A 55,019-nucleotide genomic window follows, 5' to 3' on the forward strand; every position below is an offset into this window, starting at 1 on the left:
CCATCCATCAATAGGGTTGGCGCATCGCCAATCTCGCGAATTGCGGCGCGGATAATTGCAGGGTTGACTGCATCGGCGGCATTTATGCGTGCATGTAACGGATCAGCTGGGCGCGCAATCGGCATTGCGCCACCGCGCACGCGCTGGGCCAAACCGTTTGCTTCAAGCGCAAGTATATCCCGCCGGATCGTATCCAGCGACACATCGAATTCTTTCGCGACATCGGTCGCGACAATCTGACACCCTGCATCCAATCGCTGCGCGAGGAGACGTTGTCGGGTATCGGGGATATTCAGGTCCATGCAAATTCCTGCATAATGTTGCAGAATCATGCATAGTGCGATTTTAGGGCCCGGTCAATGTCGGGGTTAGTCGCCAATCCCCAGCCGCTTCATCCGGCGGTACAATGTTGCACGCCCCACACCCAGCGCGCGCGCGGCTTGCGACACATTTCCATCTGCGCGGGCAAGTGCCCGCACGACGGCGGCGCGTTCGGCCTTTATGAAACCCGTCGGTCCCTCATCCCGGCCAAAAATATCGGACGCCGGGCGCGGGCGCAGCGCGCCGATCAGTTCAAACCCAAAGACTTTGCGCGCATTGCGCGTCGCCCCGACAACGATATCATCTGCATCCACAGCCAGAAGCGTCGCAATATCGGCATCACCGCCGTCAGCCACGATGATTCGGGCCTTTGGGAATGACGCGCGAAAGAAGTCAGATTCGATGGATTTTGCCGTTTGTCCGACCATCGCGCCAATCAATTGATTATAGCTTTCGGTCTGATCAGCCCGCGCGGAAGACACATCTAACGCGGCTAACAACCGCCCATCTGTACCAAAAATCGGCGCGTCCATGCAGCTCATCCCTATGTTGCGAGCAAAGAAATGCTCGTTGCGGTGAATCGTGATTTGCCGTTGCTCTGTCAGGCATGTGCCGATGCCATTGGTACCCTCGGCGGCCTCGCTCCAATCGGCGCCGACACATAGCCCCCAATCGGAAAACGTGTCGCCGTCTGCATCTGTACAGCGTTGATCTAAAACAATTCCGGTTTCGTCTGTCAGCAAAACGCCGCAGCCCGAATTGCCCACCAACCCATACAAATGGTCCAGCTTCGGGGCGGCCACCATCATAAACCGATCGTGCTTGCCGCGCCGGTCGTGCAGGTCTGTTGTATCGATACGGGTCACGCTGACATCATCTGCCGGATCAAGCCCATGGTGTTCCACCGACCGCCGCCAAGATGCCGCCAAAGCAGATCGCGCCGCTGCAGATCCTGAGTGCACCGCACCCATAATCCTATCGATGTGTAACTTTTTCTCTGAAATGACCATTCCCCCCTCCCGTGGCTAGTGGCCGTCCTCCGCCCAAACAATAGCGCGCATGTACGCAGATGTCTCGGTTTGTGTTTAGCGGGCTCACTATACAGTTTCTCTGTTCGGAACTAATACTAGGCCCAGAGGTTGCGATCAGGGTGGGACAGACAAGCAATGACGAACGAGAATTGGACGGCGCGATTTCCCGGCCTTGCACGGCTTTCCCCTGAAACCCAACAGATGTTGCAGGAAAAAAGCGTCGTTATCGATGTGCCCGCAAACACAACCATCTTTGGGCCCGGCAATTCGCCTGAAAACATGTTATTCTTGCTTGATGGCAGCGTGCGAGTACAACAAGTATCTGAAACCGGTCATGAAATTGTGCTTTACCGCATTCATGCGGGTCAAAGCTGTGTGCTGACCACAGCTTGTCTTTTGGCGTTTGAAGACTATTCCGCCGAAGGCATTTGCGAGACGGATATTTCTGCAGCTGCCGTGCCACGTGCGGTGTTTGACGATCTTGTTGCGCAGTCAAAAGAATTCCGCAATTTTGTCTTTGCTGCCTTTTCAAAACGGATCACTGATCTGTTCTTGATGATCGACGAGGTTGCATTCCAAAAGATGGATGTGCGGCTTGCCGATAAGCTGATCGCCCTTTCTGACGGCCAAGACACAATCGCGACGACGCACCAAAAACTATCAGTTGAACTGGGCACCGCCCGGGAAGTTATCTCGCGTCAACTGCAAGAATTTCAACGCCGGGGCTGGGTCGCGCAAAGCCGCGGCTGCATCCACTTGATCCAGCGCAATGCATTAGAAAACTTGGCGGGTTACAGTCGGTGACATAGATTTCGTTCACATGGTGACATTGTCACCGTCATCGCACAGGCATCCCCTGTAGGTGATCCGTGAACAAAACACGGAGCCAAGAAAATGACTGCAAACGTTGGAACAATCGACCGCCTATTGCGCATCATCATTGGTGCGATTCTGCTTGGACTGCCATTCATGAGCGGTCTCGCTATTTTTGAAAGCACAACAGTGACCGCAATCGCTGTGATCGCGGGCATAGTTATGTTGGCAACATCCGCGATGCGTTTTTGCCCACTTTACCGCATTTTCGGCTTACGCACCTGCCGGACCTAACACACGATTTTGGAGGAACCCAAATGACCTATCCTGTTGATATGAACGTCATCCCTGATGTGTCTGCGCATTTTGATGAAGCGACAAACACGATCAGCTATATCGTCAAAGACCCATCCAGCGACCACTGCGCTATCGTCGATAGCGTCATGGACATCGACTATGCTGCCGGTCGGATCACCTATGATCACGCGGATGCGCTGATCAAAGAAGTCCAAGACCGCGGCTTGACCCTTGATTGGATTATCGAGACTCACGTCCACGCGGACCACCTGTCGGCGGCCCCTTACATTCAGGAAAAACTGGGTGGTAAGATCGGCGTCGGCGACAAGATTTTGGTCGTGCAGGACACATTCGGGAAGGTCTTTAACGAAGGCACCGAATTCCAACGCGACGGATCGCAATTTGATGCGCTGTTTAAAGATGGCGACACCTATATGATTGGGAACATGCAAGTCGTTGCAATTTATACCCCCGGTCACACGCCTGCCTGTATGGTGCACGTTGCGGGGAACGCCACATTTACGGGTGATACATTGTTTATGCCGGACGGTGGGTCCGCCCGCGCAGATTTCCCAGGTGGGGATGCGGGTACGCTTTACGACAGCATTCAAAAAGTGCTCGCGCTGCCAGACGATATGCGTTTGTTCATGTGCCACGACTATGGCCCCAACGGGCGCGATATCGCGTGGGAAACTACGGTTGGCGAAGAAAAGGCCCACAACATCCATGTTGGTGCAGGCAAGTCACGCGAAGACTTCATCAAGTTCCGCACAGAACGCGATGCCGTGCTTGATATGCCCAAGCTGATTATCCCGTCTTTGCAGGTCAACATGCGCGCTGGCGACGTTCCGACCGACTCGGATGGAAACCCAATGCTTAAAGTCCCTGTAAACAAACTTTAATCGAGGAGCGCGACAATGGAATTAAACACCCTTACCGCTGGCGTTTCGGCCAGCCCACAAATCATGCCCGCTGATCTGCAAGTGATCAAAGATGCCGGTTTCCGGTCGGTCATTTGCAATAGACCAGACGGTGAGGGCAGCGATCAGCCCACTTTCCAAGAAATTGCGAAGGCGGCCGAAGCTCTTGGGATAGAGGCGGTTTATCAACCCATTGTCGCAGGCAAAGTCAGCGACGAAGACGCTGAATCATTCGGCAAATCTCTGAACGACCTGCCAGGTCCTGTGCTGGCCTATTGCCGCACGGGAACACGCTCCGCTACGCTTTGGTCATTGTCGCAAGCCAACAAACGCAGCGTCGCCGATATTCTCGCCGCGACCAAGACCGCAGGCTACGACATGGGCGGCGTTGTGCGCCGGATCGCCAATGGTGGCAAAACGCCAACTGACACGGGCGATGCCAGCTATGAGGTTGTGATCATCGGTGCAGGCGCGGGCGGCATTGCCGTTGCGGCCAGCCTCAAGGCGCGCAAACCTGATCTGGAAATCGCGATCATCGATCCTGCTGACGTCCATTATTACCAGCCCGGCTGGACCATGGTCGGCGGCGGCATCTTTGAACCACAAGAAACAGCCCGCACCATGGGGTCGCTGATCCCGCGTGGCGTGCATTGGATCCAAGCCGCAGTCGCCGCATTTGAGCCTGACAATAACGCGATCATCCTTGATGGGTGCCGTGTGGTGAAATATGGCCGCTTGGTCGTCACACCGGGGATTAAGCTTGATTGGAACAAGATCGACGGCTTGGTCGACACATTGGGCCAAAACGGTGTTACCTCAAACTATCGGTATGACCTTGCCCCTTACACTTGGAAACTTGTGTCCGGGATGATGTCTGGGCGCGCCATCTTTACGCAGCCCCCAATGCCGATCAAATGTGCAGGCGCGCCGCAAAAGGCGATGTATCTGTCGGGCGACGCATGGTTCCGGCGCGGCGTTCTCAAAGACGTCGATATCCAGTTCAATAATGCAGGCGGTGTGCTGTTTGGTGTCAAAGACTACGTACCTGCGCTGATGGACTATGTCGAAAAATACGATGCCAGCCTGAACTTTTTCCATAACCTTGTCGCGGTTGATGGCCCCGCCAAGAAAGCATGGTTTGATGTGGCCAAACCGGACACGCCCGTTGAACAGGTTGAGATGGAATTTGACATGATGCACGTTTGCCCACCACAAACGGCGCCTGACTTTGTGCGGGTATCCCCGCTCGCAGACGCCGCGGGTTGGGTCGATGTCGATCAGTTCTCATTGCGCCACAAAACCTATGACAACATCTGGTCGCTTGGCGATGTGATGAACGCGCCAAATGCGAAAACGGCGGCGGCGGCGCGGATGCAAGCCCCAGTGGTTGCGGATAATATGGTTGCGGATATGCGTGGCGGCGCCCCTGTTGCGCAATATAACGGCTATGGATCATGCCCGTTGACGGTTGAACGCGGTAAAATTGTGCTGGCAGAATTTGGATATGGCGGCGCGCTTCTGCCGAGCTTTCCTAAGTTCCTTGTGGATGGCACAAAAGCCACGCGCGCGGCGTGGTTCCTGAAAGAAAAGATGCTTCCCCCGATCTACTGGAAAGGGATGCTCAAAGGCCGCGAATGGCTTGCCAAACCTGAAAAAATTACTGCCAAATAAAACATCTGATCAAACCGAGTCATATCATGTCCCTTGCCCGTTACCTGCCCATACTTACGTGGGGCAAAGACTATACCCGCGAAACGCTATCTAACGATCTGATCGCGGCAGTGATTGTGACGATCATGTTGATCCCGCAATCGCTCGCTTATGCGTTGCTTGCGGGATTACCCCCTGAGGCCGGGCTTTACGCGTCTATCGCGCCAATTATCCTGTATACGGTATTTGGCACAAGCCGCGTTTTAGCCGTGGGTCCAGTGGCCGTCGTATCGTTGATGACGGCAGCCGCCCTTAGCAACATCGTAGAACAAGGCACGATGGGCTACGCGGTCGCAGCCCTTTCGTTGGCCGCGCTGTCTGGGGTCATGCTATTGGCGATGGGGCTGTTTCGGATGGGATTTGTCGCCAACTTCCTGTCACACCCGGTTATTTCCGGTTTCATTACTGCGTCAGGTATCATTATTGCGGCAAGTCAGCTTAAGCATATTCTTGGCATTGAAGCGCATGGTCATAACCTTTTGGACCTCTCGCTATCACTTTTCGAACATTTACCTGAAACCAATTGGATCACGGCTGTCATTGGGGGTTTCGCGACCGCGTTTTTATTTTGGGTCCGCAAAGGGTTAAAGCCGTTGCTTGAAAAGCTCGGCGTTGGCCCCGCAATGACAAGCGTCGCAGTAAAAGCTGGCCCTGTAGCCGTCGTCGTGGCCACAACGCTTGCCGTTTGGATGTTCGCGCTTGGCGACCAAGGCGTCAAAATCGTTGGTGATGTCCCGCAAAGCCTGCCACCGCTGACATTGCCCTCTTTCTCGCCCTCGCTCTTGGGGCAACTGCTGTTGCCTGCTTTCTTGATCTCACTAATCGGATTTGTGGAATCGATTTCAGTTGCGCAAACTTTGGCGGCCAAGAAACGGCAACGGATTGACCCCGACCAAGAATTGATCGGTCTGGGCGCGGCCAACGTCGGCGCGGCGTTCACAGGTGGTTTCCCGGTTACGGGCGGGTTTTCGCGGTCGGTCGTCAATTTTGATGCAGGTGCAGAAACCCCTGCCGCCGGAGCATTTACAGCTATCGGGCTTGCTATCGCAGCATTGGCATTGACCCCGTTGATCTTCTTTTTGCCAAAGGCGACGCTCGCTGCGACCATCATTGTCGCCGTGCTTAGCCTTGTTGACTTCAGCATTCTAAAGCGGGCGTGGGAATATTCTCTTGCTGATTTTTCAGCCGTACTCGCAACCATCGCGCTCACGCTTGCAATGGGTGTCGAAGTCGGCGTTTCTGCCGGGGTTGTCCTGTCGGTCTTGTTGCACCTTTACAAAACATCGCGCCCCCATATCGCCGAGGTTGGGCTGATCGAGGGTACAGAGCATTTTCGCAACATCAACCGCCACGAGGTGCAAACCGATCCACGCGTTGTATCGCTGCGCGTCGATGAAAGCCTCTACTTTGCGAATGCGCGTTTCCTTGAAGACTTCATCCAAAACCGCGTCGCGGGCGACAAGAACGTGCGCCACGTGATTTTGCAATGTTCCGCAATAAACGACATCGATCTCAGCGCGCTCGAATCGCTTGAAATGATCAATACGCGACTCGAAGAAATGGACGTTCGCTTGCATTTGTCAGAGGTCAAAGGCCCTGTCATGGACAGATTGCGCGACCAACACTTCCTAAAAACGCTGACCGGCAACGTTTACTTGTCGCAATTTGACGCACTTAACTGCATCAATTGATTGTGCGCTGCGCAAGTTTCCGCGCGCCCTAGTTGCCTCACACGCACTCGCAGTTGCATTCCCATGCAATGCTGCGACATAACGCTTGCCAAGAGCGACTGGATGCCTACAATCTCCTAAGTTTTGTCATTAAAATTGAACCCATACTCCTTATTGCCGCCTCATTTTCACCGCGTTAAATCGTTAAAGATAAGGCGTCGTTAGTCAGAAAGTATGTCGTTATGAACCAATCAACCCAACGTGTCGCCCCCCATGAAGCTGCAGCAAAGTCGTTTTATGGCCAAAGCGAAGAAGCCTTTAATAAGCAAGTTGAACAGCTTGCCATCAATGATCCGCGCTTGATCGCAGTATTCCAAAACACACGCGCACATTACCAAAACCTCACTCAAAACTAGAAACGCTTGCGTTTCCCCGATCTATATTGATCACAAGTGTCGCAATCGCCCCATATTTCTTGAAAACCTCTTGACCTTTGCGACCCTGACGGGTTGAACGGCCTTCAGATTTCATGGGAAAATGGGCGGTTTCGAATGAACGACCAGAACAAAAACCTCATCTTGGCGACGGTGCTTAGCTTTTTGGTGATCATGGCGTGGACCGTTTTGTTCCCGCCAGAAGAGCCGCCAATTGACCTGACCAACGAGGTCGCAGTTGGCATAAGCGATCCAACCGTTCCCGGCACCCAAGATGCGGCTGTCGCCCCGACCGCACCCGTCGACGCAGAACTTGACGCACCAGCGCCCCGCGTTGCGATCAAGACCGATGATCTTGAAGGCTCCTTTTCGTTGCGTGGTGCCCGGATTGATACGCTGTCATTGACCCAATATCGCGAAGAAAACATCGAAGATTCTCCAATCGTCCAACTGCTGCGTCCAGAAGGCGAAGCGGGAGCCTATTACGCCGCATTCGGCTGGGCTGCATCGGATGGGGTCTCAGCGGAAAACGTACCGACCCCTGACACCGTCTGGACGCTCGAAAGCGGGGACACGCTGACGACCGACACACCTGTGACCCTGATGTGGAACAATGGCGTTGGTCAAATCTTCCGCACCGAAATTTCGGTCGACGACGAATTTATGTTTTCGTTCAATCAAAGCGTGACAAACAATGGCGACAGCGCAATTTCGACGCGCCCCTATGGGATCATTCGTCGTCATGGCATTCCTGAAGATATGAAAAATTTCTTCATCCTGCACGAAGGCCTGATCAGCATGACTGACGGCGAGCTTGCAGAAACAGATTATGATGACATTCAAGAATATGATATCCACCCAAGCGAACGTGTGCCTGCACAACGGTTAGAGGCTGAAGAATCTGGCTGGATTGGCTTTACCGACCACTATTGGATGACAACGCTGATCCCGGAACAGGCAGCGCCATTTCGGTCAACGTCAAAATATTTCGAAAGCCGTGATCTATTCCAAGCAGAGGCTGTGATGCCCGTTGCGACCATCGCAGCCGGTGAAACCTTTGCAAACACCACCCGGTTCTTTGCCGGCGCAAAGGAATGGGAAACCATCAAGCACTATGAAGAGGAAGAAGGTGTTGGTGGCTTCTTGGATAGTATCGACTGGGGCATGTTCTTTTTTCTGACCAAGCCGATTTTTTGGTTACTGCACCTGCTCCATGGGCTGATTGGCAACATGGGCTGGGCGATTATCGCGCTGACCATCACGCTTAAGGCGCTGGTCCTACCGCTTGCCTATAAATCCTATGTCTCAATGGCGCGGATGAAAGAGCTTCAGCCAGAAATGGAAAAGCTCAAAGAGCAAACTGGCGATGACAAGCAAGCCATGCAGCAAGGCATGATGAAGCTGTACAAAGACAACAAAGTCAGCCCGGCATCCGGTTGCTTGCCGATGATCTTGCAGATCCCGATCTTCTTCTCGCTCTACAAGGTGATTTTTGTCACAATCGAATTGCGCCATGCCCCTTGGGTCGGCTGGATCACCGACCTGAGTTCGCCAGACCCATCGTCGATCTTTAACCTATTCGGTTTGCTGCCATTCGCAGCCCCTGACTTGGGCCCACTGCAGTTGTTGTCGCTTGGTATCTTGCCGATCTTCCTTGGTGTGTCCATGTGGCTGCAACAGAAACTGAACCCGGCCCCGGCAGATCCTACGCAACAGATGATCTTTGCTTGGATGCCTTGGGTCTTTATGTTCATGCTCGGTAACTTCGCCAGTGGTCTGGTCTTATACTGGATCGCAAACAACATGATTACCTTTACGCAGCAATATTTGATTATGCGCAGCCACGGCGCCAAGCCGGATGTGTTTGGAAACATCAAGGCCAGCCTTATACGCAAAAAGAAGGCCGACGCAGACACGTCCGAGGGCGAGTAAATGATCAATGTCGCCGCGTTGTGGCGGCACCCGATCAAAAGCCATGGGCGCGAAGCCTTAACCGACGTCATGCTTGAAACAGACGGCACGATGCCTTGGGATCGGCATTGGGCGGTCACCCACGCGCAAAGCAAATTCGCACATGATAATCCTGCGTGGGTAATGTGCCGCAATTTCATGACAGCCACGCGCACCCCCAGCCTTGCCGGCATATCGGCCACGTTGGACGTCGGTCAGGCGCGGCTACGGCTGCAGCACGCTGATCTGGACGATTTCGATTTTTGTCCTGACGACGCAGATGATGTGGCCCGCTTTTTGGCATGGGTTTCACCCTTATGCCCTGCCGACAAACCACAACCAACTGGGGTGGTCGCAGCGCCCAATCGCGGCATGACGGATACGGATTATCCGTCCGTTTCCATTATGTCGCTGGCCAGTCATGCCGCTGTTGCCGCACAGCTTGGGCATCCGCTCGGGGTGGAACGCTGGCGCGGGAATATTTGGATTGATGGCGCGGACGCTTGGGACGAACTGAATTGGATCGGGAAAACCATCCAGATTGGCGACGCAACCCTGCAAGTCAAAGAACCGATTGTACGTTGCATGTTGCCTGCTGCAAACCCAACAACAGGCGCCCGTGACGTAGACATATTAGGTGCGTTACGTAACGGCTGGGAACACCAGAATTTTGGCATCTATGCCACCGTCACCAACGGCGGTAAGGTGCAAGTCAACGATAAGGTCGAGGTAGTCTAAGATGGAAATGCGCTTTCCCGAGGTTGAAGCCCCGGAGCCCGATGAACTGGAAGCCGGGCGGTTGCTTTTTGCGGGCGAAACCGACTTTGTCAAAGGTGTGGTTGCGATGGACGGGCTGCCACCAGCAGATCGAGTTGAAATCTGCTTTGCAGGCCGGTCAAATGTCGGAAAATCATCCCTGATCAATGCGCTCACCGGGCGTAAAGGGTTGGCACGCGCCTCCAACACACCTGGCCGCACACAAGAAATCAACTATTTCACCGCAGGCGATATCTATGTGGTCGATTTGCCCGGCTACGGATTTGCCAATGCCCCTGTTGCCGTTGTTGAAAAATGGCAGCGCCTTTTGAAAAACTACCTGTCGGGACGCCAAACCCTGCGCCGCGTGTTTGTGCTAATTGATGCCCGCCACGGGGCCAAGGCTGTGGACGAAGAAATCATGTCGCTACTCGACCGCTCAGCGGTGACATTTCAAGTGGTCATGACCAAGGTCGACAAATTGCGCGGCGATGCGCTCGAGGCATCATTGGATAAAACGCGCGCGGCAATGGCCAAACACCCTGCCGCCTTCCCCGAGCTGATCCTGACCTCGTCTGAAAAGGGTGAAGGCATCCCAACGTTACGCGCCATCATCGCTGGCATATCATGAAATCAAGGACCCAAGACATGAACCGTGATTGGATCGCTACCGCCCGTACCTTGTCCGAAGCCCTTCCCTATTTGCAGCGCTATTCTGGTGCGATCGTTGTGGTCAAATTTGGTGGCAACGCGATGGGTGATGCCGAAGCAATGGCACAATTCGCGCGCGACATCGTGCTGATGAAACAGGTCGGCATGAACCCTGTCGTTGTGCATGGCGGAGGCCCGATGATCAACGAAATGCTCGACAAGCTCGGCATTCAATCCGAATTTATTCGCGGCAAGCGCGTCACTGACCAAGCCACTGTCGAAGTGGTCGAAATGGTCCTGACCGGGCTGGTAAACAAACGTATTGTACAAGCTATTATGGATGAAGGCGGGCGGGCGGTTGGCCTTTCGGGCAAAGACGACGACTTGATGGTCGCCGAAGCCGATGATCCAGAATTGGGCTTTGTCGGACGTCCAGTTGAGATGAACACGCAGGTTTTACGCGACCTGTTTGATGCAGGCATTATTCCGGTCGTCGCCCCCGTGGCCACAGGCCGGGGGGAAAACAAGACCTTTAACGTGAACGGTGACACGGCAGCAGGCGCGATTGCTGGCGCGCTTGAGGCAGATCGTCTGCTTCTTCTTACTGATGTCCCCGGCGTAAAAGACGCAAGCGGCGAAGTTGTCACACAACTTTCACCCGACCAAACCCGCGCAATGATTGCCGACGGCACTATTGCTGGCGGGATGATCCCCAAAGTCGAAACCGCGCTGGTTGCGCTTGAAAAAGGCGTACGTGCGGTCGTGATCCTTGACGGGCGCTTGCCTAATGCGAGCTTACTAGAGCTATTCACCGAACATGGCGCCGGATCGATCATTCGTGAGCCAAGGTCATGTTAACATGACCTGACAGCTGATCATTCTTCTGCTATGCTTTCGGTATATTTAAAGGAGAATTTCTATGAAGCTTATCACTGCACTTATTTTCGCAGCATCTACATCGCCTGCATTTGCGATTGACCCCTGCCTTGTCGGCGTCTGGCAAGCGGACAATGATGATTTGGCCCATGTAATGGGGTCGCAAATGCCTGCGGGCGGGTCTATCGGATATGTAAGCGGCACCGTGACGCTTGAAATTACCGGGGACGGCACCATGACGCTGCTCTCCAACAATTTCAGGGTCAACAGCATGATGCCAGATATCCCGCCAACCACCGTCACAATCAACGGCTGGAGCGAAGGCGCAATGAACGCCGACGACGGGAGCACCTATGTCGCGAATGCGCCCGACTATGATCTGATAGGCACTGCCGATGTGATGGGGGCAATCATTGAGATTTCAGCGGCAGAGCTGTCAGGCGGTGTCTGGGGGCAATCCACCGGCACCTACGGCTGTACCGGCGATTCTGTGTCTTTTGAAGCGGAACGGCTTGGGTCGATCCCACGCCTTTGGAGACGCGCCGGATAATCCGTCTGGTGCGTCGGGGATACGCGATCTAGGCTGCTATGATGATGGACATGCTCACTGCAACTTTGGCCCCCTATGCGCTGGCCCCATTGGGAACACTGACCGACGACGGACAATCAATTGTCCTTGTCGGACCGGATGAGCCCGCATTCTGGCCAGTGTTCACGCAAAGCCCTGAATACAAAGACGGCGCGCCCGACCCGATGGACCGTTGGTCGCGCCGGGTGTTCACCCATATCGCCGCCACTTTAGATGCCGAACCATTGTTCCCGTTTGGCGGACCACCCTATGCGCCCTTCTATAGTTGGGCGATCAACACCGGGCGTTTCTGGACCTCACCCATCAGTTTTTTGGTCCACGACAAAGCCGGGCTTTTCGCCAGCTTTCGCGGTGCGTTACGTGTCCCCGGCGCGTTTCCGCAAGCGAAATCTACCAAGCCCTGCGATACCTGCGCACAGCCCTGCGTCACCGCCTGCCCTGTTGATGCCTTCGCAAGTGGCTACGACGTCACCGCTTGCAAGACGCACGTATCATCCGACAAAGGGCGCGATTGCCGCACAGGCGGTTGCCTTGCGCGACGCGCCTGCCCTATTGGGCAAGCGAACCGCCTGCCCGCACAATCCGCATTCCATATGGAGTCGTTTCTTTGACCTTACGCCTGATCCTGATCCGCCATGCGAAATCTAACTGGGATGATCCGTTTTCAGATGATCATGCCCGGGTCCTGAACCCGCGCGGACGCGCGTCGGCCACTTCGATCGGCGACTGGATGGCCGACAACGGGTATCAACCCGATGAAATCCTCTGCTCCGACGCCAGTCGGACCCAAGAAACGGCCGAGCTGATTGTCGCCGCCCTACCGACACCCCCTAAGCTACGGCTGATGCATGCGCTCTACCACGCGGCCCCTGACACGCTGTTGGACACGATCCACCGTGAGACCGTCAACACAGTCGCGCTGATCGGACATAATCCAGGGATCGGCATGTTGGCGAATATGTTGGTGGCCCATGCGCCGGACCACGCGCGGTTCATAGGCTACCCGACCTGCGCCACCACAGTGATCGACTTTGACGTGCCCAACTGGACCGCAATACAGCGCCACAGCGGCACCTGCACCGACTTCATCGTGCCACGCGATCTGATTGGGACGACGGGTGGTGGAGAATAACCCCAAGGCAATCCGACATGCAACTTAGCTCTCAAATTACCGTCCAATTTGCGTTAGAATCAGAATCTGCGCGAAAACTGTTTCTCGAAACCGATAACTTCCATGATTCAGATTTGAACTATGTGCGATCTACAGCCAGCAGTGACCTGAGCATCGGAATTAGAATATTACGCTGGTCATTCTTGCATAACAGTCACGAAGCCGGTCAGCTATCGACACTTCATTTCAAGCTATCAAATCCAGTATACCATCAACGATGGGGCAACGATGAACATATCTGCAAGTGCATCATCTATGACTTCTTGATGCAGGGAGATTCATTCAATCTCTTAACTGGTGATGGTGGCATGGCCGGGACATTTTCATCCGCCGAATCATATCTCAGGTTCGTTACGACGCCGGAAGTATTAGAGCACTTAAGGTTGGTCTAATACAATTAGAATGCGGTGACCTCGAGGCTTGTTAAGCCCACATAAAAAGCCCCGAGGTTTCCCTCGGGGCCTTGCTTTTAGTGGCCGATGATCTGGCTGAGGAACAGTTGCGTCCGCTCCGATTGCGGGTTGTTAAAGAACTCGGTCGGCTCGTTTTGTTCAACGATCTGACCTTGGTCCATAAAGATAACCCGGTTCGCGACCGCTTGGGCAAAGCCCATTTCGTGGGTCACGCAAAGCATGGTCATGCCTTCTTCGGCAAGTTCGATCATGGTGTCCAACACCTCTTTGATCATTTCGGGATCAAGCGCAGAGGTCGGTTCATCGAACAGCATGATGCGTGGCTTCATGCACAGCGAGCGGGCAATCGCGACGCGCTGCTGCTGACCACCCGACAACATGCCGGGGTATTTATGTGCCTGATCAGGGATCTTCACCTTTTCAAGAAAATGCATCGCAATTTCTTCGGCTTCTTTCTTGGGCGTGTTACGGACCCAAATCGGCGCCAGCGTGCAGTTTTCCAAAATCGTCAGATGCGGGAACAGGTTGAAGTGCTGAAAGCACATGCCAACCTCTGACCGGATCTTGTCGATGTTTTTCAGGTCAGATGACAGTTCTGTCCCATCCACGATGATGTCGCCAGCTTGGTGTTCTTCAAGCCGGTTGATGCAGCGGATCAGGGTCGATTTTCCGGACCCTGACGGGCCACAGATGACAATCCGTTCACCGCGTTGCACGGTCAGATCAATATCGCGCAGCACATGGAATGTGCCATACCATTTGTTCATGTTACGGATTTCAATCGCGACCTCATCCGAGACCTGCATGTGGCTACGATCAACGGTGCGTTCTTGTGTGAGTTCAACCATTGTCAGGTCTCCTTAGCGGTGTTCACGCTGGAGCTTTTTCTCCAGGTAAAGTGAGTAACGGCCCATGCTGAAGCAAGAGATGAAGAACATGATGCCAATAAAGAGGAAGAGTTCCCAGTAGATGCCGTTCCATTCGGTGGTCGCGCGGATCGCGCTGGCAATGCCAAGCGGATCGAACAAGCCAATGAAAACAACCAGCGTGGTATCTTTGAACAGCCCGATAAAGGTGTTCACGATACCCGGGATCGAGATTTTGAGCGCCTGCGGCAAGACGATCAGCTGCATGGACTGCCAATAGTTCAAACCAAGGCTATCTGCGCCCTCATATTGTCCCTTTGGCAAGGCGGCTAAGCCACCCCGGATCACTTCGGCGATATAGGCCGCAGCGAACAGGGTCACCATGATGATCACGCGCAGCGTCAAGTCAAAGCTGCTGCCCGGTGGCAAGAAGTAGTTCAGCAGCAATTGGGCTGTGAACAGCCACACGATCAATGGGATGCCACGAATGACTTCGATAAAGACAACCGCGCAGGTCTTGATGATGAACAGGTCAGACCGTCGCGCGAGCGCCAGCAAAATTCCCAATGGCAATGAGATCACGATCGCCGACAACCCAATCACGATGGACAGCATGAAGCCACCAAAGGATCGCGATGGAACAAATTCGATACCCAATGGGATGATGCTCGCCAGTCCCCCTGCAAGCGGTCCGCAGATATATAGCCAATAGATCAGCGGCAACAAAATCGCCCCAATCATTCCGGCAAGCGAACTGACATTTGCGTCGAGGAGCTTATGCGCAACGACACCCACGCCAAAACCAAGCGCAATGGCAATTGGGAACCAAATGGATCCACCCCAAAGCAACCAAAAGCAAAGGAAGGGCGCGGCCATTGTCACAATATACAGCTTTCGCGGCAGCGAGGGGAACATTACCGGCGCAATCCCCACCAAGAACACAACTAACGCCAAGACGGGCCGCCAGTATAGTTCGGACGGGTAGTACCCAAACACCAACTGGTGCCAACGCGCAGTAATCACACCGAAACACGCGGCCGAATGATGACCATCGCCAGTCGCGGCTATGATTTCGCGACATTCGCTCAGCGAATCTGCGTCCCAAATACCGTTCACCAACCACGGCCCAACGTGGCTGATGACCACATAAACCACATAGAGCGACAGGATGGTCAGGATTGCGTTCATCGGGGATGAGAACAGGTTCTCACGCATCCAGCGCACAGGCCCCACTTCGGATGTGGGCGGGGCTTGTTGGTCCAACATTTGCGTGCGGACGTAAGTAACAGGAGTATCTGACATCTTAGCGCTCCGCGAGTTGAGTTGAACGGTTGTAATAGTTCATGCCGCCCGAAATCAGCAACGATAGGGCAAGGTAGAAGGCGCCCATCAAAAGCATCCCTTCAAGCTCGCGGCCCGTTTGGTTGATGGTAATGCCGCCAAGCGTGGCACGCACATCCATGTAACCCACAGCTATCGCGAGAGAAGAGTTTTTGGTCAGGTTCAAGAACTGCGAAATCAGCGGCGGGATGATAACCCGCATGGCTTGCGGCAAGATCACCAGCTTCATCGTGCGGCTTGGCTGGATACCAAGGGCTGCCGCAGCTTCGGATTGCCCTTTGGACACAGCCAAAATACCAGCCCGAACGATTTCCGCGATAAACGCACCGGTATAAAGCGACAAAGCCACCCAAAGCGCGATCAAGGAATTGCGCAGATGCGTGCCTTCGGTGAAGTTAAACCCCTTCAGGTAGGGTGACACAATCGTTGCGCCCAGCGCGATTAAAACGACCCCAACTGGGATCACCAAAATTGCCAGTTGTTGATACCAAATCGTCGGCCGGTCGCCGGTCGATTGCTGAACTTTGTCAGCGCGATTGCGAACATAGCGCATAGCAATCAGGCTTAGTGCCAGCGTACCTAATATCAGCAACCAATCTGCACCACCTGCTGCGACAGGTGTCGCGCCGTCGATTGGGGCAACCGCGTCTTCACCGCTGATGGAATTTGCAAACCCAAGACGCGGAATCCAAATGCCGCGGTTTGTAACTGCGACGTTATCGCTAAAATACATGCTTTGCGTCGCATCTTCACCGCGAAATTCGCGGGGTTGCGGCATGCTTTCAGACATCACCGCACCAATCAACAAAATCCAGATCAGCAGCGGTACGTTACGGAACCCTTCGACGTAGACCGCCATAAGCTTGCTCACGACCCAGTTTTTAGACAGGCGTAGCACGCCCACAAAAACACCAATGATCAACGCGGATACACAGCCCATAAAGGCAACCAGAAGCGTATTCAAAATCCCAACCAACGCGGCACGACCGTGCGACATCTGGTTGTCATATTCAATGAGCCGTTGGTTAATGTCATATCCAGCGGCACTATTCAGGAACCCGAAATCGAAATCCTTACCCAATGCGTTGAGATTATTGACGGTGTTATTACCCAGCCACCAAAATGCGCCGACAATGAGCACAAGGGCGATGACTTGGATGGTGATAGATCGATACCGAGTATCGTAAATAAGCTGGCTTAGCCGAAACCCCGGCTTAGGCGGGTCGGTCAACGTCGACATGAATGTATCTCCCGGTGCGGCCTGGTGTAGGTCACGTGCGCGTCGGTTAATCCAACTGTCATCACGTGCAGGGTACGCATTTTTTATTTATCGTGGTCGCCATTGGGAAAAGGGCCCGGGAGTAAACCCGAGCCCTTCGCCGTTTTCAGATCCTAGCGGAACGGTGGAGAGTAGATCAGACCATTGTCTGTCCACTGCGCATTCAGGCCACGGGCCAGCGCGATTGCAGTGTTCTCACCAATGTTGTCTTCGAACAGCTCACCGTAGTTGCCGCCCGCCATGATGGCATTCTTCGCCCAGTCTGCTTCCAGACCCAGCATCGCGCCCAGTTCACCTTCGGTGCCCAGCAGACGGTTAACTTCTGGGTTGTTACCCGGAGTCGCAGCCAGTTCTTCGATGTTTTCAGATGTCACGCCCAGCTCTTCAGCTGTGATCAGTGCGTTCAACGTCCAACGTGCGATATCAGCCCATTCGTTGTCGCCGTGGCGAACAAGCGGGCCAAGAGGCTCTTTGGAGATGATCTCTGGCAGCAGCACGTGATCGTTTGGATTTTCAAACGTTGCACGTGTCGCAGCAAGACCAGATGCGTCAGTTGTGTAAACATCACAAGCACCGGCAAGGTACTGCTGTTGGCCTTCAGCGTTTGTTTCAATCGGCACTGGTTCGTATGTGATGCCGTTGACGCGGAAGTAGTCAGCAAGGTTCAGCTCTGTTGTTGTACCAGTTTGGATACAAACAGTCGCGCCGTCCAGCTCTGTCGCAGAAGTTACGCCCAGTGCTTTTGGCACGAGGAAACCTTGGCCGTCATAGTAGTTCACGCCAACAAATTCGAACTTCAGGTCGACGTCACGGCTCATGGTCCATGTTGTGTTACGTGCGAGAAGATCGATTTCGCCAGACGCAAGCGCTGTGAAGCGTGTTTGGCCAGTTGTTGGGACGAACTCAACGGCTGTTGGGTCGCCAAAGATCGCAGCTGCAACGGCACGGCATACGCCAACGTCAAAGCCTTCCCATTCGCCTTCGGCGTTTGGTGCGGCAAAGCCGACAAGACCAGTTGTAACGCCGCAGTTCAGCGAGCCACGTGCCTTGACGTCGTCAAGTGTCGCCGCAGAAGCCATACCAGCAGCCAAGCCGGCGGCAGTCAGCGCGCCAAAAAATACGGTTTTTTTCATTTTTACCTCTTCCTGAGTTTCTGCCCCAACATTGGGGGCAGTCTTTTATCCCGTCCCGATGGACAGTGTATGATGAATAAGCAAGCTCGCGCCCGCTCAATCCGGCTAGACTGTGCGGAATCAGCCTATGAGGTCAAGAGGACCAAATGGAAAACTCTGTGCATTTGCTGCGAAAACAGGCAGTTTTCTTAAAAATCGGAAATTCACAGGACGATTCCCTATGCTTGTGAAAGCCGATAAAAACGTACAGCGTCCAAAAATGCGGCACGTTTGGTCACTTCAAGGGCAGCGGCTTCGTCGTCCTCTCCCCATTGTTCAATTTGCCAGTGCTCATCTACACGCGAAACGGTCCATGCGTGGTCCGGATCAACCGCGTCACGCGTTACAGCCAACCCAAGAATCAGTGACCCTGAAATGCTAATCAGGTCATGGGCTGCAGCCAGAGCGAATGCATCAAAGGCAAAAACCTCAGCGCGCAACCGTGCGAGCGCGTCTGGGTGTTGATCAACATGCATCACACCTTCACCCACGGTCAGCCGCGCATCCAATGTCTTTGCCGCCCAATCTAATAGTGGATCCCAAGCTGCGGCTTGGCGCGCGATTAGTGTATCTGGTCCCGCCGCCCGGTAGCATAGCAAATCACTATCTCCATATTCTGCAAGCATCGCAGCCACTTCGGCGTGTTGCGTCCGCACCTTATCAATGGCCGCATTTGCGCCACGGGTGATCGGCATCGTCATCGGGTCCAGATGGTCACCCTGAGCGTCCCATTCCGCCGCGATTGCTGCGGCCATGGGCAATGTGGGTACGACTAATGTCGCCTTCGCGGGCGTCTTTACACTGCGCCTGTCAAGTTCCACCGTGAACCCTCCATCGCAAGCCGTTGCTACCGCCGTTTTCCAAAACCGCTTCGGTTTCCAATCGCTCATTTTATCGTCCTACAAGTGTATCCACGGCAGCCGGCAAGGCCCCAAAATCTGTGATTAGCATGTCTGGTCTCAAAGCGTCTGCCGCATGATAGCCCCAAGGCACCCCAATCTTTGCAACCCCAGCCGCGCGCGCCATATCCATGTCATATGTGGTATCGCCGACCATAACCGCACGATTCTGCGCGACGCCCAATTCATTCAACGCAGTCAAGATCATCGACGGGTTTGGTTTGGACGGATGGTGGTCCGCGACCTGTTCACTATGAAAGAAACCTTCGAGCGCATGGCGTTCCAGCAACTTGTCCAAACCCCGCCGAGATTTTCCGGTCGCGACCGCCAGCAAGGTATTTGCCTGCGCGGCCAGCGCATCCAGAACATCCCGCGCGCCGGGGTATAGCGGCCCGTGATTGGCATTTTGTGCGCGCTGGGTACTGAATGCGTCCTTATAGCCTGCGACCAGCCGATCCTGCGTAGCGCCGTCCGTGTCTGGACATAGCTTGGCAAAAGCTACGTCCAAGGACAGCCCCACAATCGACAGTACATCTGCGCGCGCGGGCATTGTACGGCCTTCGGCGTCAAACGCATGTGTCATCGCGGTCAGAATTTCGTCCTGACTATCGACCAGCGTGCCGTCGACGTCAAAAATGACAAGCCGCAGATCAGGCATCAGGCATATTAAACGGATCAACCGGGGCGTGGCCCACAACCCAACCGACGTAATCCCAAGTGTTCTGCATATGCTCTGGCAAAGGCGCGGTAATGTGTAGCTGCGCGCCCGTTGCCGGATGCTCAATCGTCAGGGACCGCGCATGCAGGTGCATCTTACGGCCAATTTCAGACCCCATGCCAGCGCCCCAGCCATCGCCAAGGTTTTCTTGGCTGGAACCGCCATATTTCCCGTCACCAATAATCGGGTGTCCGATTTCAGCCATATGCGCGCGCAACTGGTGTGTGCGGCCTGTAATGGGCACAAGCGCGCACCAAGAGGCGCGCGACGCGAGCGTATCCATCACAGCATAGTCGGATGTGGCGCGTTTGGCTCCTTCGGTGCTGTCGACATCTTTTGGATGCACGCAGCGCATTTTTTCATTGTCGCCACCACGGCCACCACCGGATTTCACCAACCCGTATTTGATTGTCCCGGCGCGCGGATGCGGCACGCCAGCAACCGCAGCCCAGTAAATCTTGCGGGTCTCGCGATGCTTAAGATTCTCGGTCAATTGCTTGGCCATCATGCGGGTGCGGGCAAGCAGCAAAACGCCAGATGTGTCCTTGTCCAACCGGTGCACAAGGCGCGGTTTTTCATCGTAGCCAAATGCCAGCGCCTCGGCCATGCCATCGACGTGACGGTTGGTGTTTGTGCCGCCCTGCGTGGCCAACCCGTGCGGTTTATTGATCGCAATGATGTGGTCATCTTTGTAGATCACACAAGACTGGATCAGCTTTGCTTCGGCCTTAGTCACACCAGATCGCGCGAGCGATGCCGCTGCAGCGGCTTCAACTTCACTTGGAAGCGGTGGGATGCGCACCTTTTGCCCGACTTCAAGCCGTGCGTTCGATTTCACACGCCCACCATCGACGCGCAACTCGCCTTTACGGCACATCTTTTCGATGCGCCCTTGGGTAACGTGCGGAAATAGACGGCGCAGATAGCGATCAAGCCGCTGGTCGCCATCATCAGGGCCGATTGTCCGTGTTTGTACGCCGCTCATAGGGCACCTTTCGCAATCCAAAGGCCAACAGCGCAGGCCGCCAGCGATAATAGAACCGTGCCCATAACATATCCACCAGCCGCCGCCAGCCTTCCGGCCTCAAGCAAACGCATGGTATCAAGGGAAAACGCAGAAAATGTAGTGAAACCGCCCAAAACGCCGATAATCAGGAACGGCTGCCATGCATGGAACCCCTTATGTTGGATCGCCGCATAGATGGCACCAATGAGCAGCGACCCCAGAGCGTTTACCAGCATCGTTCCAAACGGAAAGGCCATGCTGACCACAATCAAATAGCGCAGTACAGCGCCAATCGCGCCGCCACAAGCAACCATCCATAACGTCATGACCTATTCCTTTTCGCGCGCAGCCCGGCAAAGTAGTCGACCCGCTTTTTCAACTCACGTTCAAACCCGCGATCGACGGGCAGGTAGTAGACACCGCGCTTCATCCCATCAGGGAAATAGTTTTGGCCTGAAAATGCATCTTCGGCATCATGGTCATAGGCATAGCCCGCGCCAAAGCCTTGCTCTTTCATCATCTGCGTTGGGGCATTGATGATATGGCTTGGCGGCGGGGTCGAACCTGTGCTTTTCGCCGCAACCACCGCTGCCTTGTAACCGACATAAGCCGCGTTAGACTTTGGGGCCAAGGCGACGTAAACCAAGGCCTGCGCCAATGCCAATTCACCCTCGGGGCTACCGATCCGCTCGTAAGCGTCCCAAGACTGCAAGCACACGGCCTGCGCTTGCGGGTCGGCAAGCCCGACCTCTTCGACAGCCATGCGGGTAATGCGGCGCGCCAAATATCGCGGGTCTTCACCCCCTGCCAACATGCGCGCAAACCAATAAAGCGCCGCATCCGGGTCCGATCCGCGTACCGATTTATGCAGGGCACTGATCAGGTTGTAATGTTCTTCACCTGACTTGTCGTATTTCGCCGCGCGCTTCATCAGGCGTTTGGTCAGGTCTTCAGTGGACAGTTTCCCATCTACCTTCCACGCAGCAACCTGTTCGATGAGGTTCAAAAGCGCGCGCCCGTCACCATCAGCCATTTCAAGCAAAGCCTCGCGGGCATAGCCATCCAGCGGTAGAGGGCGATCAAGGTCCTGTTCGGCACGCTGCGCTAGCCGTTCTAGGTCAGCCAGATCAAGCCGGGTCAGGATCAACACCTGCGACCGGCTGAGCACCGCTGCATTCAATTCAAAGCTGGGGTTTTCGGTCGTTGCCCCCACCAACAGGATGGTGCCATCTTCCATATAGGGCAAAAACCCATCTTGCTGGGCTTTGTTGAAACGGTGAATCTCGTCCACGAATAACAAGGTTCCCTTGCCATTTTGGCGGCGCATTTTGGCGGCTTCGAAGACTTTGCGTAGGTCCGGCACACCCGTAAAAATCGCGCTGATCTGTACAAAATGCAGGTCCGTTTCATCGGCCAACAGGCGGGCAATCGTCGTTTTGCCGACGCCGGGAGGCCCCCAAAAAATCAAAGACGACAGGGACCCCGACGAAAGCATTGTCCCCAAAGGTGCATCCGGCCCAAGCACCTGTTGTTGGCCGATAACATCGCCCAAGCGCTGCGGCCGCAAACGATCCGCCAGCGGATGCGGGGCAACGGGGGTATCAGATTGCGGTGTTGCGAATAGATCAGCCATGCAGCGAACATATGCCTTATGCAAAAAAGCGAAAGCCCCGCGTGACCGCGAGGCTTTGCAAAATTTGACAAAACGCGGGGAACTTAATCCTCTGCGTTCTCGTATTCAGCCAAACGTGCTTTGTCAGCAGAGCCTTTGGCGTCGACGTCGCGGTCGACGAATTCGATGATCGCCATTGGCGCCATGTCGCCGTAGCGGAAGCCGGCTTTCATGATGCGGATGTAGCCACCCTGACGGTCCTTGTAGCGTGGCCCAAGGATTTCGAACAGTTTCGCTGTGTGCATTTCTTGCTTCAGACGTGCGTTTGCCTGACGACGGGCGTGCAGGTCGCCGCGTTTTGCAAGCGTGATCAGCTTTTCAGTGATCCGGCGCAATTCTTTTGCTTTTGGCAATGTTGTTTTGATTTGCTCATGTTCGATGAGCGAGCCAGCCATGTTCGCGAACAGCGCTTTACGGTGTTCATGTGTACGGTTCAGGCGGCGGTAACCACGTGCGTGACGCATTTGATAGTCTCCTAAGTGCTTTATACTTTGTGCAGCGGTCTGATGCGTGCCAGCCGCGTTATTGGGGCAGAATTACCCAGTTATTCCCCACCAGCGTGGGCATTTGCGGATGGGCCCGAAGGCCCACCCAAATTCTTAGAACTGATCTTCGAACTTTTTCGCCAGATCTTCGATGTTATCCGGCGGCCAGTCCTCAACGTCCATGCCGAGGTGCAGACCCATGCCTGACAGCACTTCTTTGATCTCGTTCAAAGACTTCCGGCCAAAGTTTGGAGTGCGGAGCATTTCTGCTTCGGTTTTTTGGATCAGATCGCCAATGTAAACGATGTTGTCGTTCTTGAGGCAATTTGCAGAACGGACAGACAGTTCCAGCTCGTCCACTTTCTTAAGAAGAAGTGGGTTGAACTCAAGACCATCATCGTCTTGGCCAGCGGTTGCTGATTCAGGCTCGTCGAAGTTGACGAAGATCGACAGCTGGTCTTGCAAGATGCGTGCTGCATAAGCAACCGCGTCATCTGGCGTGATAGACCCGTCTGTTTCGACTTTCATCGTCAGCTTATCATAATCCAAAACCTGACCTTCACGGGTCGGCTGAACGTCATAGCTGACTTTTTTCACGGGGCTATAGATCGCGTCGATGGCAATCATGCCGATCGGTGCGTCTTCCGGTTTGTTCTTATCCGCAGCGACATAGCCCTTACCGGTATTCACGGTCAGTTCCATGTAAAGATCAGCGCCATCGTCAAGGTGACAGATCACGTGGTCTTTGTTCAGCACTTCGATCCCAGCAGTCTCGCTGATGTCAGCAGCAGTCACAACGCCAGGGCCTTTGGCCTGAACGGACAAACGCTTAGGGCCTTCGACTTCCATACGGATGGCGACGCCTTTGAGATTCAAAACGATGTCAGTCACGTCTTCACGTACACCTGACACGGATGAAAACTCGTGCAGAACGTTGTCAATCTGAACGGCAGTGATCGCAGCACCTTGCAGCGATGACATCAGGATACGGCGCAATGCGTTGCCCAAAGTCAGACCAAAGCCACGCTCAAGCGGTTCAGCAATCACAGTTGCCTGACGCATTGGGTCGTTGCCCGGCTTCACTTCCAATTGTGTCGGCTTGATCAACTCAGCCCAGTTCTTGTGGATCATGTGTCCCTCCATTCCTGTTTGCCTTCATGTCCGAAAGGCAAACGCCCGAGGTTTCAAAATGACGGATTGGGGCCGTGCAAAAATATGCACGACCCCAAAGCGTTTGGGTGAAATTAAACGCGGCGGCGCTTTGGTGGGCGGCAGCCGTTGTGCGCCATTGGTGTCACGTCACGGATAGATGTGATGTTGAAACCAGCAGCAGCCAAAGCGCGCAATGCGCTTTCGCGGCCAGAACCGGGACCCTGCACTTCGACTTCAAGCGTTTTCACGCCGTGATCTTGTGCTTTCTTGCCCGCATCCTCAGCAGCCATCTGAGCAGCATAAGGTGTCGACTTACGAGACCCTTTAAAGCCCATTGTGCCCGCAGACGACCAAGAGATCGCGTTGCCCTGCACATCGGAGATGAGGATTTTTGTATTGTTGAAAGAAGAGTTTACGTGAGCAACGCCAGCGGCGATGTTCTTGGAAACCTTCTTTTTGGTGCGTTTGGTATCGCGTGCCATCTGTCAGATCTCCCTTATTTCTTCTTACCAGCAATGGCCTTTGCAGGGCCCTTGCGTGTACGTGCGTTGGTTGATGTCCGCTGCCCACGAACAGGCAGGTTACGACGGTGACGCAGGCCACGGTAGCAACCAAGGTCCATCAAGCGTTTGATGTTCATCTGTGTCTCGCGACGCAGGTCACCTTCGACCATCAGGTTCGCATCGATGTATTCGCGGATCGCGAGCACTTCGGCATCTGACAATTCGTTAACGCGACGTGCGCGATCAATTTTGACCGCTTCACAGATTTCTTCAGATTTGGCAGGGCCAATTCCGGTGATGTAGGTAAGGGCGATTGGAACCCGCTTTGCAGTCGGGATGTTTACGCCGGCAATACGTGCCACGTGTGCAATTCCTTTTGGTTGCGGGTCCGTCATTCCAGACCCTTTTTTCACAACGCAAGCCCGCAGCGATTGCCCGGGCTTAAGTCATATCGAGGTGGTTGATGGCGTTCCGGGGGCGACCCGTTAACCGATCATTGATTCCCTTGCGGGATGGCGCTGTTTAGGAGGGTTCCCACAAAGGGTCAAGCCCTTGAACGCCACTAGGGGACCCAAGATGCCGGGTAAACGTCTACCGTTCCGTCAGCGACACCTACGATTTCCAACTCGGTCCTACGGAACACAGCCTTTATTCCATCAAGCTGTCCTTCTAGGCGTTCAATTTTCACATCTGTGTCCCAGCCGTACATGAATGGCAGCAGTCCAACAAAGACGCATCCAACCGCTAGAAGCATTTCGTCCAGGCCGCGTGCAAACAAGAGGAGTGCAAGAAACCACAAACTCCCAACGTACTTGATAGGTACGTAGCGTTTTTTCAGTGGACGGACCTCTCCAAGAAGTTCTGAAAACCGGTCGTATTCATCGACCAATTCTTCAGGAACAGCTGCGGTTGTATGAGGTAATTTAGCCAAGAGCCTTACTAATGCTCGCCGCAACATCATCCATGCTGGCGAGGCCATCCACAGATTGCAGATCACCCTTGGCATAGTAATAGCCGATCAGCGGGCTGGTTTGCTTGTAGTAGGCCAGCAGACGGACTTTCAGGCTTTCTGCGTTGTCGTCAGCGCGGGCGGCACCTCCGGCAGCGACAGTATCGGCCGCACGGCCAAGGATGCGTTCAACCAGAACCTCATCATTCACCTGCAGCTCGATCACGTGGTCCAAGCCCTGCCCCATCTCGGACAAAAGCGCATCCAATGCATCGGCCTGTGCAAGCGTCCGCGGGAAGCCGTCAAAGATGAACCCGCCTTCGGCGCCATTTTCCAATTGTTCGCGGATCAGGCCAATGACGATTTCATCGGTGACAAGATTGCCCGCATCCATCACGGCTGCGACTTTCTTGCCCATTTCAGTTCCACTGGTCCGCGCGGCACGCAGCATGTCACCGGTGCTCAGTTGCACCATGTTACGTTCTGCCACAAGTTTCTGTGCTTGTGTGCCTTTGCCCGCTCCGGGCGGTCCCAGTAGAATGATATTCATTTGCGCGATGGTCCCTTACGTTTGTTTGAACTGCGCTTACCGCGCAACTGTGACTTCTCGATCAGCCCTTCATATTGATGGGCGACGAGATGCGACTGGATTTGCTGGATCGTATCCATACCGACCGAAACGATGATCAATACCGATGTTCCACCAAAGTAGAATGGCACCGAAAGTTGCGCTCGGATGATTTCGGGCAGCAGTGCAACGAGCGCCAGGTAGCCGGATCCGAGCACAAGAATACGGGTGACGACATAATCCAGGTATTCAGCGGTCTTTTTACCGGGGCGAATGCCGGGAACAAAGCCGTTTTGGTTTTTCAGGTTGTCCGCGACTTCATCCGTCTTGAACGCAACTTCACGTGTGTAAAAGTAGGTAAAAAATACAATCATGCCGCCAAAGAAGATCAGATAGAGCGGCTGACCGGGGCCAAATAGTGCCAAGATCGTGGACATAACCGGCCCAGATGTGCCGCCGCTAAATGTGCTGATCGTGGTCGGCAGCAGCAACAAAGCAGATGCAAAGATCGCAGGGATCACACCGGCCGGGTTGACCTTAATCGGCAGGTGGCTGGATGATCCGTCAAAGACTTTCATGCCACGTTGTTGGCGCGGGTACTGAATGTGGATCTTGCGGAGCGAACGTTCCATGAACACCACGAACAGCAGCACGATACCGACCATGACCAAAATACCAATGATAGTCAGCGGACTAATGGTGCCAGACCGGCCTTGTGCAAGAAATTGTGCCAATGCGGCTGGGATTTCGGCAATAATCCCAACAAAGATAATCAGTGAGATACCGTTGCCGATGCCACGTGCCGTTATCTGCTCGCCGATCCACATCAACAGCATTGTTCCACCAACGATGGTAATCATACACGCAGCACGGAAAAATAGGCCTGGATCATGCGCAAAGCCACCGGCTTCAAGCCCAACAGACATCCCGTAAGCCTGCGCAGTCGCCAAGAATACCGTCCCATATCGGGTGTACTGGGTTAGTTTGCGACGGCCCTGCTCACCCTCTTTCTTGAGGTTCTTGAGCGGCTCCCACATGGACCCAAGCAGCTGCATCACGATGGATGCAGAAATGTAGGGCATAATTCCAAGGGTAAAGATCGCCATGCGCGACAGCGCACCACCGGTAAACATCGACAGGATGCCGCCAATACCTGTGGCCGCTTGATCCATAAATTCGCGCAATGCGTTCGAATCGATGCCGGGAACCGGAATATAGGTGCCAAGACGGTAAACCATCAGCATCCCGATGGTGAATAGAATGCGCTGGCGCAATTCCGTTGCCTTACCGAACGCGCTCCAACTTATGTTGGATGCCATTTGCTCTGCTGCAGAAGCCATTTCGTGTCTCTTTTCATGCTAAACGCCGCCAAACGGGTTCCCGTTGGCGGCGTTTGGGAAAACTTGAATGGATATGTAAGCAACGTTTCCGCTGCTCACAAGTCTTACTCAGCCGCAGCCGCTGTTGCGACGGTCAGTGAACCGCCTGCTTTTGCGACAGCTTCAACGGCACCAGCTGAGGCACCGGTGACAATGATCGTTGCTTTTGCGGTGAAATCACCTTTTGCAAGAACGCGGATACCGTCTTTTTTGCGACGCACCAGACCGGACGCGATCAGCGCATCTTCGGTGATGTCTGCTTTGATGTCGATCTTGCCTTCGTCGATGAATTTCTGGATCAGGCCAAGGTTTACAACAGCGAATGCCTTGCGGTTCGGCTTGTTAAAGCCGCGCTTTGGCAGACGTTGGTAAATCGGCATTTGGCCGCCTTCGAAGCCTTTGATCGCCACACCAGAGCGTGATTTTTGACCTTTGATACCACGGCCACCGGTCTTACCCATGCCGGAACCCGGACCACGGCCAATGCGTTTCTTGCGCTGTGTTGCGCCTTCGTTGTCGTGAAGTTCGTTCAGTTTCATGTCGCTTCTCCTCTTGCCGGAACTGACCCCCAGCGACGGGAGCGGTCAAACACGGCGTTTCAATTGAGTCGGCCCCACAAAGGCAGACCAGCGGCGTATAGACGGATGCAGTGGTTGGTTCAAGTAGGGATCGCGCAAGCCGAGGCACAGCGTGCGCATTTGACGCGGAAACGCAAAAAGGCGCCGGGTGATTTCTCACCGGCGCCCCGTGGGTAGATTTGGTTAGTTCAGGTGTTGCCGTATGCAGCCTTGGTCGCGACAGCGCTGATTGTCTTGCGTGGAATGCCGATGTCAGCCAAGTCACGATCCGTCATGCCTTCGAGCTGCACGACAACATCACGGTAAACGGCACGGCGTGCAGAAGCTGCTTTGAAATCGGCGATCGCGCCAGAGATAAAGCGCGTGACTGGATTGCCAGCAACTGTTTGTGGATTTGCGTTCATATAGGCCATGTGTCTTTTCCTTCTCGAGCGAAGCCCCATTTTGCGCTGCGGTCAGTCGCGGGGCGGTGAATTTCATACCTCATAAATAAGCGGTGGTACGGGGTAGGACAAACGCCAGTTTGGAATTGCTGCTATGCAGCATTGGAATGCCGCGCACGCAACACGCCTAAAAGTTGCAATTGACACATTTGGGCGTTTTCAACGCAAAACGCCCTCGGTTTCCCGAGGGCGTTCTTTAAAACCATATCGAAATCCGGCGAACCGGAAAAGGCCTTAGCCTTTTTCTTCGATGATTTCGACCATGTGGCTGATCGAGTTGACCATGCCGCGAACTGAAGGTGTATCTTCAAGCTCTTTGGTGCGATTCATTTTGTTTAGACCCAGACCGATCAGCGTAGCACGCTGTTTGGCGGGGCGACGGATGGGCGAGCCCACCTGTTTTACAACAATCGTTTTTGCCATTGTTCAGGTTCCTTACGCGTCTGCGGCTTCAGCAGTGGCTTCGGCAGCGGGTGCCTCATCACGCTTGGGCAGGATGTCAGCAACCTTTTTGCCACGACGCTGTGCGACGTTGCGTGGTGATTGCTCTTTAGAAAGGCCATTCATGGTGGCGCGGATCATGTTGTAAGGGTTCTGTGAACCGATGGACTTAGACACAACGTCTTGTACACCCAACATTTCAAACACAGCACGCATCGGACCACCGGCGATGATCCCGGTACCAACTGGTGCTGTCCGCATGACCACTTTACCAGCGCCGTGACGGCCTTCCATGTCGTGGTGCAATGTCCGACCGTCGCGCAGGGCAACACGGATCATCTGGCGTTTGGCTTGCTCAGTTGCTTTGCGGATCGCTTCGGGGACTTCTTTTGCTTTCCCTTTACCGAAACCAACGCGGCCTTTTTGGTCGCCAACAACGACGAGGGCTGCGAAACCAAAGCGCTTACCACCCTTTACGGTTTTTGATACGCGGTTGATTGCGACCAGACGGTCTGCAAACTCAGGAGTTTGCTCTTCACGGTTACGACGATTGCCGCCCCGATTGTTATCACGTTCTGCCATATGTGGCGTCCTTTATATATCGTAGGGCTTGCGCCCAATTATCCAATCACGGTCGCAAAAACGCCGGATCATCGAGCTGGCCCGCGCAGGCGGATCAGCTGCAAAGTCGTAAGGTGGATCTCGATCCACCCTACCCTTTAAACTTTCAAACCACCTTCACGCGCAGCTTCGGCCAAGGCCTTCACTTTGCCGTGAAACAGGAAACCACCTCGGTCGAAATACGCAACTTCGATGCCAGCTTTCTTGGCGCGTTCTGCGATTGCAGCACCCACTTTTGTCGCGGCTTCGATGTTGTTCTTGCCAACCACGCCCAGTGCTTTTTCGAGCGAAGAAGCAGAAGCGATTGTCACGCCCTGTACGTCGTCGATCAGCTGGACGCTGATGTTTTTGTTTGAGCGGTGAACCGACAGGCGCGCACGCCCTTGGTTGGCTGTTACGCCCCGCAGTTTGTTCCGAACGCGCATGCGGCGCTTCAGAAACAGAGTTCTTTTGCTGTTTGCCATCTGTGCGTTCCTTACTTCTTCTTGCCTTCTTTGCGGAAGATGTATTCGCCTTTGTACTTGATACCTTTGCCTTTGTAGGGCTCTGGTTTGCGCCATTCACGGATATTCGCCGCGACCTGACCAACAAGTTGAGAGTCGATACCTTCCACAGTGATTTCGGTTGGCTTCGCGGCTGTCACAGTGACGCCCTCTGGCACTTCGAAATTCACATCATGGCTGTAGCCCAATGACAGTTTCAGGACATTGCCCTGCATCTGTGCACGGTAACCAACACCTGACAGCTCAAGTTCTTTCTTGAAGCCCTCAGATACGCCCGTCGCAAGGTTCGCAACCATGGTGCGGCTCATGCCCCACTGTTGGCGCGCGCGCTTGGATTTGCCGCGTGGTTCTACAGTAACAACATTGCCATCAACAGTGATAGAAACATCGTCTGTGGCTTTGAAAGCAAGGGTCCCTTTAGGGCCTTTGACTTCAACGGTTTGGCCCGACACCGAAGCAGTAACGCCTGATGGAAGCTCAACCGGTTTTTTACCAATACGAGACATATTATCCCCTTAGAATACAGTGCAGAGCACTTCGCCGCCAATATTGGCCGCCCGTGCGTTTGCATCCGACATCACACCTTTAGAGGTGGAGACAATCGACACACCCAAGCCCTGACGGACAGATGGGAGGTCATTTGGACCCATGTAAACGCGACGGCCAGGCTTAGAAACCCGCTTCACTTCGCGAATAACAGGAGTACCCTCGTAGTACTTCAGTTCGATTGCAAAGGCAGGGTGCCCGTCCTTGCCATCTTTTTTAGCGTAACCCCGGATGTAACCTTCGTCAGAAAGTACGTCCAAAACCCAGCCGCGCAGTTTAGAAGCAGGTGTTTCCACCGCAGCTTTGCCGCGCATTTGGCCGTTACGGATGCGTGTCAGCATATCACCGATAGGATCGTTCATCTTATGCTCTCCTTACCAGCTAGACTTGACCATGCCTGGAATTTCGCCATTGGAACCAAGGTCCCGCAGCGCGATCCGGCTGATCTTAAGTTTACGGTAGTAGGCGTGTGGACGCCCGGTGAGCTGACAACGGTTGTGAAGACGCGTTGCAGAAGAGTTGCGTGGCAGTTTTGCCAGTTCAAGGGTTGCCTTGAAACGCTCTTCTACGGGCTTCTCTTTATCGTTGATGATCGCCTTCAGCGCCGCACGCTTTTCAGCATACTGGGCCACCAGCTTTTCACGCTTAACTTCGCGTGCGATCATGGATTTCTTAGCCATTTCTAATCTCTCCCTAACGCTTAGCTGTTGAACGGCATGTTGAAAGCTTTCAACAATGCTTTTGCTTCAGCGTCAGTCTTCGCTGTGGTGCAGATGACGATGTCCATGCCCCAGTTCACATCGATCTTGTCGAAGTTGATCTCGGGGAACACCAGATGCTCTTTGAGGCCAGTGGCATAGTTGCCGCGACCGTCGAAAGATTTACCAGATACGCCGCGGAAATCGCGGATACGTGGCATCGCAACGGTGATCAGACGATCCAGGAATTCGTACATTTTATCGCCACGCAAAGTGACCTTTGCGCCAAGCGGCATGTCTTCACGAACGCGGAAACCAGCGATTGATTTCTTAGCGCGTGTTGTCATGGCCTTTTGACCAGCGATTGTTGTTAGATCTTCCTGAGCAGATTTTGCTTTCTTACTGTCACGGACAGCTTCTGCACCGCAGCCAATGTTCAGAACAATTTTGTCCAACTTTGGGATCTGCATGTCGTTCTTATAGCCGAACTCTTCTTTCATCGCAGCGCGAACTTTAGAAGTGTATTCAGTTTTCAAACGTGGGGTGTAATTTGCGGTATCAAGCATTAGATCGCATCCCCTGTTGTCTTAGCGAAGCGCACTTTGTTGTCGCCATCCATACGGAAGCCAACACGTGTTGCTTTGCCATTTTTGTCAACGATTGCCAGGTTCGACAGTTGGATCGGCATCGCCTTTGGCGTGCGGCCACCCTGTGTTGCCTGAGATTGCTTCACGTGACGGACAGCCATGTTAACGCCGTCAACGATTGCTTTGCCTGATTTCGGGTCGATGGACGAGATAGTGCCCTTTTGACCTTTGTCTTTACCGGCAAGAACGATCACGTCGTCACCTTTACGGAGCTTAGCAGCCATAGTTACAGCACCTCCGGAGCAAGCGAGATGATTTTCATGAAGTTTTTCGCACGCAATTCGCGAACAACTGGCCCAAAGATACGTGTACCCATTGGTTCGTTGTTGTTGTTCAGGATGACAGCAGCGTTGCTGTCAAAACGAATTGCTGTACCGTCTTCACGACGTACTTCTTTTGCGGTGCGCACGACGACGGCCTTGCGGACGTCACCTTTCTTTACGCGGCCACGTGGAATGGCTTCTTTCACCGATACAACGATAATGTCACCGACACTCGCGTAACGACGATGTGAGCCACCCAGAACCTTGATGCACTGAACACGGCGAGCGCCGCTATTGTCAGCAACATCCAGATTGGTCTGCATCTGGATCATTTGGTTTCCTTCCGACCTATGGGGTGGTCCCGATTTCCGTCCGGGGCCCCAGGGTTTCGATTAAACTGTTGGTGGACGCCCTAGGACGCGATCACTTCCCAGCGTTTGGTTTTCGACTTTGGAGCACACTCTTGAATGCGAACTTGGTCGCCGACGTTGAATGTGTTTTTCTCATCGTGCGCCCGGTACTTCTTGGACTTACGAATGGTTTTCTGAAGCAGCGGGTGCTTGTAACGACGTTCTACAGAAACTGTGACCGTCTGTTCGTTTTGGTTGCTTGTGACAACCCCAGCTAGGATACGCTTAGGCATGGATTAAGCCTCCGAAGCAGCGGACGCTGCTTTTTGGTTCAGAATAGTTTTCACTTTGGCAGCGTTGCGACGTGCAGCGCGGATACCAGAAGTATTTTCAAGTTGGCCTGTGGCCTGCTGAAAGCGCAGGTTAAAGGATTCTTTTTTCAGGTTCACCAGCTCTTCACGGAGCTGATCGGGCGTTTTATCCCGCAGTTCATTGGCGTTCATGCCATTTTCCTTTTTCAACATCACCGGCAGGCCGCACACGTGCGTGACCCGATTCCCGATGGAGTGGGGTAGAAGTGGGCCGTATAGGGGGGATGGGGCCATGTGGCAAGAGGCTTGTCGACAGATTGCTCAACGGGAGAACATAGTTTACAAAACGATATGAAAAACAATATCTGTATCCACTGCATGACGCCGATAGTGCGGTCAAATTCAAGTATGGATCACGTTCCTACAAAATGCCTCCTGAATCGCCCATTCCCCCAAAATATGACGACCCTCAGAATATGTCGCGAATGTAACGAACGCTTTTCTCGGGCGGAGGAGTATATGGCTTCATTTCTAGGCTTCTTGACTGGTGAAAGCGACACCAGCTCTAGAATTGGGCAGGTGTTACTGAGCAACGGCAAGATTGAGGATCAACTGATAGCCGGACTTTCTATTGAAGACAATGTCTCCCCCCTTCGGATATCCGTAACTCCCGCCAATACAGATATTGACGTCGTATTGTTGAAGAACGCCAAGGCACACGCATATCTTGATGCGGAAATGCAGCTCCCGAACGAGCCCCAAAGCATATGCCATGTCCAATTAGACCAACTAAACACTGAATCTCACCTTAGGCTGTTTGCAAATTCATTTGATTGGAAAGTCGTACAAAAGAACATTTATCGATATTCAGTTTTGACAGGAAAACAAACGATAGTCCGAACCGTAATCCATGAACACCTTGCCACGGAAGTCATTTGGTAGACGCGCAACTCAAGCTTCATCCCTGCCCTTCTGCACCACAAGCAGTGTCCGCCCTCCTTGATGCAGATCAACGACAATTGCGCGTATCTGTGGTCTGTTTGCCTCAAACGTAAAAGGAGCAACCATGCCGACAAACGCCACTAAGAAAGCCGCACCTTCCAACAAAGCCCGTACTGCCGAAATCATTGGATTTGAAGAGGGGAAATATCCCTATGCGCGCCGCCTGCCCCGCAAGCGCTATGAAGACGAAAAAGCCGCCTTGCAGGTGGAACTGCTTAAAGCGCAGCATTGGGTGCAGGAAACGGATCAAAAGATTGTTCTGTTGTTCGAAGGGCGCGATGCTGCTGGTAAGGGTGGCACGATCAAACGGTTTACCGAACACCTGAACCCACGAGATGCACGTGTTGTCGCGCTCAACAAACCATCCGACGAAGAACGCGGGCAATGGTTTTTCCAACGCTACATCAAACACCTGCCAACGGCGGGCGAAATGGTGCTGTATGATCGGTCATGGTATAACCGCGCCGGTGTTGAGCGGGTCATGGGGTTCTGCGAACCCAATGAATACCTAGAGTTCATGCGCCAAACACCCGAATTTGAACGGATGCTGACACGCAGCGGCGTGACCCTGTTCAAATATTGGTTCTCAGTCACCCAAGAAGAACAGCGCAGTCGGTTCGATTCACGCGAGACCGATCCGCTCAAACGGTGGAAGCTATCCCCAATCGACCGCGCCAGTATTGACCGCTGGGATGATTATACCGAAGCCAAAGAAGCAATGTTTTTTTACACCGACACCGCCGACGCGCCGTGGACAGTGATCCGGTCTAACGACAAGAAACGCGCGCGGCTGAACTGTATGCGGCATTTCTTGTCACAACTGGACTACCCAGACAAAGACCCCGAAGTCGCGACTGCACCTGACCCGCAGATCGTTCTGCATGCGTCACACGCGGTTAAGCATTCCGATCACATCTTGGGCGCATCGTTGCATCCTGAAAAGAAATAAACGACCGAAGCCCCCGATATCATCGTCGGGGGCTTTGCCATTCTAACGCCCCCTCGCGCTCTCCGAATTGCTGAGATACAACCACCCTATGTCTAATATCAAATCGCTGTTCGCGACCCGCCTTTACCACGCCCCTTTGGCCGAGCATGGCCCCATTGATCCAACCGAGTTAGAAAACTCTTGCCTTGTGATCGCCGATGACGATGAAGCGGGCCAAGATTGGTGCGAAGAACACGGCTATCCCGGCTATACGTCCTATGCATCTTTGACCGATCTGCCGTGGCGGTTTCCGATCTTTGCAGATCTGGTCAAAGTGCTGGATGCACATGTCGCGGCTTTCGCCAAGGACCTTGAATTTGATCTGGGTGACAAGGAGCTCAAGCTCGAAGATATTTGGATCAACATCCTGCCCCCCGGCGGCATCCACACCAGCCACATCCACCCGCATTCAGTCATCAGCGGCACCACATATGTTGCCATGCCCGAAGGGGCCAGTGCGCTGAAACTCGAAGACCCCCGCCTGCCAATGATGATGGCCGCGCCCACGCGTGTAAAAGACGCGCGCGATGAATTGCGCCCATTCATCTACATCAAACCTGCGGTTGGAGATGTTTTGTTGTGGGAAAGCTGGTTGCGCCATGAGGTGCCGATGAACATGGCCGAAGAAGACGAACGTATTTCGGTCAGCTTCAACTATAATTGGAGTTGATGCCTCGATATAAATGAACGTTGTTCATTTTTGATTGACAAGGTCGCGCGCGCAGCGTAGCAATTCATGAACATTGATCATGAATTGGATAAACACATGAAAACTCGCCTTCCCCAAACAATTGCCCTTGGTGCGTTGTTCGTGTCTGCAGCCTGCGCAACCCCCAGCGCACAGCATTCTGCACAAGCTGTCGACCACAGCGGAAATGCTGTCGGGCACAGCGTCGCGGCGGTTGGAACCGGCGCAGCGCTTGTCAGTGCGGCCCCGTTGACAGCCGCAGGCACGGTGCTGACCGTTTCAGGCGCAGCCCTCGCTGACGCGGCCTATGGCACTGATATTGATCCGCTCATTGTGGCCGACGGTCCGCCGTCGTTGAACTAAATCAAAGGAGGATTACCATGAAACGTTTCACTTCTGCATGTTTGCTTGCGGCCACTCTCGCCGCGCCGGCCCCTACCTTTGCAGGTAGCAGCGCCAATGGCGTCGCTATTTTGCCCATGGATCAGGTCGCCAGCTTTTCCAATCGCGTCCAACAGGATCTCGCAGCACGTGGCGCACGTGTTGCAATTGTAAGCCGCGTTGGACGTGACCCAGCGCAGCTTCCCGATGCTGTTGACTATACACATGTCGGCATTTGGGTTTATTCGCGGATCACTCACGCCGATGGCAGCACCGGGCAAGGGTACCGGGTTTATAACCTGTATCAACAAGCCGATAATGCTGTGCGTAGTGATTTAATCCAAGACAGCCCGGCCGATTTCTTTGCCGGCGCGCATGTGCTGGATGCAGGGGTCATTATCCCCGACCCTCGGCTGCAAACCAAATTGCTGGATGTAATCAGCAGCCCAACTTACGCGGCGTTGCATAACCCCGTGTATTCCGCACTGGCCAACCCCAATACCAACGAATTTCAAAACTGCACCGAACATACACTTAACGTACTGATGGCCGCGCTCTATGATACCGATGACCTGAACCAAATCAAAGCCAACACCGCCGCCCATTTTGAACCACAACCCATCCAAGTTGGAGGGCTTCAACGCGCGCTTGCCACTGTTGCATCCCAAGCCCTGACCACCGCCGACCACGGACCAAGCGTCGCCACAGCGACGTTCGGGTCCATTGCACGGTTTATGGAAAGCAACGGGCTAGAAGACGAAGTGTACAGGATCACGCCGACCAGCGTTGTGCGATTTTACGGAAGCGATTGAAATGAATGCGATCGAACTCCCTTCGAGTATCCTCGTCTTGTGTCCAGCCTGTCGTCCGCCGCATATGTGCAAGACAACGTAGCAGAGCGCCAGCCGATTGACGGTGAAGGGGCGATATTAGCTCGAAGATTTGCATAGGTTCACTTCGGCGCCTTTCCTATATCTTGGGCTGCCGATAGACGATCCGGCCACACGTAGTCCAGCATCGTCTTTAGCCTACGATTTAGACCACTATCTTGCGGCGGCTGAACGCTATCTGAATCTGGAGAGTGCTTTAACGAAGGAGCGGTTGGGCAAACCGATGTGAATATCGACGCGTTTGGCTGAAATCATTTCACATCGCTTCTGGACGTCGCGGTTTGCTTGTTCTTTATCGCCAAATTTATTCATGACCCAGCGGCTTTGACGCGCTGGCTTGAACGCCAAGCCGGCGGCGCAATGATAACTTACGATGTGCCCTATTCAAGTTTCCGGTTTTATGAAGGCGAACAGGTGGATCATGTCAGATACTCAATACAGTGAAAGTTTTGATGAACTGGATCAACTTATGCAGAAGCAGTTGATGAGCGTCAGACTTTTCAACTTTAATGCTATGCTTTTTACGGGGTACGACCTACCGTCACATTGCTCCCCAATGCAACGGATAACTGTCGTTCTTTCTGGGCATCGACGAGGCAGCGATACGCTGAAGCGGTGTGAAAGGCTGGGTCATTCAAATAGCCTGTGCGCAAAAGCCCAAAGTTTCCAACGCTGCAGCGCTCGCGAGTGGCCGCTATTTACATTCTGTCTACTTTTCAAGAGAGCCGACAATAAGAGCAGTCGTTCTCAGGTGACGCATCGCTTACCGCTCCTGATGTTTTGTTATTGTATTGGCTAATTACCTAGCGATTTCGGTGATTTTCGCGCCATTTCGGGCCACCTCCGAGCAAAAATGCTGCCGTGCAGCAATTGTTACTTGGCTGTCATTGTCTACGGCTAGACCATCATCACAAGCGATTGATGGAAAGCGTGCCTATGAAAGACCTCAATACAACGCACAATGCCGATAAATCCTTAATTCCCGCCAACAAAGGTGCAGAACGCCCCATGCGACAGCGCCTTGCCAGCGTTACCGGCGGCAGCTCGCCTGCGTCTTTGATGACTATGTGGACAGACTGGAGCCTTCATTTAGCGATGGCGCCCGACAAGCAGGTCGCGCTCGCGCAGACAGCGGCAGAGCATTGGTTCACTTGGGTAAATTACGTCTCGCAGGGGTGTCCTGACGACCCGGATATGCTGCCGATCACGGCCCCTAAGACCGACCGCCGTTTTCGTGATGAAAGCTGGGCACAGCCCCCTTTCGCGGCACTGGCGCAAGGTTTTTTGTTGGCAGAGGACTTTTGGGATCAGGCTACGACAGATGTGCCTGGATTGAGCCCCGCGCACGACCGCACAATGACTTTTGTGATGCGACAATTACTAGATTCAGCCGCCCCTTCGAATTTTGTGGCAACCAATCCTGAAGTACTTGCGCGCACAGCCGCGATGGGCGGGGTGAACCTGCAGCACGGCTTTGCACGCTGGCTGCGTGATCAGCAGGATCAGGATCATAAGACCGGCAACGCGCAGGTTGGCAGTGATGTTGCAGCCACCCCCGGTGAGGTTGTGTTCCGCAACCACCTGATAGAATTGATCCAATATGCGCCGACCACCGACAAGGTGCATCCCGAGCCAATCCTGATCGTCCCTGCCTGGATCATGAAATACTATATCCTTGACCTAAGCCCTGCCAATTCGCTGGTGCGCTATCTTACTGAAAATGGGTTCACCGTCTTCATGATTTCATGGCGAAACCCCGACGCGGGCGACGCTGCATTGGGGATGCAGGATTACTTGGATCAGGGGCCGCGCGCCGCGATTGATCATATCAGCGCCTCTACTGGCGCGCAGAAAATCCATACTGCGGGCTATTGCCTTGGCGGTACATTGTTGTCGATTGCAGCGGCGGCTATGGCCCGCGACGGCGACGACCGCTTGGCCAGCATGACCCTGCTTGCCGCCCAAACTGATTTCAGTGAGCCGGGGGAACTCGGCCTCTTTATCAACGAAAGTCAGGTGTCATTTCTTGAGGACGTCATGCAGGCCCAGGGCTATCTGGACGCGGAACAGATGATGAGTGCATTTCAGATGATGCGCTCGAACGATCTGATCTGGTCGCAGATGATCCGCAAATACCTGCTGGATGACGATGATGTCCCGATGAACGATCTGATGGCGTGGAACGCCGACAGCACACGGATGCCCTCACAAATGCATGGGGAATACCTGCGTCATATGTTCTTGAACAATGATCTGGCAGCCGGACGCTATAGCGTCGATGATCATACGGTCTCGTTGCGCGATATTCGCGTGCCCGTCTTTGGTGTGGGAACCGAAACGGACCACATCGCGCCATGGAAATCGGTTTTCAAGATCCACAATCTGAGCCATGCCGATGTGACATTCGCGCTGACAAACGGCGGCCATAACGCGGGCATCCTGTCAGAGCCGGGCCACAAGCGCCGCCATTTTCACATGCACACAACACGCGATGCTGACAAAGCGTTGGGTCCCGAAGACTGGATCACCGCGGCAACACCGCAAGATGGCAGTTGGTGGCCCGCATGGGCGACTTGGCTAGCCGATCTGTCCGGCGCGCCGGTCACCCCCCCCAAATTCGCGAAACCGCTGACGCCTGCGCCCGGCACATACGTCATGATGGAGTAAGCAATGCTACCACAAAATGAACTGTTGAAGGGTAAAAAGGGGCTGGTAGTGGGGGTCGCCAACCGGCACTCGATCGCTGCGGGATGTGCGGCCGCCTTCCGCGCATCGGGGGCTGATCTTTGCATCACCTACCAAAACGAAAAGGCGCGAGGGTTTGTAGAACCTGTGGCCGAGGCGCTGGAGGCAGAGATGTTTTTGCCGCTGGACGTCACGAACCACGATCAGACCGAAGCGGTGTTCGCCCAGTTGGAAAAGACATGGGGTAAGCTGGATTTTCTTTTGCACTCGATAGCCTTTTGTCCAAAGGACGATCTACATGGGCGTGTTGTTGATTGTTCGCAGGCTGGCTTTGGGCTGGCGATGGATGTGTCGGTCCATTCATTGATCCGCCTCGTCAAAGGGGCTGAGCCCTTGATGAAAGACGGTGGCACGATCCTGACGGTGTCGTATCACGGGGCCGAAAAGGTTGTTGATCATTACAATGTCATGGGACCAGTCAAAGCCGCTTTGGAAGCAACAACGCGGTATCTGTCGGTTGAACTGGGGCCCAAGAACATCCGGGTGAACGCGCTGTCACCGGGGCCTTTGCAGACCCGTGCTGCCTCTGGCATTGACCATTTTGATACGCTGATTGACGACGCCAAGGCCCGCGCGCCGATGCATCGCCTGACGACAATTGACGAGGTCGGGGCGATGGCGGCCTGCCTTGTGACCGACTTTGCCCGTTCCGTCAGTGGCAATACGGCCTACATCGACGGTGGCCACCATGTTGTCTGAATCTGATGCAGCATTGGAATTCATCGAAAACCGCCCATTCGACGAGATAGAGGTGGGGGATTTCGCGGAACTGGTCCGCACGTTGACGGCACGCGATATTGACGCATTTGCCGTGGTATCCGGTGACGTGAACCCGGCACATGTGGACACGGAGTTTGCCGAAGGTGACATATTTCACAAGGTGATTGCCCATGGGATGTGGGGTGGCGCGCTGATCTCGAACGTGCTGGGCACGCAATTGCCCGGGCCGGGGACGATCTATCTGGAACAATCGCTGAAGTTCCTCAAGCCCGTCGGCATTGGTGATACCGTGACCGTGCGGGTGACGGTCGCGGAAAAGCATGTTGAAAAGAAACGCCTGACCCTTGATTGCACCTGCACCAACGGGAACGGCAAGCCCGTGATTGCAGGCCAAGCGCATGTAATTGCACCTGACCGAAAAATTCGCAGACCCCGTGTGACGATGCCCGATCTGGTACTGCATAAACACGGGGCTGTGCACGCTGATCTGCTGGCACGCGCACAAGCGTTAGAGCCAATGCCGGTCGCCATCGTTCACCCTTGCGATAAACCTTCGCTTGCGGGTGCCGTGCATGCGCACGATTTGGGCCTGTTAAAGCCGCTGCTTTTGGGACCAAAGGACCGCATAGAGGTCGTGGCCGCAGAGCATGAACTCGACATCAGCCAACTGACCATCATTGACGCGCCGCACAGCCATGCCTCTGCCGAAATGGCGGTATCGTTGGCCCGTGACGGCAAGGCGCAGGCTTTGATGAAGGGGGCGCTGCATACCGATGAGATCATGTCTGCTGTCGTGTCGAAGTCCGGTGGACTGCGCACAGAACGCCGGATGAGCCATGTTTACGTTATGGATGTCCCAACCTATCCCAAGCCGCTGCTTATGACGGATGCAGCGATCAACATCGCGCCCGATCTGGCAACCAAGGCCGATATCATCCAAAACGCAATTGATCTCGCACTTGCTATTGGCATCGAGGCACCCAAAGTGGCCCTCCTTTCTGCGGTTGAGACAATCACACCGCGATTGCAATCAACGGTGGATGCTGGTGCGCTGTGCAAAATGGCCGATCGGGGACAGATCACTGGCGGCTTGCTGGATGGACCACTGGCCTTTGACAATGCGGTCTCGATGCGCGCAGTGGCCACCAAGAACATCGTGTCGCCCGTCGCCGGACAGGCGGATGTGCTTGTGGCACCCGATCTGGAGGCCGCCAATATGATTGCCAAGCAACTGATGTATCTGGCAGGGGCAGAGGCCGCCGGCATCGTCCTTGGCGCACAGGTCCCGATCATCCTGACCAGCCGGGCCGATGACGACCGGACACGCACCGCTTCGGCGGCCATCGCGGCCTTGCTCAGCAAAGCATTACGCGCATGAGCGGCATTCTGACGTTGAATGCAGGGTCCTCCTCACTCAAGTTCGGGCTTTATGAGCACGCAGATGAGCCCGTTTTGCTGGTGCATGGCCAGATTGACGGGATCGGGCAAAAGGCGCAGTTGATCCTGCATCACGGCGAAATGAAAGTTTGCGATCAGGTCGAAGCACAGACCCAACATGACGCCCTGCAAAGCGTCATGAATGCGCTGGCGCCGCATATGCGCGGGATCCACATCACTGGTGTTGGTCACAGGGTCGTGCACGGCGGCCCCGACTTTGCAGCGCCGGTTGTGCTGACCCCCACAGTCCAACGCGCACTGGCTGAATTCAGCCCTCTGGCCCCTTTGCACCAACCGCATAATCTGGCCGGTGTGACCGCCGCCCATGATGTTTTTCCAGATGCCATACAAGTCGCCTGTTTTGATACGGCATTTCACCGCGGCCACCCTTGGGTGAACGACGCCTTCGCGATACCAAGTAACCTTTATGACGAGGGCATTCGCCGCTATGGGTTCCATGGGCTAAGCTATGACTATGTGACAGATGTGATTGCGCGGGATTTCCCGGAATTGCACGCAGGTCGGATGATCGTCGCCCACCTTGGCAATGGCGCGTCGATGTGTGCTATTCGGGGCGGCAGAAGCGTCGGATCTACGATGGGGTTCTCAGCGCTGGATGGGCTTCCGATGGGCACGCGGTGCGGGCAAATTGACCCCGGCGTCGTGCTACACTTGATGGAACAAAAGGGCATGACATCGCAGGATGTCCTGACCCTTCTCTACAAGCAAAGTGGCCTGCTGGGGTTATCGGGTATCTCCGGTGATATGCGCACGTTATTGCAATCAGACACCGCCGAGGCGAAGCGCGCCATTGATTACTACGTGTTTCGGGCACGCCGCGAAATTGGCGCGCTGACTGCTGTTCTTGGTGGGCTGGACGGTTTGGTGTTTTGCGGAGGCATTGGTGAGAACGCCGGGATCATCCGGGAACGGATCACCGAGGGCCTTGATTATCTTGGGCTTACGATAAATGGCACAAGACACCCGGACCCGCGCGATATAGGCAGTGGACCTACACGTATCCTTGTGATCCCAACGGACGAAGAACGTGTCATCGCAAGAGCGGTGCGCAGCAGATCAGATTTAACAGCTGACACGGCATTTGGCTGAGCGATGACACCAAAGACGGTGCGTGCTGCACGAACGGGAGCAACCCGGCGTAATTCCATTTTCACCTGACACCCTGCTTGATCAATTAGGCCGTTCGGCGCGCTCGTTTGGTGTGGACTTCATTCTGACGCTACAGGGCGGTCCAAAGTCAACAAGCGCCAGTTTTTCGTATAAATAGCAGCGTGGCGAGGCAGAATCCAAACAGCTACTAAACTGAAAGTACAAAAAGCCCCCGCTGATTTCTCAGCGGGGGCTCTTTAACTCTACGCGGTGCGACCCGCCAATTTGCTTTGCAAATTCACTACGTCGCACTTGGTAAATTTCGCTATGCGAAATTTACCAATCTTCGCGCACCACGGTGCGTGTTTTGATAGGAAGCTTCATCGCTGCAAGGCGCAGGGCCTCACGGGCAACAACTTCGTCGACGCCATCAATTTCGAACATCACGCGGCCAGGTTTGACCTTGCATGCCCAAAAATCGATAGAGCCTTTACCTTTACCCATACGCACTTCGACGGGCTTAGATGTCACAGGGGTGTCTGGGAAGATACGGATCCAGACGCGGCCTTGACGCTTCATGTGACGCGTCATGGCACGACGTGCGGCTTCGATCTGACGGGCAGTGATCCGTTCTGGCTCAATGGCTTTAAGACCATATGTACCAAAGTTCAGATCAGAACCGCCTTTTGCTTCACCACGGATACGGCCTTTGTGCAGTTTCCGGTGTTTTGTACGCTTTGGTTGTAGCATTTATCTAGCTCCTTAGCGACGGCCAGCGCCGCGAGGAATGGAACCCTCTTGCAGCTCGGCGTGTTTACGATCGTGCGCTGACGGGTCGTGCTCCATGATATCACCTTTGTAGATGAATACCTTGATGCCGATGATCCCATAAGGTGTCATAGCTTCGAACAATGCATAGTCGATGTCTGCACGCAAAGTGTGCAGCGGAACGCGACCTTCACGGTACCATTCAGTACGCGCGATTTCAGCACCGCCAAGACGACCCGCGAGGTTGATCCGGATACCCAGAGCGCCCATACGCATTGCGTTTTGAACCGAGCGCTTCATAGCACGACGGAAAGACACACGACGCTCAAGCTGCTGACCGATGGATTCAGCAACCAAGGCTGCGTCCAATTCAGGCTTGCGTACTTCAACGATGTTCAGGTGCAGTTCAGATGCGGTCAGCTTAGCAAGTTTCTGACGCAGACCTTCGATGTCTGCACCTTTCTTACCAATGATCACACCTGGACGGGCAGCATGGATCGTAACGCGGCACTTTTTGTGCGGACGTTCGATGATCACGCGGCTGATACCAGCCTGTGCACAGTCTTTTTTGATGAAGTCTTTGATCTTCAGATCTTCGAGTAGCAGATCACCATAATCTTTGGTGTCAGCATACCAGCGGCTATCCCAGGTACGGTTGACCTGAAGACGCATGCCGATGGGGTTTACTTTGTTACCCATTATGATTGCTCCTCAACTTGGCGAACCACGATTGTGATTTCGGCAAATGGCTTGATGATCTTACCAAAACGACCACGGGCCCGCGGACGACCGCGCTTCATGATCAGGTTTTTGCCGCAATATGCTTCGGCAACGACCAGTTCATCAACATCAAGGTTGTGGTTGTTTTCAGCATTCGCGATGGCAGACTGAAGACATTTCTTCACGTCATCAGAAATCCGCTTTTTAGAGAAAGTCAGGTCAGTCAGAGCCTGCTCAACTTTCTTGCCACGGATCAGACCAGCGACGAGGTTCAGCTTTTGTGGCGAAGTGCGGAGCATGCGCAGTTTTGCACGTGCTTCGTTGTCGGCCACGCGGCGGGGATTTGTATCCTTGCTCATGGCTTATTTCCGCTTCGCTTTTTTGTCAGCTGCGTGACCATAATAGGTGCGGGTTGGTGAATATTCACCGAACTTTTGACCAATCATGTCTTCAGAGACGTTAACAGGGATATGCTTCTTGCCGTTGTACACACCAAAGGTGAGACCAACGAACTGAGGCAGGATAGTTGAACGACGTGACCAGATTTTGATCACTTCGTTGCGACCGCTTTCGCGTGATGCTTCTGCCTTTTTCAAGACATAGGCGTCGACGAACGGGCCTTTCCAGACGGAACGAGCCATAATTACCGACCCTTCTTCTTGGCATGACGCGAACGTACAATAAGACGTTGCGATGCTTTGTTTTTGTTACGGGTGCGCTTGCCCTTGGTGTCTTTACCCCAAGGTGTTACAGGCGTACGACCACCAGATGTCCGGCCTTCACCACCACCGTGCGGGTGGTCGATCGGGTTCATCGCGACACCACGTACAGAAGGACGGATGCCCTTGTGACGCATACGGCCAGCTTTACCGAAGTTCTGGTTAGAGTGGTCAGCGTTAGACACGGCACCGATTGTCGCCATGCATTCCTGACGAACCAGACGCAATTCACCTGAAGACAGGCGAATTTGCGCATAGCCACCGTCACGACCGACGAACTGTGCGTATGTACCAGCAGCACGTGCGATTTGACCGCCCTTGCCCGGTTTCATTTCGATGTTGTGAATGATCGTACCGATTGGCATGCCAGAGAATGGCATTGCGTTGCCCGGCTTAATATCAGCCTTAGCAGATGCGATCACCTTGTCACCAACAGCCAAGCGCTGTGGAGCAAGAATATAGTTTTGTGTACCGTCTTCGTACTGGATCAACGCGATAAACGCGGTCCGGTTCGGGTCATATTCAATACGTGCAACAACCGCGGACATGTCCAGCTTGTTACGTTTGAAATCAACGATACGGTAAAGACGCTTTGCGCCCCCACCAATGCGACGCATTGTGATTCGTCCGGTGTTGTTCCGGCCGCCCGATTTCGTCAGACCCTGTGTAAGGGATTTGACGGGACGTCCTTTCCAAAGCTCCGAACGGTCGATCAGCACCAACCCACGTTGGCCTGGCGTCGTCGGCTTATACGACTTAAGTGCCATGTTAGCTTCTTCCGTTTGCTTAGGAGGGCCTGTTTCCAGACCCCGATGTTATAGGCCCCCGTAGGTGCCCAGAGTAATAAAAGCCCAGCCCCGGACGAATCCGAGGCTGGGCGATTGCTGGCATATAGCGGGGAGAGGGGCTGAGGGCAAGTGGGAAGCTAATCATTATTCCCTTAATTTCATGTGGTGCAGTCCATTGCGGTGATCACAAATTCGGCCATGATCCGCCCATCCATTGTCCGATAAGTTTCAATGACCTTCCCACCACGCGCAATGAGGTCACCAAGAAATTCGGGAGCGCAAATCTCGGCGACGATGGCACCTTTGCTAGATGTGTTTACAGTCGCCAACGTTTCATCCACCCGATACCCGTAGCGAAGGGTATCACCACTAGCTTCAAGAGACTGGAAAACTGTGAATTCGTTTATCTTCATTGAAAGACCACCGCGAAGACGGTGATGACCAGCAGAGGGCCTACAAGTTGTCGCGCAAATTATGAACGCTCGCCGCTTTCCTCGGCGTAAACGTCTTTAGATTTCGCAAACATCAACCACAAATTTGTGTTGGGGATTCAGCGCTAGAAGCACTGTGGAAGAAAATGGGGCGACAAGCGCATAGGCCATAAACTTGTGACTAGGGTTTACGCTCGGTTGCGCTGCCAACTAAGAGATGCGCCACACCTATTCCAACCGTTCATTCGGTTAAACAACCCAAGATGCTATCTATTGAACGAAGAGTCTTTACACCTGTTGTCCGTACGCCAGCGCCCGGTGCAAGCGGTGGGCCAAAACCACTTACTGTAATTTCAAATCTACAATCCTCTTTAAGTATATCCAACATTTCAGCGCGTTTCCCGCGAAATATCCAACCGCCCTCGGGCAAATCGAAAACACCCATATCTGTTCTTACTAAACCGCAAAAACTTCCGGGCGACTGAGCAGGTACACTCGAACGCCTCGGGAGCCCCCAAACCCGGCGATTGCGTCCAGTGCATTCCCTTACGGCATAAACCTTTTCAATCGACACGACTATCTGCTGCCTCCCAAATAGAGGTTCAGCCACAAGCACTGAAATGACAACGGCTAAGAGAGCAACGAAGAATTTGACAAACCGCAATAGAATTCTCCCTCACCCCTAGATTGCAATGATGTGGCCCCTTATCCAATCCTCGGCTTAGGCACAATATGCGGCGCTATGGATGTCGCAGATCCGGCAACGCTGCGTGCGGTCAGTGATGAGAACACAAAACTAAAGCGGTTGCTGGCAGAAAAGATACTGAAAGCAATGGCCAACAATCTAAATATGCACATCAGGCCATTCGGGGGCCTAAGGAGGCCAGAACTTTCGATCGTGATCTGCCGGAATTGTTGGCATTGGCTGTGCCCAATAGAAAACGGCTCCCAAAGGGGTGCCGTTTCTTATCCATTAGCAGCTACCTAACAGCGGTCATGATCACTTGCTTAACAACCTCGAGGCACTGCCGCCTGCTCTTATATTTGGTATCCCAAGCTCTGCAACGAAGTGACCAAGGGGCGAACACATAATGGGCGCGCAATTTGAACACCAAAACACGCGTCCCAGTCAGCTTAGGTGCCTTCCCGATCCGCCCAACCCGCGAATGTTCGTTCTAAGAAGATCACGGCATAATACAAAACAATGCCAAGAACGGCCAAGGCGATCAGCACGGCGAACATCAACGGGTAATCACCGTTCGTCTCTCCAGACTTGAACAAGGCGCCAAGCCCGCGTCCATGTGGGCTGACGATCTCGACGAGGTTCGTGCCAATAAAGGCCAGCGTTGCGGATACTTTGAGAGCGCCGAAGAATTCAGGCAGCGTCTTTGGCAGGGCAATCTTACGAAAGATCGTGAAGCGAGATGCACCCAACGCGCGCAAGATATCACGGTATTCAGGCTCTAATGTCGAGAGGCCGATGCCGACAGAGACCGCGATCGGAAAGAAGGAAATCATGAAGGCCATGAGAATGGTGTTAAAATCATGCTGGCCGATAAAAATAAGCGAAATAACCGGCACCAATGTTGCCTTTGGGATCGCGTTAAAGCCCACGAGCAAAGGATATAGCGCGTCACGTGCGAGCTTTGAGAAGCCGATAATCATCCCGATCAATGTGCCAACGATCACGGCCAATAACAGCCCCACAACCGTGCGCCAAAGCGTCTGCCATCCCATGAGTAAAAACAGTTCTTTGTACTTCCAGAACGCTGGCGGAAGGTCTGAGGGGGACGCCATTTTATAGTTGGGCCAGCCGTTGGCCCACACCAAGAGTTCCCATAAACCAAGAAAGATTAAGATGGCGAGGACGGGTGTGATGATTTTGCGGAGCATTAGACCCCTCCTTCATCGGCACGCCCTTGGGCGATCTTGATCTGGTCGCGCAGGGTGTGCAGCATTTCGGCGGCTGGCGGGGTAAACAAAACGTCCAGTGTTCTATCGGCGGGCAGATCAACATCCATCACGTATTGTGTACGCGCTGGGCGTCCCGACAGCACGATCACTTGGTCGCCAAGAAAGACACTTTCGCGCAGATCATGGGTAATCAGGACGGCCGTAAACGGTTCCGCAGCACGTAGGTCGCGCATGGTTTGCCATAGATCTTCACGGGTAAATGCGTCAAGCGCACCGAAGGGTTCATCAAGGATCAAAACCTCGGGTTTATGCACAATCGAGCGACACAAAGATGCGCGCTGACGCATGCCACCGGACAATTCAGATGGGCGCTTGTTTTCAAATCCGGCAAGCCCAACCATTTCAAGCAATTCCATCGCACGCGCGGTACGGTCTTTTGTGGGCATCTTGGGCGCCACGATTTCAAGCGGCAAAATCACGTTGTCCAGAATGGAACGCCACTCAAGCAGCACTGGATTTTGAAACGCCATACCCACGGTTTTACGCGGGCCAGTAACGCGTTCGCCATGTAGCCACACTTCGCCTTCGTCGGGCTTCATGAGGCCAGCAACCAACTTGGTCAGCGTGGATTTTCCGCAACCAGATGGGCCAACAACAGCGGCAAAGGTGCCCGCGGGAACAGCCACATCCAGCCCGTCAAGCACGGGCAAAGGCCCGCTTGCCGTTTGATACGCATGGCGCGCACCTTTGATTTCGATGAGATTTTCGATGAGAAGAAAGCCTTTGAATGTGGGGGCGCCAGGACAGCACCCCCTCAATATCTTATTTTAGCATGAGGCTGCCATCTGCCGGCAGATAGCTTGGATCGAAATAAAGCGCTGGATCAGGATCGTTCACGAACTCATAAACCGACTTTGTCTGCTCGATTGCGTTTGCCATACGGTCGGTATCAATACCGCCCATGCCGTTTTCGATGACGTAATCAGTCAAGACGTTAGCGTCGATTGCCATTTGCAGTCGCTCGGTTTCAAGCGCGGCGTCTGCGGCTGGATTACGCTCCATTAGTGCTTCGATCGCCGCCTCAGGCGTTGCAATGGCGTCGGTCCACCCCATCGCGACGGCGCCAAGAAACGCAGTGACAGCCTCTGGGTTGGCCTCTGCGAAATCGGTGTTGACGATGATCGCGTTGCCATACAGGTCAACGCCATAATCTGCCATCAGCAGCACTGAGATATCTTCCTCTTCGACGCCTAAGCGTTTCAAGTTGAGCGTTGACGAGAATGAAAATCCAGTGATCGCGGCGACGTTACCTTCGGCCAGCATCGGTTCGCGCGTCGGGAAACCGACGGGCTCGACTGTGATCGCATCCACGTCAATTCCGGTTTCAGCCGCAAAAATCGGGAACTGCGCCCAAGCCCCATCGGGGGGCGGCGCGCCAAGGATTTTGCCCTCGAGGTCGGATGGTTCGCTAACCCCCAAGGACGGGCGACCAACGACTGCGAAAGGAGGTTTATCATAAACCATCATCACAGCAGTCACCGGGGCGTCAGGGTTCTGATCAAGGAAACGCATCAGGGAATTGATGTCGGCGAAACCCATCGGGAACGCCCCTGTTGCAACTTTTGGAATCGCATCTAATGAGCCCGCACCTTCGCTAATTGTCACGGTTAGGTCAGCGTCAGCGAAGTAGCCTGAATCTAATGCATGGAAATACGGAGCCGACGGTCCCTCAAATTTCCAGTCTAGTGCAAATGGTATCGCGGTCTCAGCCAGTGCAGGCGTTGTGATTACTGCGGCAAAAGCCGCTAGCAGTGTTTTTTCAAATTTCATTTGATGTCCTCAAGTTTCGGCAAGTATGGTTCGCCCTCGATTTGGACAGAAACGCCAGTGGGTTCCCAGAAAAGGTGCAACCAGAATAAGCGGAACTCTATTTTTGCGACACAAAATGAGCAACCATCTCAGATGTGCCTGTTATTTTGGCAATGGACAAACCCCAGGCGAGCATGGTGAATTTCAGAAAGAATGGGCTGCCTGGCTCGTTAGCGTGTTTTCTAGGTACGCCGACGAATGCGCTCGCGTTTCAGAGACAAATCCAACGACCAACGCTGGTTTGGGCCGTCAGGCAGGACCATTGGCTTCCTTGCGCCCAACATTCCGGCATCTGTCGCGCCGACACGCGACGCAGCTGTGTTCGGCGACATGAGATGTTCTACAACCCAACAGCAAGCACACCAACAACGACATGCTGTCACCAGTTGACTATGAAACCGAACAGAAGGAAAGGAATAAAGCAGGCGTCTAGGACGCTAGGAGTCCCTCATAAATCGCGTTTGGTGGCGTCGAACTCCCTGTGTATCCAGTTGGAAAAGGCCCCCAGCTGAGCGGAGGTCTTGAGTGTGAAATCACACTGGTTGCTTGGGATGGCATCATTCCGTCACTGATCGGCCAACAGATCGACGTTATCATGGCGTCAATGTCAAACACCGCTGAACGCCAGCAGGTCGGTGATTTTTCAGACAAATATTACCAGACACCGGCGGTGATCATTGCCGATAAATCCTTGGATTTTGAACCAACACCAGAAAGTCTGGAAGGCAAAATATTGGGCGTGCAAGGTTCGACCACCCACCAAGCATATGCGCAACAACACTTTGTCGATACAGAAATCCGCATCTATCAGACACAAGAGGAAGCCAACCAGGATCTTGCATCCGGCCGTAGTGACGCCGTTCGGGCCGACAGCATCGCCATGGGGATCTTTGTCGAAGAACCAGTAGGATCATGTTGCAAAATCCTTGGCGCGGTCGCGCATGATCCCGCAATTTTGGGGCTTGGTGTGGGTGCCGCCATGCGCAAAGGCGACGATCAGCTAATGGCGACAATGAACGCCGCGATTGCGCAAACCCTTGAGGATGGGACCTACGAAGAGATCACAAGCCGTTATTTCTCTGTCGCTATTTACTAAATCAAGGATACAAGAAGATGGAGACTGTGATTGCAGCGCTATAGCTTTCTGACAGTCTCCAACTTCTCGGCCATTTGCCTCCGGGGGGAAGAACCTGCTCCGGCGGCGGGCGCGCGCTCTTAAAATTGCACTTTGCGCTTATGGCAAGCTGAACGGCGGCCCTATGGCCTGTGATTTGTTTGCGTTTCATACTACGACTGTACGCGCAACCACATCAGGTGCAGGTTCGGATGTCGACTTTCGTCTGTGCAGACCGGTTGCGCTCTAATTCTCGGCACTTCTCGGCACCCGAACCCAGCTTTTCTGAGGCTACTTACTGGCGGGCTTGGTCTAGTTTGGGATCGCCGGTGCGTAGCCATCGGTGGATAAGTCACGCAATTTAGCGAGCATATCGATGAAGCCGTCCACCTGAAGCTTACAGGTAGTTTCGCCTTTGAGTGCCGTTGCAAGATGCGCTTCACCAACGGTGCCTGCACCGTTTAGATCTTTGGAAACCCATGCAAGGTTCACAGGACCAATCGGAGAAATAGGTGCGGTTTCCGCTGTCGAGCGGAAATCTTTGGCTTGTTCCATGTCGACCAGATGCGGTTTGAAATGCAGCATCAACGAGGTTTCATAATCGCCGCCGTGAATGCCAAATTTGTTTTCTTGTTCGGAAAACATGCCTGTTGGCTTTCCGAAATTCCCCCACTGGCACTTAACGACCATCATCCCCGCCTGAACCCGCAATTCGCGACCCAGAATGGAAATAAGATCAAGGTTCCCGCCATGAGAATTCACGATCACCATTTTCTTAATGCCCGCACGCGCCACGGATAGCCCGATTTCCGTCCATGCGTCCAAGGCGGTTTTGGCAGTATAGGTCAACGTGCCTTCCGCGTGGATATGTTCGTTGGATTTACCAACCGTTTGCACCGGAAGGATCAAAACCGTGATGTCATCAGGCAGCGTCGCACGTAGCTGTGCCAGCATCCCTTCGTTGATAAAGGTGTCCACGCCGACAGGCAGGTGCGGCCCGTGCTGCTCAATGGCGGCGGTCGGCAGAATTGCAATCGTCTTTTCAGGGTCAAAGGTGGCGAATTCTGTTGTTTTGAATTCGAACCAGTCGAGGCGTCTCATTATTTGGGCTCCGGTGTGTAGGTGGCATCAAGGCGGGAACGTAGATAGTCGGCGGCGCTTACTGGATCGTATTTTGCGGTCCCAGTGCCCGGTAGGGCGGTGATCACGCTTTCTGGGTTCGGGTCGAGAAAAAACGCAATCGAGCGGCGCGCGGATTTCGGCGGGAGCACACGGTGCGGTGTGGATACATACAGGTCATTGGACCACCGCATCAGGCTATCCCCGATATTAACGATATAGGCATCCTGAATGTGGGGCACATCCGTCCAATCGCCGCCGCGTGGTTTGACTTGTAAGCCTGCAACGCCATCCGTCATCAACAACGTGATCGACCCGTAATCGCTGTGCGCACCCGCGCCGATACCTTCACCATCAGGCGCTGCGGGGTAGGATAACACGCGTAGGGTCGCCATTGGTTCGGTGAAATGAGGGGCAAAATACTGCGGCGGCAGGACAAGGTCGGTTGCAATCGCACTGTGTAGCGTACGCCCGAGGTTCAGAACCTGTTCGTAGTAGTCAAGCATCACATCCTTAAAGCCTTCAATCTCTGGCCAGACATTTACGCCGCGAAACGGCTCACCGGCGATCACACGTGGGTCGTCAGCAGGCAGGTCGAGGCCGACGTTAAAGGCCTCTTTGCGATCTTTGAGACCCGAGGCTTCGTCCAAGGCTTCGCTGCCTTGTTGTGCCCAGCCGCGATTATGCGGATTTTTGGAAATCGCGACCTTGGCCTTTGTCGCGGCCGGAAGGGCGAAGAACCGATCTGCCATCGTATAAACATTCGCAATTAGATCATGCGAAACCCCATGCCCTGTTATCACAAAAAAGCCAGTCTCGCGGCAGGCCTTGCCAAGGTCGGCAACGAAACCCGTTGGATCATCACCGCTTGTGAAGCGGGTCCAGTCGAGTACGGGAATATCCATGTTGTGTCCTTTTGATCTAGGAATCGATGAGTTGATCGAGACGGGTTTTGACCACCTTCAGGTGGGCTGCACGGGTTTCTTGGTTCGAGCTATCCATCAAGAAATGCGCCGCAAACTTTGTCTTGGCGCGCTTGGCCAGCAATAGGCGCACCCCGCGCAACAAGGTTCGTTTGCCCGGCGCACCGATAAAAAACGTGAGCCAACGCGACGCACCGCAGGTTGTAAAGACGCCCAGTTTCTTGATGTGCGTCAGTCCCGGCTTGATGTCACCGCCGATGGCTTCGGGCATGATGAACGACACACCGGGCACCATGACACGGTCCAACCAGCCTTTCAGCATAGCAGGCATGCCATACCACCAAGTCGGGTAAACAAAAATCAATGCATCGCACCATTCCAGATCTGTGCAGTCGCGATCAACGCGCGCGCGGTTTTCCGGCACTGTTTCGTAAACTTCGTGGTCATGGGCTGAAAGCGTAGGATCGAACCCTTCCGCGTAAAGGTCACGCAAACGATATGCGACGCCCTTTGTCTCCAATCGTTCAATCACCAAATCTCGGATCGCGGCGTTATAGGATCCTTCCCGTGGGTGGCAGTAAATAACAAGCGCTTTCATGCCTCAGAACGTCTCCATCTCATGGCGAACCCGTTCTAAATGCGCCTTGAGTGTCGCCTCGGTGTTGCGGTTCATGTCATAGAGCCCGATATACTTTTTCTTTGGCATTCCACAGGCGTACCAAACCGCACGGGTGACGGTTTTGCGGGGTGGATCCGCGTTTTGGATGGCGCGCCAACGGGTGCCGCCATAGGTCGTGCAAGCGTAGAGTTTCTTAATGTTGGTCAGGCCAGGCCGCACTTTACCATCAACCAATTTGAACGAAATGCCGGGTAGAAATACCCGATCTAAAAACCCTTTGAGAATTGCAGGGTACCCAAAATTCCAAACTGGAAAGACCATGACAATCGCGTCAGCCGCTTTGATGCGGTCGACATAGGCCTGCACTGGCGCGATGTTTTCTGGCTCCTCGTGGTACCCTCGCCGCTCAACTTCGGTCAGGACGGGTTGAAACTCTTCTTTGTTGAGGTCGCAATCATCCACCTCCCAGCCCGATTTGGTGAGCGTTTGCACAACAACATCGTGCACCGCAGTATTGAAGCTTTCGGGGCAAGGATGGGCGAACAGAACCATGACGCGCCCTTTGGGAGTTGCGCTGCTCATGCGTCAGTCTCGGGCTTGGGTAGAATGTTCTTGTAGGAATACATATCCGCGTAATCAAAATCGGGCGCGTCCCATGCGATCATTTTTCCGGGGTTGAGCAGGCCCTTTGGGTCGGATTCGCGCTTAAAATCAAGCTGACGTTTGTCTGTGGATTGCCGCCCGCCTTCTTCAAGCGTGTAGCGGTGCGGATTGAATATCATGCAATCCATCGCTTCATGTTCTGCGACCAATTCATCAAGCGCGGCTTTGTCCATCGGTTCGACAATTGGCAGCCCTGCAAACGAAATGCCCGCGCCTTCGCGCATGACTTCAAGGTGCATGTGCAGCTTACCTTTAAACGTCTCATAGGCCGCGATGACCTTTTCGATGTCATTGCCATAGCGCACCTGCAAATAGGTGAGACCCTTGTTGAACTTCATGGCCCGCAGCGTCGTGTGGTTCCAGCCGAACTCATACATCGGGCCGGGGTTGCGATCCCATGTGTCATCATCTGAACGGTA

68 protein-coding genes (2 of these 68 cut by a window edge) are annotated in these 55,019 nt (G+C 54.0%); 23 read left to right on the top strand and 45 right to left on the bottom strand.

Annotated features, from left to right (window positions below):
• Both DS901_RS02080 and DS901_RS02085 read right to left on the bottom strand, forming a co-directional pair.
• On the bottom strand, positions 1-302 hold the 5' end (the start) of the coding sequence (locus DS901_RS02080; protein WP_181820722.1) for a DeoR/GlpR family DNA-binding transcription regulator. 454 nt of this gene lie to the left of the window's left edge; the window shows 302 of its 756 coding nt (coding positions 1-302); it begins with the start codon at positions 300-302; its stop codon lies off the left edge, out of view.
• 66 nt (positions 303-368) lie between these two features.
• Positions 369-1,331, bottom strand: a complete 963-nt coding sequence (locus DS901_RS02085) for a helix-turn-helix domain-containing protein (protein ID WP_181820724.1) — start codon at positions 1,329-1,331, stop codon at positions 369-371.
• A gap of 156 nt (positions 1,332-1,487) precedes the next feature.
• On the opposite strand from DS901_RS02085, the gene DS901_RS02090 reads away from it, so the two are divergent.
• The 13 genes from DS901_RS02090 to DS901_RS02145 all read left to right on the top strand — a co-directional run bounded on the left by DS901_RS02090 (position 1,488) and on the right by DS901_RS02145 (position 13,150).
• On the top strand, positions 1,488-2,156 hold the full coding sequence (locus DS901_RS02090; RefSeq protein WP_113775256.1) for a Crp/Fnr family transcriptional regulator: 669 nt from the start codon (positions 1,488-1,490) through the stop codon (positions 2,154-2,156).
• A gap of 90 nt (positions 2,157-2,246) precedes the next feature.
• Positions 2,247-2,459 carry a YgaP family membrane protein gene (locus DS901_RS02095; RefSeq protein WP_113775257.1) on the top strand — a complete coding sequence of 71 codons (213 nt, stop codon included), beginning with the start codon at positions 2,247-2,249 and terminating at the stop codon, positions 2,457-2,459.
• Between the two features lie 23 nt (positions 2,460-2,482).
• Entirely contained in the window at positions 2,483-3,364 is an 882-nt protein-coding gene (locus DS901_RS02100) for an MBL fold metallo-hydrolase (protein ID WP_113775258.1), read from the top strand.
• A 15-nt stretch (positions 3,365-3,379) separates the two neighbouring features.
• A complete protein-coding gene (locus DS901_RS02105) occupies positions 3,380-5,053 on the top strand; it encodes a bifunctional protein tyrosine phosphatase family protein/NAD(P)/FAD-dependent oxidoreductase (RefSeq protein ID WP_113775259.1) in 1,674 nt (557 codons plus the stop codon).
• Between the two features lie 26 nt (positions 5,054-5,079).
• Complete coding sequence (locus DS901_RS02110) at positions 5,080-6,783, top strand: SulP family inorganic anion transporter (RefSeq protein ID WP_113775260.1); 1,704 nt, start codon at positions 5,080-5,082, stop codon at positions 6,781-6,783.
• A 221-nt stretch (positions 6,784-7,004) separates the two neighbouring features.
• Positions 7,005-7,178, top strand: coding sequence for a hypothetical protein (locus DS901_RS18635; RefSeq protein WP_181820726.1), 174 nt, complete (start codon positions 7,005-7,007; stop codon positions 7,176-7,178).
• 135 nt (positions 7,179-7,313) lie between these two features.
• Complete coding sequence (yidC, locus tag DS901_RS02115; RefSeq protein ID WP_113775261.1) at positions 7,314-9,128, top strand: membrane protein insertase YidC; 1,815 nt, start codon at positions 7,314-7,316, stop codon at positions 9,126-9,128.
• Positions 9,129-9,884: an MOSC domain-containing protein gene (locus tag DS901_RS02120; RefSeq protein WP_113775262.1), complete on the top strand. Its 756-nt coding sequence runs from the start codon at positions 9,129-9,131 to the stop codon at positions 9,882-9,884.
• A gap of 1 nt (position 9,885) precedes the next feature.
• The gene (yihA, locus tag DS901_RS02125; RefSeq protein WP_113775263.1) at positions 9,886-10,533 is read left to right on the top strand and encodes a ribosome biogenesis GTP-binding protein YihA/YsxC; all 648 of its coding nucleotides are present in this window, start codon (positions 9,886-9,888) and stop codon (positions 10,531-10,533) included.
• A gap of 17 nt (positions 10,534-10,550) precedes the next feature.
• Positions 10,551-11,411, top strand: a complete 861-nt coding sequence (gene argB, locus DS901_RS02130) for an acetylglutamate kinase (protein WP_181820728.1) — start codon at positions 10,551-10,553, stop codon at positions 11,409-11,411.
• Positions 11,412-11,472: 61 nt separating this feature from the next.
• Complete coding sequence (locus tag DS901_RS02135) at positions 11,473-11,979, top strand: hypothetical protein (RefSeq protein ID WP_113775265.1); 507 nt, start codon at positions 11,473-11,475, stop codon at positions 11,977-11,979.
• A gap of 50 nt (positions 11,980-12,029) precedes the next feature.
• Entirely contained in the window at positions 12,030-12,629 is a 600-nt protein-coding gene (locus DS901_RS02140) for a ferredoxin (protein ID WP_258546626.1), read from the top strand.
• On the top strand, positions 12,626-13,150 hold the full coding sequence (locus DS901_RS02145; RefSeq protein ID WP_113775267.1) for a SixA phosphatase family protein: 525 nt from the start codon (positions 12,626-12,628) through the stop codon (positions 13,148-13,150). The genes DS901_RS02140 and DS901_RS02145 overlap by 4 nt, the downstream gene beginning before the upstream one ends.
• A gap of 508 nt (positions 13,151-13,658) precedes the next feature.
• On the opposite strand, the gene DS901_RS02150 is transcribed toward DS901_RS02145, so the two are convergent.
• The 29 genes from DS901_RS02150 to rpmC all read right to left on the bottom strand — a co-directional run bounded on the left by DS901_RS02150 (position 13,659) and on the right by rpmC (position 33,184).
• Positions 13,659-14,450 carry an amino acid ABC transporter ATP-binding protein gene (locus DS901_RS02150; RefSeq protein ID WP_113775268.1) on the bottom strand — a complete coding sequence of 264 codons (792 nt, stop codon included), beginning with the start codon at positions 14,448-14,450 and terminating at the stop codon, positions 13,659-13,661.
• A 12-nt stretch (positions 14,451-14,462) separates the two neighbouring features.
• Complete coding sequence (locus DS901_RS02155) at positions 14,463-15,770, bottom strand: amino acid ABC transporter permease (protein WP_113775269.1); 1,308 nt, start codon at positions 15,768-15,770, stop codon at positions 14,463-14,465.
• A gap of 1 nt (position 15,771) precedes the next feature.
• Positions 15,772-17,049 (bottom strand): amino acid ABC transporter permease, encoded by a 1,278-nt coding sequence (locus DS901_RS02160; RefSeq protein WP_113775270.1) that lies wholly within the window; start codon positions 17,047-17,049, stop codon positions 15,772-15,774.
• Between the two features lie 152 nt (positions 17,050-17,201).
• Entirely contained in the window at positions 17,202-18,221 is a 1,020-nt protein-coding gene (locus DS901_RS02165; protein ID WP_113775271.1) for an amino acid ABC transporter substrate-binding protein, read from the bottom strand.
• 218 nt (positions 18,222-18,439) lie between these two features.
• On the bottom strand, positions 18,440-19,150 hold the full coding sequence (locus tag DS901_RS02170) for an ATP12 family chaperone protein (protein WP_113775272.1): 711 nt from the start codon (positions 19,148-19,150) through the stop codon (positions 18,440-18,442).
• Position 19,151: 1 nt separating this feature from the next.
• Positions 19,152-19,817: an HAD-IA family hydrolase gene (locus tag DS901_RS02175; protein ID WP_113775273.1), complete on the bottom strand. Its 666-nt coding sequence runs from the start codon at positions 19,815-19,817 to the stop codon at positions 19,152-19,154.
• On the bottom strand, positions 19,810-20,862 hold the full coding sequence (locus tag DS901_RS02180; RefSeq protein WP_113775274.1) for an RluA family pseudouridine synthase: 1,053 nt from the start codon (positions 20,860-20,862) through the stop codon (positions 19,810-19,812). The genes DS901_RS02175 and DS901_RS02180 overlap by 8 nt, the downstream gene beginning before the upstream one ends.
• Positions 20,859-21,209 carry a fluoride efflux transporter FluC gene (locus DS901_RS02185; RefSeq protein WP_113775275.1) on the bottom strand — a complete coding sequence of 117 codons (351 nt, stop codon included), beginning with the start codon at positions 21,207-21,209 and terminating at the stop codon, positions 20,859-20,861. The genes DS901_RS02180 and DS901_RS02185 overlap by 4 nt, the downstream gene beginning before the upstream one ends.
• A complete protein-coding gene (locus tag DS901_RS02190; protein ID WP_113775276.1) occupies positions 21,206-22,516 on the bottom strand; it encodes a replication-associated recombination protein A in 1,311 nt (436 codons plus the stop codon). The genes DS901_RS02185 and DS901_RS02190 overlap by 4 nt, the downstream gene beginning before the upstream one ends.
• Positions 22,517-22,599: 83 nt before the next feature.
• Complete coding sequence (gene rplQ, locus DS901_RS02195) at positions 22,600-23,019, bottom strand: 50S ribosomal protein L17 (protein WP_113775277.1); 420 nt, start codon at positions 23,017-23,019, stop codon at positions 22,600-22,602.
• 135 nt (positions 23,020-23,154) lie between these two features.
• Positions 23,155-24,171 carry a DNA-directed RNA polymerase subunit alpha gene (locus DS901_RS02200; RefSeq protein WP_181820730.1) on the bottom strand — a complete coding sequence of 339 codons (1,017 nt, stop codon included), beginning with the start codon at positions 24,169-24,171 and terminating at the stop codon, positions 23,155-23,157.
• A gap of 113 nt (positions 24,172-24,284) precedes the next feature.
• Positions 24,285-24,674 carry a 30S ribosomal protein S11 gene (rpsK, locus tag DS901_RS02205; RefSeq protein ID WP_090194871.1) on the bottom strand — a complete coding sequence of 130 codons (390 nt, stop codon included), beginning with the start codon at positions 24,672-24,674 and terminating at the stop codon, positions 24,285-24,287.
• A gap of 14 nt (positions 24,675-24,688) precedes the next feature.
• A complete protein-coding gene (gene rpsM / locus DS901_RS02210) occupies positions 24,689-25,057 on the bottom strand; it encodes a 30S ribosomal protein S13 (protein WP_113775351.1) in 369 nt (122 codons plus the stop codon).
• 200 nt (positions 25,058-25,257) lie between these two features.
• The gene (locus DS901_RS02215) at positions 25,258-25,626 is read right to left on the bottom strand and encodes a hypothetical protein (RefSeq protein ID WP_113775279.1); all 369 of its coding nucleotides are present in this window, start codon (positions 25,624-25,626) and stop codon (positions 25,258-25,260) included.
• Positions 25,619-26,194 (bottom strand): adenylate kinase, encoded by a 576-nt coding sequence (locus DS901_RS02220; RefSeq protein ID WP_113775280.1) that lies wholly within the window; start codon positions 26,192-26,194, stop codon positions 25,619-25,621. The genes DS901_RS02215 and DS901_RS02220 overlap by 8 nt, the downstream gene beginning before the upstream one ends.
• Positions 26,191-27,531 (bottom strand): preprotein translocase subunit SecY, encoded by a 1,341-nt coding sequence (gene secY, locus DS901_RS02225; protein WP_113775352.1) that lies wholly within the window; start codon positions 27,529-27,531, stop codon positions 26,191-26,193. Before secY ends, DS901_RS02220 begins: the two co-directional genes overlap by 4 nt.
• A 125-nt stretch (positions 27,532-27,656) precedes the next feature.
• Positions 27,657-28,130 (bottom strand): 50S ribosomal protein L15, encoded by a 474-nt coding sequence (gene rplO, locus DS901_RS02230; protein WP_113775281.1) that lies wholly within the window; start codon positions 28,128-28,130, stop codon positions 27,657-27,659.
• A 227-nt stretch (positions 28,131-28,357) separates the two neighbouring features.
• Positions 28,358-28,582 (bottom strand): DUF1127 domain-containing protein, encoded by a 225-nt coding sequence (locus DS901_RS02235; protein WP_258546627.1) that lies wholly within the window; start codon positions 28,580-28,582, stop codon positions 28,358-28,360.
• Positions 28,583-28,846: 264 nt separating this feature from the next.
• Positions 28,847-29,035 carry a 50S ribosomal protein L30 gene (rpmD, locus tag DS901_RS02240; protein WP_090194856.1) on the bottom strand — a complete coding sequence of 63 codons (189 nt, stop codon included), beginning with the start codon at positions 29,033-29,035 and terminating at the stop codon, positions 28,847-28,849.
• A gap of 12 nt (positions 29,036-29,047) precedes the next feature.
• The gene (gene rpsE / locus DS901_RS02245; RefSeq protein WP_113775282.1) at positions 29,048-29,635 is read right to left on the bottom strand and encodes a 30S ribosomal protein S5; all 588 of its coding nucleotides are present in this window, start codon (positions 29,633-29,635) and stop codon (positions 29,048-29,050) included.
• A 137-nt stretch (positions 29,636-29,772) separates the two neighbouring features.
• Positions 29,773-30,138 (bottom strand): 50S ribosomal protein L18, encoded by a 366-nt coding sequence (gene rplR / locus DS901_RS02250; protein ID WP_113775283.1) that lies wholly within the window; start codon positions 30,136-30,138, stop codon positions 29,773-29,775.
• An 11-nt stretch (positions 30,139-30,149) separates the two neighbouring features.
• Positions 30,150-30,683, bottom strand: coding sequence for a 50S ribosomal protein L6 (gene rplF, locus DS901_RS02255; protein ID WP_113775284.1), 534 nt, complete (start codon positions 30,681-30,683; stop codon positions 30,150-30,152).
• Positions 30,684-30,692: 9 nt separating this feature from the next.
• Positions 30,693-31,085, bottom strand: coding sequence for a 30S ribosomal protein S8 (rpsH, locus tag DS901_RS02260; RefSeq protein WP_113775285.1), 393 nt, complete (start codon positions 31,083-31,085; stop codon positions 30,693-30,695).
• 12 nt (positions 31,086-31,097) lie between these two features.
• On the bottom strand, positions 31,098-31,403 hold the full coding sequence (rpsN, locus tag DS901_RS02265) for a 30S ribosomal protein S14 (RefSeq protein WP_045997898.1): 306 nt from the start codon (positions 31,401-31,403) through the stop codon (positions 31,098-31,100).
• Positions 31,404-31,423: 20 nt separating this feature from the next.
• Positions 31,424-31,987 (bottom strand): 50S ribosomal protein L5, encoded by a 564-nt coding sequence (gene rplE, locus DS901_RS02270; protein WP_113775286.1) that lies wholly within the window; start codon positions 31,985-31,987, stop codon positions 31,424-31,426.
• Positions 31,987-32,292: a 50S ribosomal protein L24 gene (gene rplX / locus DS901_RS02275; RefSeq protein WP_090194839.1), complete on the bottom strand. Its 306-nt coding sequence runs from the start codon at positions 32,290-32,292 to the stop codon at positions 31,987-31,989. The genes rplE and rplX overlap by 1 nt, the downstream gene beginning before the upstream one ends.
• Positions 32,293-32,294: 2 nt before the next feature.
• A complete protein-coding gene (gene rplN, locus DS901_RS02280; RefSeq protein WP_113775287.1) occupies positions 32,295-32,663 on the bottom strand; it encodes a 50S ribosomal protein L14 in 369 nt (122 codons plus the stop codon).
• 80 nt (positions 32,664-32,743) lie between these two features.
• On the bottom strand, positions 32,744-32,974 hold the full coding sequence (gene rpsQ / locus DS901_RS02285; RefSeq protein WP_113775288.1) for a 30S ribosomal protein S17: 231 nt from the start codon (positions 32,972-32,974) through the stop codon (positions 32,744-32,746).
• Positions 32,975-32,977: 3 nt separating this feature from the next.
• A complete protein-coding gene (gene rpmC, locus DS901_RS02290) occupies positions 32,978-33,184 on the bottom strand; it encodes a 50S ribosomal protein L29 (protein ID WP_113775354.1) in 207 nt (68 codons plus the stop codon).
• A 327-nt stretch (positions 33,185-33,511) separates the two neighbouring features.
• On the opposite strand from rpmC, the gene DS901_RS02295 reads away from it, so the two are divergent.
• The 9 genes from DS901_RS02295 to DS901_RS02335 all read left to right on the top strand — a co-directional run bounded on the left by DS901_RS02295 (position 33,512) and on the right by DS901_RS02335 (position 42,953).
• On the top strand, positions 33,512-33,934 hold the full coding sequence (locus tag DS901_RS02295; RefSeq protein WP_147249827.1) for a hypothetical protein: 423 nt from the start codon (positions 33,512-33,514) through the stop codon (positions 33,932-33,934).
• A gap of 124 nt (positions 33,935-34,058) precedes the next feature.
• Positions 34,059-34,943 (top strand): polyphosphate kinase 2, encoded by an 885-nt coding sequence (ppk2, locus tag DS901_RS02300; RefSeq protein ID WP_113775290.1) that lies wholly within the window; start codon positions 34,059-34,061, stop codon positions 34,941-34,943.
• A gap of 88 nt (positions 34,944-35,031) precedes the next feature.
• A complete protein-coding gene (locus DS901_RS02305; RefSeq protein ID WP_113775291.1) occupies positions 35,032-35,652 on the top strand; it encodes a 2OG-Fe(II) oxygenase family protein in 621 nt (206 codons plus the stop codon).
• 96 nt (positions 35,653-35,748) lie between these two features.
• The gene (locus DS901_RS02310; protein WP_147249828.1) at positions 35,749-36,033 is read left to right on the top strand and encodes a hypothetical protein; all 285 of its coding nucleotides are present in this window, start codon (positions 35,749-35,751) and stop codon (positions 36,031-36,033) included.
• Between the two features lie 17 nt (positions 36,034-36,050).
• On the top strand, positions 36,051-36,863 hold the full coding sequence (locus DS901_RS02315; protein ID WP_113775293.1) for a DUF2145 domain-containing protein: 813 nt from the start codon (positions 36,051-36,053) through the stop codon (positions 36,861-36,863).
• Between the two features lie 1,014 nt (positions 36,864-37,877).
• Positions 37,878-39,608 (top strand): PHA/PHB synthase family protein, encoded by a 1,731-nt coding sequence (locus tag DS901_RS02320; RefSeq protein WP_181820732.1) that lies wholly within the window; start codon positions 37,878-37,880, stop codon positions 39,606-39,608.
• 21 nt (positions 39,609-39,629) lie between these two features.
• Complete coding sequence (gene fabI, locus DS901_RS02325) at positions 39,630-40,385, top strand: enoyl-ACP reductase FabI (RefSeq protein WP_220150208.1); 756 nt, start codon at positions 39,630-39,632, stop codon at positions 40,383-40,385.
• Positions 40,375-41,784 (top strand): bifunctional enoyl-CoA hydratase/phosphate acetyltransferase, encoded by a 1,410-nt coding sequence (locus DS901_RS02330; protein ID WP_113775296.1) that lies wholly within the window; start codon positions 40,375-40,377, stop codon positions 41,782-41,784. The genes fabI and DS901_RS02330 overlap by 11 nt, the downstream gene beginning before the upstream one ends.
• On the top strand, positions 41,781-42,953 hold the full coding sequence (locus tag DS901_RS02335) for an acetate/propionate family kinase (RefSeq protein ID WP_113775297.1): 1,173 nt from the start codon (positions 41,781-41,783) through the stop codon (positions 42,951-42,953). The genes DS901_RS02330 and DS901_RS02335 overlap by 4 nt, the downstream gene beginning before the upstream one ends.
• A 336-nt stretch (positions 42,954-43,289) precedes the next feature.
• On the opposite strand, the gene rplP is transcribed toward DS901_RS02335, so the two are convergent.
• From rplP to DS901_RS02380, 9 genes are all read right to left on the bottom strand, one after another.
• On the bottom strand, positions 43,290-43,703 hold the full coding sequence (rplP, locus tag DS901_RS02340; RefSeq protein ID WP_113775298.1) for a 50S ribosomal protein L16: 414 nt from the start codon (positions 43,701-43,703) through the stop codon (positions 43,290-43,292).
• Between the two features lie 12 nt (positions 43,704-43,715).
• On the bottom strand, positions 43,716-44,420 hold the full coding sequence (rpsC, locus tag DS901_RS02345; RefSeq protein WP_113775299.1) for a 30S ribosomal protein S3: 705 nt from the start codon (positions 44,418-44,420) through the stop codon (positions 43,716-43,718).
• Positions 44,420-44,800 (bottom strand): 50S ribosomal protein L22, encoded by a 381-nt coding sequence (gene rplV, locus DS901_RS02350; protein ID WP_113775300.1) that lies wholly within the window; start codon positions 44,798-44,800, stop codon positions 44,420-44,422. The genes rpsC and rplV overlap by 1 nt, the downstream gene beginning before the upstream one ends.
• A 3-nt stretch (positions 44,801-44,803) precedes the next feature.
• Positions 44,804-45,082 carry a 30S ribosomal protein S19 gene (rpsS, locus tag DS901_RS02355; protein ID WP_008236480.1) on the bottom strand — a complete coding sequence of 93 codons (279 nt, stop codon included), beginning with the start codon at positions 45,080-45,082 and terminating at the stop codon, positions 44,804-44,806.
• A gap of 2 nt (positions 45,083-45,084) precedes the next feature.
• Positions 45,085-45,927: a 50S ribosomal protein L2 gene (rplB, locus tag DS901_RS02360; protein WP_113775301.1), complete on the bottom strand. Its 843-nt coding sequence runs from the start codon at positions 45,925-45,927 to the stop codon at positions 45,085-45,087.
• A 179-nt stretch (positions 45,928-46,106) separates the two neighbouring features.
• Positions 46,107-46,361, bottom strand: coding sequence for a hypothetical protein (locus DS901_RS02365; RefSeq protein WP_113775302.1), 255 nt, complete (start codon positions 46,359-46,361; stop codon positions 46,107-46,109).
• Between the two features lie 1,152 nt (positions 46,362-47,513).
• Entirely contained in the window at positions 47,514-48,272 is a 759-nt protein-coding gene (locus DS901_RS02370; RefSeq protein ID WP_113775303.1) for an ABC transporter permease, read from the bottom strand.
• Positions 48,272-49,063 carry an ABC transporter ATP-binding protein gene (locus DS901_RS02375; protein ID WP_113775355.1) on the bottom strand — a complete coding sequence of 264 codons (792 nt, stop codon included), beginning with the start codon at positions 49,061-49,063 and terminating at the stop codon, positions 48,272-48,274. The genes DS901_RS02370 and DS901_RS02375 overlap by 1 nt, the downstream gene beginning before the upstream one ends.
• Positions 49,064-49,115: 52 nt before the next feature.
• The gene (locus DS901_RS02380) at positions 49,116-50,123 is read right to left on the bottom strand and encodes an ABC transporter substrate-binding protein (protein WP_113775304.1); all 1,008 of its coding nucleotides are present in this window, start codon (positions 50,121-50,123) and stop codon (positions 49,116-49,118) included.
• A gap of 520 nt (positions 50,124-50,643) precedes the next feature.
• Here DS901_RS02380 and DS901_RS02385 point away from each other — a divergent pair.
• Positions 50,644-51,258 (top strand): transporter substrate-binding domain-containing protein, encoded by a 615-nt coding sequence (locus tag DS901_RS02385; protein WP_258546628.1) that lies wholly within the window; start codon positions 50,644-50,646, stop codon positions 51,256-51,258.
• 330 nt (positions 51,259-51,588) lie between these two features.
• Here DS901_RS02385 and DS901_RS02390 read toward each other — a convergent pair whose 3' ends face one another.
• The 5 genes in view from DS901_RS02390 to DS901_RS02410 are tightly spaced (at most 16 nt apart) and all read right to left on the bottom strand, a layout consistent with a single transcriptional unit that may run on beyond the window.
• Entirely contained in the window at positions 51,589-52,377 is a 789-nt protein-coding gene (locus DS901_RS02390; protein WP_113775306.1) for a creatininase family protein, read from the bottom strand.
• Positions 52,377-53,300 (bottom strand): isopenicillin N synthase family dioxygenase, encoded by a 924-nt coding sequence (locus DS901_RS02395; protein WP_113775307.1) that lies wholly within the window; start codon positions 53,298-53,300, stop codon positions 52,377-52,379. Before DS901_RS02395 ends, DS901_RS02390 begins: the two co-directional genes overlap by 1 nt.
• Before the next feature lie 16 nt (positions 53,301-53,316).
• Complete coding sequence (locus DS901_RS02400; protein ID WP_113775308.1) at positions 53,317-53,916, bottom strand: NAD(P)H-dependent oxidoreductase; 600 nt, start codon at positions 53,914-53,916, stop codon at positions 53,317-53,319.
• 3 nt (positions 53,917-53,919) lie between these two features.
• A complete protein-coding gene (locus DS901_RS02405; protein WP_113775309.1) occupies positions 53,920-54,519 on the bottom strand; it encodes an NAD(P)H-dependent oxidoreductase in 600 nt (199 codons plus the stop codon).
• Positions 54,516-55,019: the final stretch of an FAD-binding oxidoreductase gene (locus tag DS901_RS02410; protein WP_113775310.1), read on the bottom strand. Its footprint extends 903 nt past the window's final position; the window shows 504 of its 1,407 coding nt (coding positions 904-1,407); the start codon falls outside the window, past its right edge; its stop codon occupies positions 54,516-54,518. Before DS901_RS02410 ends, DS901_RS02405 begins: the two co-directional genes overlap by 4 nt.

This window comes from Loktanella sp. D2R18, from assembly GCF_003318235.1.
GTDB lineage: Bacteria > Pseudomonadota > Alphaproteobacteria > Rhodobacterales > Rhodobacteraceae > Yoonia.

What these genes read in the sequence shown, in the direction of transcription:
- DS901_RS02105 (WP_113775259.1), top strand. Translation starts at nt 3,380, where the DNA reads ATGGAATTAAACACCCTTACCGCTGGCGTTTCGGCCAGCCCACAAATC.
- DS901_RS02150 (WP_113775268.1), bottom strand. Translation starts at nt 14,450, where the DNA reads ATGGTTGAACTCACACAAGAACGCACCGTTGATCGTAGCCACATGCAG.
- DS901_RS02200 (WP_181820730.1), bottom strand. Translation starts at nt 24,171, where the DNA reads ATGATCCACAAGAACTGGGCTGAGTTGATCAAGCCGACACAATTGGAA.
- rpmC (WP_113775354.1), bottom strand. Translation starts at nt 33,184, where the DNA reads ATGAACGCCAATGAACTGCGGGATAAAACGCCCGATCAGCTCCGTGAA.
- DS901_RS18635 (WP_181820726.1), top strand. Translation starts at nt 7,005, where the DNA reads ATGAACCAATCAACCCAACGTGTCGCCCCCCATGAAGCTGCAGCAAAG.
- rpsS (WP_008236480.1), bottom strand. Translation starts at nt 45,082, where the DNA reads ATGGCTCGTTCCGTCTGGAAAGGCCCGTTCGTCGACGCCTATGTCTTG.
- DS901_RS02170 (WP_113775272.1), bottom strand. Translation starts at nt 19,150, where the DNA reads ATGAGCGATTGGAAACCGAAGCGGTTTTGGAAAACGGCGGTAGCAACG.
- DS901_RS02400 (WP_113775308.1), bottom strand. Translation starts at nt 53,916, where the DNA reads ATGAAAGCGCTTGTTATTTACTGCCACCCACGGGAAGGATCCTATAAC.
- DS901_RS02185 (WP_113775275.1), bottom strand. Translation starts at nt 21,209, where the DNA reads ATGACGTTATGGATGGTTGCTTGTGGCGGCGCGATTGGCGCTGTACTG.
- ppk2 (WP_113775290.1), top strand. Translation starts at nt 34,059, where the DNA reads ATGCCGACAAACGCCACTAAGAAAGCCGCACCTTCCAACAAAGCCCGT.
- argB (WP_181820728.1), top strand. Translation starts at nt 10,551, where the DNA reads ATGAACCGTGATTGGATCGCTACCGCCCGTACCTTGTCCGAAGCCCTT.
- rpmD (WP_090194856.1), bottom strand. Translation starts at nt 29,035, where the DNA reads ATGGCAAAAACGATTGTTGTAAAACAGGTGGGCTCGCCCATCCGTCGC.
- DS901_RS02110 (WP_113775260.1), top strand. Translation starts at nt 5,080, where the DNA reads ATGTCCCTTGCCCGTTACCTGCCCATACTTACGTGGGGCAAAGACTAT.
- rplB (WP_113775301.1), bottom strand. Translation starts at nt 45,927, where the DNA reads ATGGCACTTAAGTCGTATAAGCCGACGACGCCAGGCCAACGTGGGTTG.
- DS901_RS02155 (WP_113775269.1), bottom strand. Translation starts at nt 15,770, where the DNA reads ATGTCAGATACTCCTGTTACTTACGTCCGCACGCAAATGTTGGACCAA.
- secY (WP_113775352.1), bottom strand. Translation starts at nt 27,531, where the DNA reads ATGGCATCCAACATAAGTTGGAGCGCGTTCGGTAAGGCAACGGAATTG.
- DS901_RS02190 (WP_113775276.1), bottom strand. Translation starts at nt 22,516, where the DNA reads ATGGCTGATCTATTCGCAACACCGCAATCTGATACCCCCGTTGCCCCG.
- DS901_RS02140 (WP_258546626.1), top strand. Translation starts at nt 12,030, where the DNA reads ATGCTCACTGCAACTTTGGCCCCCTATGCGCTGGCCCCATTGGGAACA.
- DS901_RS02405 (WP_113775309.1), bottom strand. Translation starts at nt 54,519, where the DNA reads ATGAGCAGCGCAACTCCCAAAGGGCGCGTCATGGTTCTGTTCGCCCAT.
- DS901_RS02235 (WP_258546627.1), bottom strand. Translation starts at nt 28,582, where the DNA reads ATGGCCTATATGAACGCAAATCCACAAACAGTTGCTGGCAATCCAGTC.
- DS901_RS02120 (WP_113775262.1), top strand. Translation starts at nt 9,129, where the DNA reads ATGATCAATGTCGCCGCGTTGTGGCGGCACCCGATCAAAAGCCATGGG.
- rplE (WP_113775286.1), bottom strand. Translation starts at nt 31,987, where the DNA reads ATGCTTGATACCGCAAATTACACCCCACGTTTGAAAACTGAATACACT.
- rpsK (WP_090194871.1), bottom strand. Translation starts at nt 24,674, where the DNA reads ATGGCACGCGATACCAAACGCACCAAAAAGAAGGTTTCCAAGAACATC.
- rpsE (WP_113775282.1), bottom strand. Translation starts at nt 29,635, where the DNA reads ATGGCAGAACGTGATAACAATCGGGGCGGCAATCGTCGTAACCGTGAA.
- DS901_RS02380 (WP_113775304.1), bottom strand. Translation starts at nt 50,123, where the DNA reads ATGAAATTTGAAAAAACACTGCTAGCGGCTTTTGCCGCAGTAATCACA.
- DS901_RS02090 (WP_113775256.1), top strand. Translation starts at nt 1,488, where the DNA reads ATGACGAACGAGAATTGGACGGCGCGATTTCCCGGCCTTGCACGGCTT.
- DS901_RS02220 (WP_113775280.1), bottom strand. Translation starts at nt 26,194, where the DNA reads ATGAATATCATTCTACTGGGACCGCCCGGAGCGGGCAAAGGCACACAA.
- DS901_RS02305 (WP_113775291.1), top strand. Translation starts at nt 35,032, where the DNA reads ATGTCTAATATCAAATCGCTGTTCGCGACCCGCCTTTACCACGCCCCT.
- rpsQ (WP_113775288.1), bottom strand. Translation starts at nt 32,974, where the DNA reads ATGCCTAAGCGTATCCTAGCTGGGGTTGTCACAAGCAACCAAAACGAA.
- rpsN (WP_045997898.1), bottom strand. Translation starts at nt 31,403, where the DNA reads ATGGCTAAGAAATCCATGATCGCACGCGAAGTTAAGCGTGAAAAGCTG.
- rpsC (WP_113775299.1), bottom strand. Translation starts at nt 44,420, where the DNA reads ATGGGTAACAAAGTAAACCCCATCGGCATGCGTCTTCAGGTCAACCGT.
- rplX (WP_090194839.1), bottom strand. Translation starts at nt 32,292, where the DNA reads ATGGCTGCTAAGCTCCGTAAAGGTGACGACGTGATCGTTCTTGCCGGT.
- DS901_RS02135 (WP_113775265.1), top strand. Translation starts at nt 11,473, where the DNA reads ATGAAGCTTATCACTGCACTTATTTTCGCAGCATCTACATCGCCTGCA.
- DS901_RS02365 (WP_113775302.1), bottom strand. Translation starts at nt 46,361, where the DNA reads ATGAAGATAAACGAATTCACAGTTTTCCAGTCTCTTGAAGCTAGTGGT.
- rplP (WP_113775298.1), bottom strand. Translation starts at nt 43,703, where the DNA reads ATGCTACAACCAAAGCGTACAAAACACCGGAAACTGCACAAAGGCCGT.
- rplO (WP_113775281.1), bottom strand. Translation starts at nt 28,130, where the DNA reads ATGAAACTGAACGAACTTCACGACAACGAAGGCGCAACACAGCGCAAG.
- yidC (WP_113775261.1), top strand. Translation starts at nt 7,314, where the DNA reads ATGAACGACCAGAACAAAAACCTCATCTTGGCGACGGTGCTTAGCTTT.
- DS901_RS02295 (WP_147249827.1), top strand. Translation starts at nt 33,512, where the DNA reads ATGGCTTCATTTCTAGGCTTCTTGACTGGTGAAAGCGACACCAGCTCT.
- DS901_RS02100 (WP_113775258.1), top strand. Translation starts at nt 2,483, where the DNA reads ATGACCTATCCTGTTGATATGAACGTCATCCCTGATGTGTCTGCGCAT.
- DS901_RS02175 (WP_113775273.1), bottom strand. Translation starts at nt 19,817, where the DNA reads ATGCCTGATCTGCGGCTTGTCATTTTTGACGTCGACGGCACGCTGGTC.
- DS901_RS02395 (WP_113775307.1), bottom strand. Translation starts at nt 53,300, where the DNA reads ATGGATATTCCCGTACTCGACTGGACCCGCTTCACAAGCGGTGATGAT.
- DS901_RS02085 (WP_181820724.1), bottom strand. Translation starts at nt 1,331, where the DNA reads ATGGTCATTTCAGAGAAAAAGTTACACATCGATAGGATTATGGGTGCG.
- DS901_RS02160 (WP_113775270.1), bottom strand. Translation starts at nt 17,049, where the DNA reads ATGTCGACGTTGACCGACCCGCCTAAGCCGGGGTTTCGGCTAAGCCAG.
- DS901_RS02310 (WP_147249828.1), top strand. Translation starts at nt 35,749, where the DNA reads ATGAAAACTCGCCTTCCCCAAACAATTGCCCTTGGTGCGTTGTTCGTG.
- DS901_RS02320 (WP_181820732.1), top strand. Translation starts at nt 37,878, where the DNA reads ATGAAAGACCTCAATACAACGCACAATGCCGATAAATCCTTAATTCCC.
- DS901_RS02330 (WP_113775296.1), top strand. Translation starts at nt 40,375, where the DNA reads ATGTTGTCTGAATCTGATGCAGCATTGGAATTCATCGAAAACCGCCCA.
- DS901_RS02315 (WP_113775293.1), top strand. Translation starts at nt 36,051, where the DNA reads ATGAAACGTTTCACTTCTGCATGTTTGCTTGCGGCCACTCTCGCCGCG.
- DS901_RS02180 (WP_113775274.1), bottom strand. Translation starts at nt 20,862, where the DNA reads ATGAGCGGCGTACAAACACGGACAATCGGCCCTGATGATGGCGACCAG.
- DS901_RS02370 (WP_113775303.1), bottom strand. Translation starts at nt 48,272, where the DNA reads ATGCTCCGCAAAATCATCACACCCGTCCTCGCCATCTTAATCTTTCTT.
- rplF (WP_113775284.1), bottom strand. Translation starts at nt 30,683, where the DNA reads ATGTCTCGTATTGGTAAAAAACCGGTTGAGCTTCCATCAGGCGTTACT.
- DS901_RS02390 (WP_113775306.1), bottom strand. Translation starts at nt 52,377, where the DNA reads ATGAGACGCCTCGACTGGTTCGAATTCAAAACAACAGAATTCGCCACC.
- rplN (WP_113775287.1), bottom strand. Translation starts at nt 32,663, where the DNA reads ATGATCCAGATGCAGACCAATCTGGATGTTGCTGACAATAGCGGCGCT.
- yihA (WP_113775263.1), top strand. Translation starts at nt 9,886, where the DNA reads ATGGAAATGCGCTTTCCCGAGGTTGAAGCCCCGGAGCCCGATGAACTG.
- DS901_RS02335 (WP_113775297.1), top strand. Translation starts at nt 41,781, where the DNA reads ATGAGCGGCATTCTGACGTTGAATGCAGGGTCCTCCTCACTCAAGTTC.
- DS901_RS02165 (WP_113775271.1), bottom strand. Translation starts at nt 18,221, where the DNA reads ATGAAAAAAACCGTATTTTTTGGCGCGCTGACTGCCGCCGGCTTGGCT.
- rplQ (WP_113775277.1), bottom strand. Translation starts at nt 23,019, where the DNA reads ATGCGTCACGCACGTGGTTACCGCCGCCTGAACCGTACACATGAACAC.
- rplR (WP_113775283.1), bottom strand. Translation starts at nt 30,138, where the DNA reads ATGGCAAACAGCAAAAGAACTCTGTTTCTGAAGCGCCGCATGCGCGTT.
- rpsH (WP_113775285.1), bottom strand. Translation starts at nt 31,085, where the DNA reads ATGAACGATCCTATCGGTGATATGCTGACACGCATCCGTAACGGCCAA.
- rplV (WP_113775300.1), bottom strand. Translation starts at nt 44,800, where the DNA reads ATGAGCAAGGATACAAATCCCCGCCGCGTGGCCGACAACGAAGCACGT.
- DS901_RS02095 (WP_113775257.1), top strand. Translation starts at nt 2,247, where the DNA reads ATGACTGCAAACGTTGGAACAATCGACCGCCTATTGCGCATCATCATT.